General features: G+C 66.6%; 56 protein-coding genes (2 of these 56 only partly in view). 36 read left to right on the top strand and 20 right to left on the bottom strand.

Annotated features, from left to right (window positions below):
* Positions 1-553, bottom strand: the 5' portion of a protein-coding gene (locus ABIC25_RS07510) for an IclR family transcriptional regulator (protein ID WP_354560714.1). 248 nt of this gene lie to the left of the window's left edge; only the first 553 of its 801 coding nucleotides appear in the window; it begins with the start codon at positions 551-553; its stop codon lies off the left edge, out of view.
* Positions 554-800: 247 nt separating this feature from the next.
* Here ABIC25_RS07510 and ABIC25_RS07505 point away from each other — a divergent pair, with 247 nt between their 5' ends.
* From ABIC25_RS07505 to ABIC25_RS07455, 11 genes are all read left to right on the top strand, one after another.
* Complete coding sequence (locus tag ABIC25_RS07505; protein ID WP_354560713.1) at positions 801-1,898, top strand: 2Fe-2S iron-sulfur cluster-binding protein; 1,098 nt, start codon at positions 801-803, stop codon at positions 1,896-1,898.
* Positions 1,899-2,031: 133 nt separating this feature from the next.
* On the top strand, positions 2,032-3,222 hold the full coding sequence (locus ABIC25_RS07500; protein WP_354560711.1) for a 3-ketosteroid-9-alpha-monooxygenase, oxygenase component: 1,191 nt from the start codon (positions 2,032-2,034) through the stop codon (positions 3,220-3,222).
* A 38-nt stretch (positions 3,223-3,260) separates the two neighbouring features.
* Complete coding sequence (locus ABIC25_RS07495) at positions 3,261-4,445, top strand: acyl-CoA dehydrogenase family protein (RefSeq protein ID WP_354560709.1); 1,185 nt, start codon at positions 3,261-3,263, stop codon at positions 4,443-4,445.
* A 28-nt stretch (positions 4,446-4,473) separates the two neighbouring features.
* Complete coding sequence (locus ABIC25_RS07490; RefSeq protein WP_354560708.1) at positions 4,474-5,433, top strand: VOC family protein; 960 nt, start codon at positions 4,474-4,476, stop codon at positions 5,431-5,433.
* Complete coding sequence (locus tag ABIC25_RS07485) at positions 5,433-7,031, top strand: flavin-containing monooxygenase (protein WP_354560844.1); 1,599 nt, start codon at positions 5,433-5,435, stop codon at positions 7,029-7,031. The genes ABIC25_RS07490 and ABIC25_RS07485 overlap by 1 nt, the downstream gene beginning before the upstream one ends.
* A gap of 18 nt (positions 7,032-7,049) precedes the next feature.
* A complete protein-coding gene (locus tag ABIC25_RS07480) occupies positions 7,050-8,027 on the top strand; it encodes an alpha/beta hydrolase (protein WP_354560706.1) in 978 nt (325 codons plus the stop codon).
* A gap of 87 nt (positions 8,028-8,114) precedes the next feature.
* Positions 8,115-9,017, top strand: coding sequence for an SDR family NAD(P)-dependent oxidoreductase (locus ABIC25_RS07475; protein ID WP_354560704.1), 903 nt, complete (start codon positions 8,115-8,117; stop codon positions 9,015-9,017).
* Between the two features lie 20 nt (positions 9,018-9,037).
* Complete coding sequence (locus ABIC25_RS07470) at positions 9,038-9,922, top strand: SDR family NAD(P)-dependent oxidoreductase (RefSeq protein ID WP_354560702.1); 885 nt, start codon at positions 9,038-9,040, stop codon at positions 9,920-9,922.
* Positions 9,919-11,925 carry a flavin-containing monooxygenase gene (locus ABIC25_RS07465; RefSeq protein WP_354560701.1) on the top strand — a complete coding sequence of 669 codons (2,007 nt, stop codon included), beginning with the start codon at positions 9,919-9,921 and terminating at the stop codon, positions 11,923-11,925. Before ABIC25_RS07470 ends, ABIC25_RS07465 begins: the two co-directional genes overlap by 4 nt.
* Positions 11,922-13,625 carry a 3-ketosteroid-delta-1-dehydrogenase gene (locus ABIC25_RS07460; RefSeq protein ID WP_354560699.1) on the top strand — a complete coding sequence of 568 codons (1,704 nt, stop codon included), beginning with the start codon at positions 11,922-11,924 and terminating at the stop codon, positions 13,623-13,625. The genes ABIC25_RS07465 and ABIC25_RS07460 overlap by 4 nt, the downstream gene beginning before the upstream one ends.
* Before the next feature lie 328 nt (positions 13,626-13,953).
* On the top strand, positions 13,954-15,093 hold the full coding sequence (locus ABIC25_RS07455) for an IS30 family transposase (RefSeq protein WP_435529050.1): 1,140 nt from the start codon (positions 13,954-13,956) through the stop codon (positions 15,091-15,093).
* A 69-nt stretch (positions 15,094-15,162) separates the two neighbouring features.
* On the opposite strand, the gene ABIC25_RS07450 is transcribed toward ABIC25_RS07455, so the two are convergent.
* The gene (locus ABIC25_RS07450; RefSeq protein ID WP_354560698.1) at positions 15,163-15,978 is read right to left on the bottom strand and encodes a mycofactocin-coupled SDR family oxidoreductase; all 816 of its coding nucleotides are present in this window, start codon (positions 15,976-15,978) and stop codon (positions 15,163-15,165) included.
* A gap of 288 nt (positions 15,979-16,266) precedes the next feature.
* Between ABIC25_RS07450 and ABIC25_RS07445 the strand changes: the two genes are divergently transcribed.
* The 3 genes from ABIC25_RS07445 (at position 16,267) to ABIC25_RS07435 (ending at position 18,083) form a co-directional block, all read left to right on the top strand.
* Positions 16,267-16,815, top strand: coding sequence for a flavin reductase family protein (locus ABIC25_RS07445; RefSeq protein ID WP_435529043.1), 549 nt, complete (start codon positions 16,267-16,269; stop codon positions 16,813-16,815).
* Positions 16,816-16,840: 25 nt separating this feature from the next.
* Complete coding sequence (locus ABIC25_RS07440) at positions 16,841-17,101, top strand: hypothetical protein (protein WP_354560697.1); 261 nt, start codon at positions 16,841-16,843, stop codon at positions 17,099-17,101.
* A 103-nt stretch (positions 17,102-17,204) separates the two neighbouring features.
* The gene (locus tag ABIC25_RS07435) at positions 17,205-18,083 is read left to right on the top strand and encodes an alpha/beta fold hydrolase (RefSeq protein WP_354560696.1); all 879 of its coding nucleotides are present in this window, start codon (positions 17,205-17,207) and stop codon (positions 18,081-18,083) included.
* A gap of 67 nt (positions 18,084-18,150) precedes the next feature.
* Here the strand turns inward: ABIC25_RS07435 and ABIC25_RS07430 are convergent, their stop codons facing one another.
* Positions 18,151-18,849 (bottom strand): Dabb family protein, encoded by a 699-nt coding sequence (locus ABIC25_RS07430; protein ID WP_354560694.1) that lies wholly within the window; start codon positions 18,847-18,849, stop codon positions 18,151-18,153.
* A complete protein-coding gene (locus ABIC25_RS07425; RefSeq protein ID WP_354560692.1) occupies positions 18,842-19,189 on the bottom strand; it encodes a hypothetical protein in 348 nt (115 codons plus the stop codon). The genes ABIC25_RS07430 and ABIC25_RS07425 overlap by 8 nt, the downstream gene beginning before the upstream one ends.
* Before the next feature lie 197 nt (positions 19,190-19,386).
* On the opposite strand from ABIC25_RS07425, the gene ABIC25_RS07420 reads away from it, so the two are divergent.
* Positions 19,387-20,010: a PadR family transcriptional regulator gene (locus ABIC25_RS07420; RefSeq protein WP_354560839.1), complete on the top strand. Its 624-nt coding sequence runs from the start codon at positions 19,387-19,389 to the stop codon at positions 20,008-20,010.
* 28 nt (positions 20,011-20,038) lie between these two features.
* On the opposite strand, the gene ABIC25_RS07415 is transcribed toward ABIC25_RS07420, so the two are convergent.
* The 3 genes from ABIC25_RS07415 to ABIC25_RS07405 form a co-directional block, all read right to left on the bottom strand.
* A complete protein-coding gene (locus tag ABIC25_RS07415) occupies positions 20,039-20,815 on the bottom strand; it encodes an IclR family transcriptional regulator (RefSeq protein ID WP_354560690.1) in 777 nt (258 codons plus the stop codon).
* 132 nt (positions 20,816-20,947) lie between these two features.
* The gene (locus tag ABIC25_RS07410) at positions 20,948-22,156 is read right to left on the bottom strand and encodes an NADH:flavin oxidoreductase (RefSeq protein ID WP_354560689.1); all 1,209 of its coding nucleotides are present in this window, start codon (positions 22,154-22,156) and stop codon (positions 20,948-20,950) included.
* A gap of 44 nt (positions 22,157-22,200) precedes the next feature.
* On the bottom strand, positions 22,201-22,839 hold the full coding sequence (locus ABIC25_RS07405) for a TetR/AcrR family transcriptional regulator (protein ID WP_354560687.1): 639 nt from the start codon (positions 22,837-22,839) through the stop codon (positions 22,201-22,203).
* A gap of 84 nt (positions 22,840-22,923) precedes the next feature.
* Between ABIC25_RS07405 and ABIC25_RS07400 the strand changes: the two genes are divergently transcribed.
* The 12 genes from ABIC25_RS07400 to ABIC25_RS07345 all read left to right on the top strand — a co-directional run bounded on the left by ABIC25_RS07400 (position 22,924) and on the right by ABIC25_RS07345 (position 36,624).
* Positions 22,924-23,793, top strand: a complete 870-nt coding sequence (locus ABIC25_RS07400; RefSeq protein WP_354560685.1) for an SDR family oxidoreductase — start codon at positions 22,924-22,926, stop codon at positions 23,791-23,793.
* A 277-nt stretch (positions 23,794-24,070) separates the two neighbouring features.
* Complete coding sequence (locus ABIC25_RS07395; RefSeq protein ID WP_354560683.1) at positions 24,071-25,327, top strand: ABC transporter substrate-binding protein; 1,257 nt, start codon at positions 24,071-24,073, stop codon at positions 25,325-25,327.
* A gap of 23 nt (positions 25,328-25,350) precedes the next feature.
* Complete coding sequence (locus tag ABIC25_RS07390; RefSeq protein ID WP_354560681.1) at positions 25,351-28,155, top strand: ABC transporter permease subunit; 2,805 nt, start codon at positions 25,351-25,353, stop codon at positions 28,153-28,155.
* Positions 28,152-28,880 (top strand): ABC transporter ATP-binding protein, encoded by a 729-nt coding sequence (locus ABIC25_RS07385; protein WP_354560679.1) that lies wholly within the window; start codon positions 28,152-28,154, stop codon positions 28,878-28,880. The genes ABIC25_RS07390 and ABIC25_RS07385 overlap by 4 nt, the downstream gene beginning before the upstream one ends.
* Before the next feature lie 197 nt (positions 28,881-29,077).
* The gene (locus ABIC25_RS07380; protein WP_354560677.1) at positions 29,078-29,866 is read left to right on the top strand and encodes a 2-keto-4-pentenoate hydratase; all 789 of its coding nucleotides are present in this window, start codon (positions 29,078-29,080) and stop codon (positions 29,864-29,866) included.
* A gap of 63 nt (positions 29,867-29,929) precedes the next feature.
* Complete coding sequence (locus tag ABIC25_RS07375) at positions 29,930-30,835, top strand: acetaldehyde dehydrogenase (acetylating) (RefSeq protein WP_354560675.1); 906 nt, start codon at positions 29,930-29,932, stop codon at positions 30,833-30,835.
* Positions 30,832-31,926: a 4-hydroxy-2-oxovalerate aldolase gene (dmpG, locus tag ABIC25_RS07370; RefSeq protein ID WP_354560673.1), complete on the top strand. Its 1,095-nt coding sequence runs from the start codon at positions 30,832-30,834 to the stop codon at positions 31,924-31,926. Before ABIC25_RS07375 ends, dmpG begins: the two co-directional genes overlap by 4 nt.
* A 138-nt stretch (positions 31,927-32,064) precedes the next feature.
* Positions 32,065-33,528 carry an FAD-dependent oxidoreductase gene (locus ABIC25_RS07365; protein ID WP_354560671.1) on the top strand — a complete coding sequence of 488 codons (1,464 nt, stop codon included), beginning with the start codon at positions 32,065-32,067 and terminating at the stop codon, positions 33,526-33,528.
* Positions 33,525-34,301 carry a hypothetical protein gene (locus ABIC25_RS07360; RefSeq protein WP_354560669.1) on the top strand — a complete coding sequence of 259 codons (777 nt, stop codon included), beginning with the start codon at positions 33,525-33,527 and terminating at the stop codon, positions 34,299-34,301. Before ABIC25_RS07365 ends, ABIC25_RS07360 begins: the two co-directional genes overlap by 4 nt.
* An 87-nt stretch (positions 34,302-34,388) precedes the next feature.
* A complete protein-coding gene (locus tag ABIC25_RS07355; protein ID WP_354560668.1) occupies positions 34,389-35,243 on the top strand; it encodes an SDR family NAD(P)-dependent oxidoreductase in 855 nt (284 codons plus the stop codon).
* A 3-nt stretch (positions 35,244-35,246) separates the two neighbouring features.
* Positions 35,247-36,146: an LLM class F420-dependent oxidoreductase gene (locus ABIC25_RS07350; RefSeq protein ID WP_354560666.1), complete on the top strand. Its 900-nt coding sequence runs from the start codon at positions 35,247-35,249 to the stop codon at positions 36,144-36,146.
* Complete coding sequence (locus ABIC25_RS07345) at positions 36,133-36,624, top strand: nuclear transport factor 2 family protein (protein WP_354560664.1); 492 nt, start codon at positions 36,133-36,135, stop codon at positions 36,622-36,624. The genes ABIC25_RS07350 and ABIC25_RS07345 overlap by 14 nt, the downstream gene beginning before the upstream one ends.
* A gap of 21 nt (positions 36,625-36,645) precedes the next feature.
* Here ABIC25_RS07345 and ABIC25_RS07340 read toward each other — a convergent pair whose 3' ends face one another.
* A complete protein-coding gene (locus ABIC25_RS07340) occupies positions 36,646-37,563 on the bottom strand; it encodes a LysR family transcriptional regulator (protein ID WP_354560662.1) in 918 nt (305 codons plus the stop codon).
* Between the two features lie 102 nt (positions 37,564-37,665).
* Between ABIC25_RS07340 and ABIC25_RS07335 the strand changes: the two genes are divergently transcribed.
* The gene (locus ABIC25_RS07335; protein WP_354560660.1) at positions 37,666-38,922 is read left to right on the top strand and encodes a TDT family transporter; all 1,257 of its coding nucleotides are present in this window, start codon (positions 37,666-37,668) and stop codon (positions 38,920-38,922) included.
* A gap of 220 nt (positions 38,923-39,142) precedes the next feature.
* Here the strand turns inward: ABIC25_RS07335 and ABIC25_RS07330 are convergent, their stop codons facing one another.
* Positions 39,143-39,937, bottom strand: a complete 795-nt coding sequence (locus tag ABIC25_RS07330; RefSeq protein ID WP_354560659.1) for a VOC family protein — start codon at positions 39,935-39,937, stop codon at positions 39,143-39,145.
* A 151-nt stretch (positions 39,938-40,088) separates the two neighbouring features.
* Here ABIC25_RS07330 and ABIC25_RS07325 point away from each other — a divergent pair, with 151 nt between their 5' ends.
* Positions 40,089-40,670 (top strand): hypothetical protein, encoded by a 582-nt coding sequence (locus tag ABIC25_RS07325; protein WP_435529044.1) that lies wholly within the window; start codon positions 40,089-40,091, stop codon positions 40,668-40,670.
* Here ABIC25_RS07325 and ABIC25_RS07320 read toward each other — a convergent pair.
* The 3 genes from ABIC25_RS07320 to ABIC25_RS07310 form a co-directional block, all read right to left on the bottom strand.
* Positions 40,645-41,172, bottom strand: coding sequence for a C40 family peptidase (locus tag ABIC25_RS07320; RefSeq protein WP_354560657.1), 528 nt, complete (start codon positions 41,170-41,172; stop codon positions 40,645-40,647). The two genes, ABIC25_RS07325 and ABIC25_RS07320, sit on opposite strands and share 26 nt — an antisense overlap.
* Before the next feature lie 134 nt (positions 41,173-41,306).
* Positions 41,307-41,714, bottom strand: a complete 408-nt coding sequence (locus ABIC25_RS07315; RefSeq protein ID WP_354560655.1) for a hypothetical protein — start codon at positions 41,712-41,714, stop codon at positions 41,307-41,309.
* 2 nt (positions 41,715-41,716) lie between these two features.
* Positions 41,717-42,955, bottom strand: coding sequence for a 3-ketosteroid-9-alpha-monooxygenase, oxygenase component (locus ABIC25_RS07310; RefSeq protein ID WP_354560653.1), 1,239 nt, complete (start codon positions 42,953-42,955; stop codon positions 41,717-41,719).
* Positions 42,956-43,180: 225 nt separating this feature from the next.
* Between ABIC25_RS07310 and hsaA the strand changes: the two genes are divergently transcribed.
* The 7 genes from hsaA to ABIC25_RS07275 all read left to right on the top strand — a co-directional run bounded on the left by hsaA (position 43,181) and on the right by ABIC25_RS07275 (position 49,563).
* A complete protein-coding gene (hsaA, locus tag ABIC25_RS07305) occupies positions 43,181-44,365 on the top strand; it encodes a 3-hydroxy-9,10-secoandrosta-1,3,5(10)-triene-9,17-dione monooxygenase oxygenase subunit (RefSeq protein ID WP_354560652.1) in 1,185 nt (394 codons plus the stop codon).
* A 212-nt stretch (positions 44,366-44,577) separates the two neighbouring features.
* Positions 44,578-45,489, top strand: a complete 912-nt coding sequence (hsaC, locus tag ABIC25_RS07300) for an iron-dependent extradiol dioxygenase HsaC (RefSeq protein WP_004023127.1) — start codon at positions 44,578-44,580, stop codon at positions 45,487-45,489.
* 1 nt (position 45,490) lies between these two features.
* On the top strand, positions 45,491-46,087 hold the full coding sequence (gene hsaB, locus ABIC25_RS07295; protein ID WP_004023128.1) for a 3-hydroxy-9,10-secoandrosta-1,3,5(10)-triene-9,17-dione monooxygenase reductase subunit: 597 nt from the start codon (positions 45,491-45,493) through the stop codon (positions 46,085-46,087).
* On the top strand, positions 46,084-47,316 hold the full coding sequence (locus ABIC25_RS07290) for a hypothetical protein (protein WP_354560650.1): 1,233 nt from the start codon (positions 46,084-46,086) through the stop codon (positions 47,314-47,316). Before hsaB ends, ABIC25_RS07290 begins: the two co-directional genes overlap by 4 nt.
* Positions 47,313-48,104: an SDR family oxidoreductase gene (locus ABIC25_RS07285; RefSeq protein ID WP_239400100.1), complete on the top strand. Its 792-nt coding sequence runs from the start codon at positions 47,313-47,315 to the stop codon at positions 48,102-48,104. Before ABIC25_RS07290 ends, ABIC25_RS07285 begins: the two co-directional genes overlap by 4 nt.
* Positions 48,097-49,239, top strand: a complete 1,143-nt coding sequence (locus tag ABIC25_RS07280; protein WP_248644693.1) for a sulfotransferase family protein — start codon at positions 48,097-48,099, stop codon at positions 49,237-49,239. The genes ABIC25_RS07285 and ABIC25_RS07280 overlap by 8 nt, the downstream gene beginning before the upstream one ends.
* 39 nt (positions 49,240-49,278) lie before the next feature.
* Positions 49,279-49,563, top strand: a complete 285-nt coding sequence (locus tag ABIC25_RS07275) for a hypothetical protein (RefSeq protein ID WP_354560648.1) — start codon at positions 49,279-49,281, stop codon at positions 49,561-49,563.
* Between the two features lie 5 nt (positions 49,564-49,568).
* On the opposite strand, the gene ABIC25_RS07270 is transcribed toward ABIC25_RS07275, so the two are convergent.
* The 8 genes from ABIC25_RS07270 to ABIC25_RS07235 all read right to left on the bottom strand — a co-directional run.
* Positions 49,569-50,675 carry an acyl-CoA dehydrogenase family protein gene (locus tag ABIC25_RS07270; protein WP_354560646.1) on the bottom strand — a complete coding sequence of 369 codons (1,107 nt, stop codon included), beginning with the start codon at positions 50,673-50,675 and terminating at the stop codon, positions 49,569-49,571.
* Complete coding sequence (locus ABIC25_RS07265) at positions 50,672-51,640, bottom strand: acyl-CoA dehydrogenase family protein (protein ID WP_354560644.1); 969 nt, start codon at positions 51,638-51,640, stop codon at positions 50,672-50,674. Before ABIC25_RS07265 ends, ABIC25_RS07270 begins: the two co-directional genes overlap by 4 nt.
* A 5-nt stretch (positions 51,641-51,645) precedes the next feature.
* A complete protein-coding gene (locus tag ABIC25_RS07260; RefSeq protein ID WP_354560642.1) occupies positions 51,646-52,812 on the bottom strand; it encodes an acyl-CoA dehydrogenase family protein in 1,167 nt (388 codons plus the stop codon).
* 1 nt (position 52,813) lies between these two features.
* Entirely contained in the window at positions 52,814-53,737 is a 924-nt protein-coding gene (locus ABIC25_RS07255) for an enoyl-CoA hydratase (RefSeq protein ID WP_239400092.1), read from the bottom strand.
* A 59-nt stretch (positions 53,738-53,796) separates the two neighbouring features.
* Positions 53,797-53,985, bottom strand: coding sequence for a hypothetical protein (locus ABIC25_RS07250; protein WP_354560640.1), 189 nt, complete (start codon positions 53,983-53,985; stop codon positions 53,797-53,799).
* Positions 53,954-54,091: a hypothetical protein gene (locus tag ABIC25_RS07245; protein WP_354560639.1), complete on the bottom strand. Its 138-nt coding sequence runs from the start codon at positions 54,089-54,091 to the stop codon at positions 53,954-53,956. Before ABIC25_RS07245 ends, ABIC25_RS07250 begins: the two co-directional genes overlap by 32 nt.
* Positions 54,092-54,275: 184 nt before the next feature.
* A complete protein-coding gene (locus tag ABIC25_RS07240) occupies positions 54,276-54,749 on the bottom strand; it encodes a hypothetical protein (protein WP_354560638.1) in 474 nt (157 codons plus the stop codon).
* A 97-nt stretch (positions 54,750-54,846) separates the two neighbouring features.
* Positions 54,847-55,477, bottom strand: partial view of an IclR family transcriptional regulator gene (locus tag ABIC25_RS07235; RefSeq protein ID WP_354560637.1) — the 3' portion only. Its footprint extends 323 nt past the window's final position; 631 of the gene's 954 nt are visible here — the last part of the coding sequence; the start codon falls outside the window, past its right edge; it ends in the stop codon at positions 54,847-54,849.

The following is a 55,477-nucleotide window of genomic DNA, read 5'->3' as shown; positions in this document are numbered from 1 at the left end:
GCGACGCCGTTGTGATGCTGAGCGCGGTGCGCCGGACGAGTTCACCGTCCTCGTCTGTGTGCAGACCTCGAGGTGAGATGCGTCGCGGCGAGATCTCCGCGTAGGCGAGTACCACTTTCCCGAGCGCAGTCAGGTGTGCTGGGATTCGTTGGCCCACGGCGGTCGGGGTTGGGCCCGACAGTCGCCCGTTGACTTTCGCGAGGTAGACCGTGTCGGCGCCGTCGACGACGCCGAGTTGCATGGTGTACCCCGTCCGGCGCGCGAAGGCGGCCATCACGGGGCGGGCGCCCTGGAGGAGCCGGTTCTGATTCAGCGCCGCTTGACCGAGCTCGTAGGCTTTGACGCCGAGTTCGTAGGTCTGATCCGGCGAACGTGCCAACCATCCGGCGCCGGCGAGTTGTTCGAGCAGACGGTGCACGGACGATCGCGGCAGCTTGGTCCGGGCGGTGACCTGCGCAAGGGTCAAGGGCCCGGTCCCGTTGAAGGCTTCGAGCACCGTCGACACCCTGTCCACCACGGAAATGGGGGCGCCGCCCGTGTGTGTCGTTCTCACCTGACCTCCTTGTGTGACACCGATCACGATACCCTCGCGCAGTCGGCCGCCATCAGGCGCCGCAATACCGCGACACCAACCGTCCCAGTCGACGCGACCTCCTGTCGCCTCGTGCTCCCGGCCAGCGGAACAGGCCCCCGCCGGAGCTGGTCCACCTGCTTATCCTTCGCGGAATGTCCGTGCGGTCGCGGCACGGTTACGCCCGACAGTGCGGCCGCGATCCCGCTCGAGAACGATGAGGAGGCTCATGTCCAGCGATGCGATCGCCGACGCCGAGGTGGTGACGCTGCCGGCAGCCGGAGCGCCCGCCGAAGGAGGTCGTGGTCGACGTGTCCGCGTGGTCGAGGTCATCGACGAGACCGCCGACGCCCGGTCGATCGTGGTGCGTCCCCGGCCCGAGGACGCCGCCGAATTCGACTATGCCCCCGGTCAATTCCTGACGGTTCGGGTACCCGACGCCGGCACCGGCAGTGCGCGGTGTTACTCGCTGGCGAGTTCACCGCACGCTGACACCCACGTGAAGTTCACGGTGAAGCGCATTCTCGGCGGGCACGGCTCGAATTGGATCTGTGACACCGTCGAAGTGGGGGACGAGCTCGAGGTCCTTCCGCCCGCAGGCACCTTCGGTCCGCGCTCGCTGACGGAACCGGTGGTGCTGGTCGCCGGCGGCAGCGGTATCACGCCGGTCATCGCCATTGCCAAGTCGCTGCTCGTCAGCGGATCCGGTCACGTCTTCCTCGTCTACGCGAATCGCGACGAGGAGTCGGTGATCTTCGCTGCTGAACTCCGCTCGCTGACCGAGCGGTTCGCCACGCGACTGACCGTGGTCCACATACTGGAGTCGGTCCAGGGATACCCGACCCGGGAGGGGCTGTCGGCGTTGTTGCGGCCGATGACCGATCGCAACGTCTACGTCTGTGGACCCACCCCGCTGATGGATCTCACCGTGGACGTGTGCGCGGAGGTCGGCTTCCCACACGACCACGTCCACACCGAACGATTCCTGTCGTTGCACGGCAATCCGTTCGACAACCTCGAGTCGCCGGAGACCACCGGCTCCGACGCCGGCGAGGTTGTGTGCACGGTCGAGGTGGAACTCGACGGCGAACGGCGCACCGTTGAATGGACGGCACGGCAGAAACTGCTCGACGCGCTGCTCGCGGCCGGCCTGGACGCGCCCTACTCCTGTCGCGAGGGCGCCTGCAGCGCCTGTGTCTGCGTCCTGAAAACGGGCGAGGTGACCATGGCGCACAACGAGATCCTGGCCGAGGAGGATGTGGCGGAGGGGTACATCCTCGCCTGTCAGGCCGAGCCGGTCAGCGACGCCATCGAGATCGAGTACTGAAACCGGCCGCCCGGGTTCTGAATCGGCTTCCCATTCGATGGGAGACGCACGTCACAAGTGGGCCTTCCGTTGCCAAGCTGAGCACACCGCGATGCAGCGACGGAATGTCGCGAGAATCCGATCAGGAGGCCCAGTGAGTTCCACCACCGAAATCAACGACGAGGTAAGGGTCATCGATGCCGGAGCGCCGCCGGAGCGGTTCGCGCGCGGCTGGCACTGCCTCGGGTTGGTGCGTGACTTCGCCGACGGCCAGCCTCACCAGGTCTCCGCCTTCGGTACCGAACTCGTCGTGTTCGCAGGCGAAGACGGCACGATCAACGTCCTCGACGCGTTCTGCCGGCATATGGGTGGAAACCTGGCGCAGGGCACCATCAAGGGCAACACCATCGCCTGCCCGTTCCACGACTGGCGGTGGCGCGGCGACGGCAAGTGTGCGGCCATCCCGTACGCCAAGCGAGTCCCGCCGATCGCCCGGACCCGGTCGTGGCACACCTCGGAGGTCAGCGGACAGCTGTTCGTCTGGCACGATCCACAGAACAGCAAGCCGCCGGCCGAGCTCGCGATCCCCGAGATCCCGACCTACGGCGATCCGGGGTGGACGGACTGGGTCTGGAACTCGATCGAAGTCACCGGGTCGCACTGTCGGGAGATCGTCGACAACGTCGTGGACATGGCCCATTTCTTCTATGTCCACTACGGGATGCCGACGTACTTCCGAAATGTCTTCGAGGGACACACGGCGACGCAGTCGATGCGGACACGGCCCCGACCGGATGCGGCGGGGGTCAGTCAGAGCACGAACTACAGCACCGAAAGCCAGTCGGACGCGACCTATTACGGTCCGTCGTACATGATCGACAAGCTGTGGAGCGGTGGCCGGGACCACGAGGATGGGCCGAACATCTACCTCATCAACTGTCACTACCCGATCTCGGCGACCTCGTTCCGGCTCCAGTACGGCGTCATCGTAGAGAAGCCCGCCGGGCTCGCCGACGAGCAGGCGGAGCAGATCGCCCAGGCGGTGGCCAAGGGTGTCGCCATCGGCTTCGAGCAGGACGTACACATCTGGAAGAACAAGTCGCGCATCGACAATCCGCTCCTCTGCGAGGAGGACGGTCCGGTCTACCAGCTCCGCCGCTGGTACGAGCAGTTCTATGTCGACGTCGACGACGTGGCCCCGGAGATGGTGAACCGCTTCGAGTACGAGATCGACACCGAGCGCGCGCTGCAGTCGTGGCAGGCAGAGGTCGACGACAACCTCGCGGCCGGGCGCAGCGCGTTCGCACCGAACCTGACGTCCGCCTCGGCCGAGTCGACATCCTGACCGCCTGCGGTCGACAAGATACCCACCAGGAGAACACCATGAGCTACGAAGTCCTCGACAAGATCGTCGACGGAGCTGACGAACTGCGTTCCGGCGCCGAGGAATCGGAGAAACTCGGCCGCCTGTCCGACGATGTCGCCAAGGGCCTCAAGCGGTCCGGGATCATCCGGCTCCTGCAGCGCAAGAAGTACGACGGGTACGAAGCCCACCCGAGAGAATTCGCCGAGACCGTGATGAAGACGGGGAGCATCTACGGTTCGGCCGGCTGGGTCGGCGGCATCGTCGGAGTCCACCCCTGGCAGTTGGCCTTCGCCGACCCGAAGGTCCAGGACGAGGTCCTCGGCGGCGATTCCGACACCTGGCAGGCGTCTCCGTACATGCCCGGTGGCGTCGCGATCCCGGTCGAGGGTGGGTACCGCATGACCGGCCGGTGGCAGTTCTCGTCGGGAACCGACCACTGTGACTGGATCTTTCTGGGCGCCATGGTGGGTGGTGACGACGGCAAACCCCTGATGCCCCCGACCGGGCTGCACGTCATCCTGCCGCGGTCGGACTACGAGATCATCGACGACTCGTGGGACGTCGTCGGCCTGCGCGGGACCGGCAGCAAGGACATCGTGGTGACCGATGCCTTCATCCCGGACTACCGGGTGATGAAGTCGCAGGAGGTCATCGACGGCACCGCGGCCAAGGAGTACGGCGTCACCGAGACCCTGTACAAGATGCCTTGGTCGACGATGTTCCCACTCGGTATCACCTCGGCGACCATTGGCATCTGCGAGGGTGTGCTCGCCGCCGGAATCGACTACCAACGCGAGCGAGTGAACGCAAGCGGCACCAAGATCAAAGACGACCCCTACGTTCTGCACGCCCTGGGGGAAGCCGCCGCGGAGATCGACGCGGCCCGGCAACAACTGCTGAGCAACGTCGATCGGGTCTGGGACCTGGTCGATTCCGGGCGGGAGGTCGACTTCGAGACCCGGGCAGCGGTGCGACGCAACCAGATCCGGTCGGCCTGGCGTGCCGTCCGGGCGGCCGACGAGGTGTTCGACCGGTCCGGGGGGAACGCACTTCGGATGGACAACCCGCTCCAGCGGTTCTGGCGCGATGCTCACGCAGGTCTGCACCACGCGATCCACGTCACCAGCACCCCGTACCACGCAGCGGCACTGGCCTCGCTCGGCGCCGAGGTCCCGGCGGGTCCGCTGCGGGTGATGATCTGAGCCGGCGAATCCGAGGGAGTACAACGACATGACAGAGATCAGAGGTCTCGGCTATGTACGGGTTCTGGCCACCGACATGGACCGCTGGCGGGAACTCGGCTACGACGTACTCGGTTTCGCGCCGGGTTCGGGCCCCGAAGAGGACGCGCTGCACTTCCGGATGGACGAGCGCCCGTCGCGGATCACCGTCGAGCGCGCGGACGTCAATCGGGTCAGCGCGGTGGGTTGGGAGGTCCGTGACCACCTCTCCCTGCAGCGGTTGATGTCCACGCTCGACGCCGAGGGCATCGAGTACGCGCCGATGTCGCAGGACCTCTGTGACGCCCGCAAGATCGAAGCCGGCATCTCGCTGAAGGATCCGGGCGGCGCGCCGCTGGAGATGTTCCACGGGCCGGCTCTCGATCACAGCCCGGTGATCACGAAATACGGTCAGAAGTTCGTGACGGGCCAGCAGGGTCTGGGGCACGTGGTCATGCCGACCACGAACTTCGACGATTCCTACCTCTTCTACACTGAGACACTGGGTTTCCTTCCGCGCGGCGCTTTTCGGATGCCGTCGCCTCCCGGCGCCGGCCCGTTGCGCATTCGCTTCCTCGGCATCAATCAGCGCCATCACAGCCTCGCGATCATGCCGAGCCTCGAGGGCCGTGATCCCGGTCTGATCCACGTCATGGTGGAGGTCGACGAACTCGACGCCGTCGGGCGCGCCTACGACCAGGTGATGTCGCGCGACTTCCCGGTGTCCTCGACGCTCGGGCGGCACACCAACGACAAGATGGTGTCCTTCTACGTCCGCGTTCCGGGTGGTTGGGACATCGAGTACGGCACCGGCGGGAAGCTCGTCGACGAGAGTTACTACACCGCAGAAGAGATCACCGCCGACAGCTACTGGGGTCATGAGTGGATGTGGGCGCGCGAGGCGAAGGCGGCGGCACGCAGAGCGGCCCAGGACGAGGAAGTGGCCCAGGAGGAGGAAGTGGCATCGTGATGATCAGGGACTTCGATCACGATGTTGTGGTCATCGGCGCGGGACTCTCCGGTCTCTACGCGGTGTACAGGCTCCGCGCACAGGGCCTGACCGTCCACGGCTTCGAGTCCGCCGAGGGCGTGGGCGGGACGTGGTATCACAATCGCTATCCGGGCGCGCGGTGTGACGTCGAGAGCATCGACTATTCGTACTCGTTCGACGACGACCTGCAGCAGGAGTGGACCTGGTCGGAACGATTCGCCACGCAGTCCGAGATCCTCGCGTACCTCGAACACGTCGCCGACCGGTTCGATCTGCGCAAGCACTACGACTTCCTCACCCGGGTCACCTCGACCGTGTACGACGAGGACTCCGCCCGGTGGACGATCTCCACCGACACCGGGCTGACCACGAGGGCGCGCTTCGTCGTCATGGCGACCGGGGTGCTCTCCGCGACCAACCGGCCCGACATCCCCGGACGAGACCTCTTCGAAGGGGAGAGCTACCACACCGGCGAATGGCCGCACCACGAAGTCGTTTTCAACGGTAAACGTGTCGGTGTCATCGGCACCGGGTCGTCGGGTATCCAGTCGATCCCGGTGATCGCCGAGACGGCGGAGCAGGTAGTGGTCTTCCAGCGCAGCCCGAACTATTCGATCCCGGCCGGCAACCGGCCGCTCACCGACGAGATGATCGCGGACGTCAAGGCGAATTACGCCGAGCGCAGGCGGTTGTCCCGGGAGAGTGGCGGAGGCACCCCGAACGCTCCGTACCCGAAGGGCGCGATGGAGGTCGACGAGGCCGAACGCAAGCGCGTCTACGACGAGTGGTGGCATCGCGGCGGATATCTGTTCGCCAAGGCGTTCCCGGACCAGACGATCAGCCGGGAGGCCAACGACACCGCCCGTGAGTACGTGGAGACGAAGATTCGGGAGATCGTCAAGGACCCGGCGGTTGCCGACCTGCTCATCCCCACCGACCACCCCATCGGAACCAAACGGATCGTCACCGACAGCGGCTATTTCGAGACCTACAACCGCGACAACGTGACCCTGGTGAACCTGCGAGCCACCCCGATCGAGGAGATCACCCCCGGCGGGGTGCGTACGACCGAGCAGGAGTACCCGCTCGACATGCTCGTCTACGCCACCGGATTCGACGCGATGACCGGTTCGCTGTCCCGCATCGACATCCGTGGTCGGGCCGGTCGGACCATGGTCGAGGAGTGGTCGGCCGGACCGCGCACCTATCTCGGCCTCGCCGTCAACGGGTTCCCGAACATGTTCTTCGTGACCGGTGCCGGAAGCCCGAGCGTGCTGGCGAACATGGTGCTCGGCGCCGAGCAGCACATCGACTGGATCGCAGCGTGTATCGCCCATGTCGACGAACACAACGCGGCGACGATCGAGGCGGAGAAGGAAGCCGTCGACAGTTGGGTCGCGGAGTGTAACGCCAAGGCTGCCGGGACGCTCTTCCCCACCGCGAACTCGTGGTACATGGGAGCGAACATCGAGGGCAAGCCCCGCGTGTTCATGCCCTACATCGGTGGATTCGGCAACTACGGGAAAATCTGCGCCGAAGTCGCGGAGGCCGGTTACAAGGGCTTCGCGATCTCGTGAGAAGGGGAGGGCTGCAGCATGTCTGAACGGAGAACCGATCTGCACCCCGATGTCGAGGCGATGCTATCGGCGTTGGAGGCCGGGTTCCCGGACGTGACCGAACACGATCCCGCCGAACTGCGTGAGATCATCGTGTCCCGGCGGGCGCCGTTGTCGCGACAACCCGACATGGCGGTCGCCCGTGATATCGCGATCGACGGACCCGAGGGCGGCCGACTCAGAGTGCGGGTCTACGTTCCGCACGGTCCTTCCGACGATCGTCGAGGTGATGGTCGCCCGGTGGTGGTGTTCGCGCATGGCGGTGGCTTCGTGTTCTGCGACCTCGACAGTCACGACGAGCTCTGCCGGGCGATGGCGGCCGAGGTCGACGCCGTCGTGGTGTCGGTCGATTACCGTCTGGCGCCGGAGAACCCGGCGCCGGCAGCGATGGAGGACATGTACCGGGCGATCTGCTGGACGGCCGAGAACATCGCCGGCTATGGCGGAGACCCCGCTCGGATCGCGGTCGCCGGCGACAGCGCCGGCGGAAACCTGGCCGCCACCACGAGCATCGCTGCGCGCGACCGGGGCGGCCCGGCGATCATCGCTCAGGTCCTGCTCTACCCGGTCATCGACGACGACCTCGACACCGAGTCGTATCGACGCTACGGAGTCGGCTACTACAACAGCACGAAAGCGATGCGATGGTACTGGGATCAGTACGCGCCGAACGGGCGTGACAGCGCCCGGATCATTCCCACGCGCGCGGCGTCGCTCGCCGGGCTACCGGCTGCGGTGGTGGCGACGGCCGAACTCGATCCGCCGTGCTCGGCCGGAGAGGACTATGCGCGCCGCCTGCGCGAGTCCGGTGTCCCGGTCATCGAGCACCGGTTCGACGGATTGTTCCACGGGTTCTTGACCTTTCCGCAATTGTCGCTGACACCGCCTGCGCGGGAGAAGGTCTGGCAGATGATGCGCGACGTCCTCGCGCAGACGGTGAACCAACCCTCCCATTGAGTGGACCGGAACGGCCCACCGCCGCGGCACCGGGCCGAGCATAGGGCGAGATGTGAAGTCGAACACAGAAGGTGCGTAGAGGTGGTCATGACACAAGAGGAGGCGGGCCGGCGGTTGACGGGCAAGGTCGCTCTGGTCACCGGCAGCAGTCGCGGGATCGGCCGCGGAATTGCCCGCCGGCTGGCATCGGAAGGTGCGACGGTGGTCGTCACAGCTCGGTCGGCCAAGCCGTCACCGTCGGTGCGCAACGGTGAGAACCACGTGCTCGCCGGGTCGCTGGCCGAGACCGTCCAGGCGATCGAGGAAGCAGGCGGCACCGCCATCGCGATCCCGGCAGACCTGGAGAACCCGGTGGACCGTGACGGCCTCGTCGATGCTGTGGCAGAGGCCGCCGGCGGCATCGACATCCTGGTGAACAATGCGGGGTTCGCCGACTACAGCAGCATCGAGAACATGAGCGAGGAGACCTTCGACCGCACCGTCGAGCACTATCTGAAGGTTCCTTTCCTGCTGTCACAGAGGGCCATACCGCACATGCGGAAGAACGGCGCCGGCTGGATCGTCAACATCGGGTCTTCCACCGGCATGAGCCCGATCCGACCCTTCCGTGAATACAACAAGACCTCCGGCGACGTCATCTACGCCGCGACGAAGGCTGCGCAGCACCGGTTCACCCAGGGGCTTGCCGCGGAACTGCTCGACGACAACATCGCGGTCAACGCGGTCGGTCCGTCGACCGCCATCCGGACGCCCGGCGCGGCGGCACTGCTCCCCGAGGGTTACGAGACCGAACCCGTCGAGTATCTCGCCCAGACCGTGCTGGAGATGTGCACGGCATCGGCGGCCGAACGTACCGGATTGATCGCGTTCAGTCTCCACTATCCGTGGGCAACCGACACTGTCGTCCGCACGCTGGACGGGCGCGACGAGCTGCCGCGCCGCGAGCCGCCGTCGTGGAGCAATCCCAACATCCGCCCCACCGGGCTCTGACACTAGGAGTGAGCACCACGATGGGTGCTGTTGCACAACAGCGGTTCTCGACCGGAACCGCAGTGGTCACCGGAGCGGCCGCGGGAATCGGAGAGGGCCTCGCGCGCCGGCTGGCATCTCTCGGGATGACGGTCGTGGTCGCCGACATCGACGCCGATCGCGCTGCCGCGGTGGCTGCCGACATCTCCTCGGGAGGAGGGCGGGCCGAAGGGCAGGGAGTCGACGTCAGCCGCGCCGATGAGGTCGAGGCACTGGCCGAGTCGGTGTTCGAGCGACACGGCAGCGTCGAACTGCTCATCAACAACGCGGGGATCGAATCGGCGGGTCTGCTGTGGGAGATCGACAAAGCACGGTGGCGACGCCTGATGCAGATCAACGTCGACGGGGTGTTCTACTGCCTCCGGTCCTTCGTACCCCGGATGATCGCGGCAGGATCACCGGCGTGTGTCGCCAACATGTCATCGGTCGGCGGGCTCAATGCGGTTGCGGTGCAGGGTCCTTACATCGTGAGCAAGCATGCAGTGCTCGCGATGACCGAGTGTCTCCACCAGGACCTGTCGATCGTGGGAGCCCCCATCCAGGTCAGTGCGATCATCCCGCACTCGGTCCGCAGTCAGATCTTCCTCGCGGCTCAGCGGGAGGCACCGACCGACAATCCGACCGCCAACGCCGTCTTCGACGCCATGCAGCGCGACAACGTGACCAAGGGGCTCGATCCGCTCGACGCCGCGGAGCACATGATCGAGCAGATCGCCGAAGGCGAGTTCTGGATTCACTCCGACGACGAGATGTGCACGGCCGCGGCGCATCGACGTGGCCGCCAGCTCTTGGACCTTCTCCCACCATCAGACCCACGAGACATGCTCACCCGCATGGGTGTGCCGCTCCCGGAAGGCAAACCATGACCGAGACTATCTCCGCAGGAATTCAATCCGACGGAACCGAATTCGACCGGGCGCGTGTCGATCCGGACGCTCTCCGCCAGATCCTCGCCGAGTGCGACCCGGCGCCGCTGCTCATGTCACTCGTCCATCTCACCGGTGACACCACGCTTCTCGACGAGTTCGGTGCCAGGCTCGAATACTCCCGCCCCGGAACGCACTACGGGACCCCGTCGCCGAATGCGCTGCCCGCCGGCCAGTATCCGCGGGACGTGGCCGACGACATCCGGGCCCGTGCGGTGGAGATCCTCACCGGTTCCGATCTCGCGGCGCAGCTCGACGTGCCCGCACCTGACCTGTTCGCAGTGATGGCCCGGGTGGCCACCTCGCAGGAGGTCGACGAGGAGTTCATCCCTCTGCTGCGTGAACAGGCAGGCTTCGTCACCGACGAGCGGCACGTCCCGGTGACGGTGACGCCGCCGACCGACTTCGAGGTGATCGTCATCGGTGCCGGTATCACCGGTATCAACGCCGCTGTCAAGTTGGGCCAGGCGGGCTTCTCCTACACGGTCTTCGAATCCCGGGACGAGATCGGCGGCACCTGGACCCGGAATACCTACCCGGGCGCGGCCGTCGACACGCCGAGCCACTACTACTCCTATTCGTTCGAACTGAACTCGAACTGGTCCCGGTACTACCCGACGGGCCCCGAATACCAGCAGTACCTGCTCGACGTGGTCGCCAAGCATGAGCTCCGCGAGCACATTCGGCTGGATACCTCGGTGCAGTCCATGACGTGGTCCGAGGAGGATCAGGACTGGGAGGTCGTGACCCGCGACCGCTCCGGCGCCGTCGAGCGTCACCGGGCCAAGGCCGTGATCTCGGCGCTGGGGATGCTGAACTCTGCCAACATTCCCGACGTCCCGGGCCTGGACACATTCGGCGGTCGCGTCGTCCACACCGCCGAGTGGGACGCCGACCTCGATGTCACCGGCAAGCGAGTCATCGTCCTGGGAACCGGTTGCACGTCGGTCCAGGTCGTGGCGAGCATCGTCGACAAGGTGTCGGCCCTCGACGTGGTCGTCCGCACCCCGCACTGGATCGTCCCCGAGCGCACCGTCGTCCACGACGTGCCTCCCGGACAGCGCTGGGCGCTCGAACACCTCCCGTTCTACAACCAGTGGTTCCGCCTGCGTTCCTACTGGTTCGCCTCGGACAACCTCTACCGCTTGCCGCGCGTCGACCCCGAGTGGGCGGCGAGCCACTTCTCCGCGTCCGCCGAGAACGACATGGTCCTGAAGAATGCGCAGAAGTATCTGCGGGACAGCTTCCCGGACCGTCCCGATCTCATCGAGAAGCTGACGCCGGACTTCCGCCCCTACGCAAAGCGGATCGTCAAGGATCCCGGCTTCTACGCAGCACTGAAGCGCGACCATGTCTCGTTGCATCGCGCCTCGTTCGAGCGGGTGACCCCTGACGGTGTGCACACCACCACGGGCGAGTTCATCCCGGCCGATGTGATCATCCTGGCCACCGGTTTCACGCTCGACTTCACGACGAAGATCGACATCGTCGGACGGAACGGTGAGAAGCTCGCCCACGTCTGGAAGGGCGGCGAGGATCCGCGCGCGTACAAGGGCGTCCAGGTGTCCGGCTTCCCGAACCTCTTCGTGACCTCCGGCCCGAACTCGGCACCGAATCACGGAGCCGGACACAACATCACGAGCGAGGAACAGGTCCACTACGTGGTGGAGTGCCTCCAGTATCTGCTGGAGCACGACTACGCCTCCATGGATGTACGGCAGGAGGTGCTCGAGGAGTACAACGTCGAGGTCGACAAAGCCCTCGACGAGACGGTCTGGGTGCACACCGGTGGACCGGTCAACAGCTACTACCGCAACAGCAGCGGACGTGCCATCGTGCCGTGCCCGTGGCGCCTGGTCGACTACTGGACCATGATGCGCGAGCCCAATCCCGCGGACATGACGTTCGTGGCCGATCGAAAGGCTTTGGTGACAGTACGATGACCACCCCGAAGGAAGCAGTGCGGACGGTAGACCTATTGGTCGTGGGCGCAGGCACCGGGCTGGCGGCGGCACTCGCCGCGAACGAGCTCGGGTTGTCGACCCTGGTGGTCGAGAAGTCGGAGTACGTGGGCGGTTCGACCGCACGGTCAGGTGGCGCGTTCTGGATACCCGGTAATCCCGTACTGACGCGTGAGCAGCCCGAAGACACGACCGAGGTTGCGGGTACCTACTTGAGATCGGTTGTCGGAGAATCGGCGCCAGCGGAACGCGGTGCCGCCTTCCTAGATCACGGATCGGCGACGGTCGAGATGCTCTCGCGCACGACACCGATGAAGTTCATGTGGGCAACAGGCTACTCGGACTACCACCCGGAGTTGCCGGGCGGCTCCGCAGTCGGTCGGACATGTGAGTGCAAGCCGTTCGATGCGGCTCAGCTCGGACCCGAACGCGCGCGTTTGCGTCCGGGTCTGATGGAGGCTTCGCTACCCATGCCCGTCACCGGAGCCGACTACAAATGGCTCAATCTGCTGACCAGTGTGCCGCGAAGGGCGTTGTGGCGTGCTGCAAAAGCGCTGTCGATCGGGCTCGGCGGACTCGCTCTCAAGAAGGAGTACGTGGCCGGCGGCCAAGCTCTGGCCGCGGGCCTGTTCGCCGGAGTCGTGCGTGCCGGGATTCCGGTGTGGACCGACACGCCGTTGCTACAGCTGCTCTCCGACGAGGGCCGGGTGACGGGTGCGGTGGTGTCCCACAACGGCGTCGAGACCGTCGTGCACGCGCGCAAGGGTGTTGTCCTCGCCGCCGGTGGATTCGATCACGACATGGAGATGCGCCACAGGTTCCAGTCCGAACAGTTGATCGACGGGATCAGCTTCGGGGCCACGACGAACACCGGCGACGCCATCAAGATCGGCCAGGAGCTCGGAGCCGGCCTCGCGTCGATGGACCAGGCGTGGTGGTTTCCGGCGGTGGCGGCGCCCCCGGGTGGGTCGCCGTCGGTCCTGCTCGCCGAGAGGTCCCTGCCGGGTTCGTTCATCGTGGACGCCTCGGGCCGCCGGTTCATCAACGAAGCCGTGGACTACATGAGTTTCGGTCAGCGCGTGCTCGAACGAGAGCGCGCCGGGGATCCGGTCGGCGAGATGTGGCTCGTCTTCGATCAGAAGTACCGGAACAGCTATGTCATGGCGGGCGGTTTGTTCCCGCGGCAACCGCTGCCCCAGAAGTGGTATGACGAGGGTATCGCGGTCGTCGCGGACGATCCGCGCGATCTGGCGGTGCGTATGGGGGTCGACGAGTCACGCTTCGTGGACACCTTCCATTCGTTCAACGCCGCCGCCGAGGTGGGTGTCGACCACGCGTTCGGCCGGGGTTCGAGTGCATACGATCGGTACTACGGCGACCCGACAGTGACACCGAACCCCAATTTGCGGGCCTTGCATCGTGATTCGCTCTACGCGGTCCGCGTCGTGTTGAGCGATCTGGGAACCTGTGGTGGGTTGCGTGCCGACGACCGCGCCCGGGTTCTACGCGAGGACGGTTCGGTGATCGACGGTCTGTACGCGATCGGCAACTCGGCTGCCAACGCATTCGGCGCCACCTATCCCGGTGCGGGTGCGACGATCGGTCAGGGACTCGTCTACGGGTACATCGCCGCCCTCGCGGCCGCTGGGCGTCTGCCGGAGCCGGCGAAAGCCGCTCACTGACAACTGAACACCGAGAAGGGCCCCGATGACCGGCGGGTTCTAGCGATCCCCGCAACACCCTGGCTTTCAGGGAGTTGCGGGGATCGTGGTTTCTGCAGAGTTGAAGGATCGGTTCTTCGAGGCGCTGGATCGCGAAGGCGGGAGTGTCACGGTTGCCGCTCGTTGTGTGGGTGTCAATCGCAGTACTGCGTCTGGCTGGGTCCGTCGAGCCGGGTTACGCGGGCGTGGCAAGCCGGGGACCTCTGGGCATCCCGGGCGCGCTCGCTATGACCAGTTGCGGGCGAATGGTGTTCGTCGTCGCGACGCCGCCCAGCAGGTGGGCGTCAATATCCGGACTGCGCAGGATTGGGATCAAGGGATACGCAAACGTGCTCACGCGCGCCTTCATCCCGATGGTCGCCGCATCGACTACAAGACCGGTATGACGACGTACGACTCAGCGGGGCAACGGCCGTCGGTGGCCAGGATCGACGCCCAGCTGCATCCTCGGTTCCTGAGCTTGTCTGAGCGTGAACAGATCGCTGATATGCACCGTGGCGGCGACTCGTTGCGCGAGATCGGACGCCGGTTGGGGCGGGCGGCGTCGACGATCAAACGCGAGATCGATGCGTACTCGGTGTCAGGGGTATACCGTCCCTGTCGGGCTCAAACGGCTTGGGCGAGTACGTGTTTACGGCCGAAGGAGTCCAAACTCGTCACCGTTGGGCCGCTTCGGGATTACGTCCGTGACAAACTTGCCCAGCAGTGGTCTCCCGAACAGATCTGTCACGCTTTGATCGTCGAGTTCCCCGATGACAAGGCAATGCGAGTGAGTACCGAGACGATCTACCAGGCGATCTACGTTCAGGCCCGCGGCGGGTTGCGCCGTGAAGTCGCCGACGCGTTGCGCACCGGACGCACACGTCGTAAGCCTCGCCGGTCTCCAGAGCGCCGCGCAGCCCGGTTTGTCGACGAGATGGTGATGATCTCCGATCGGCCGGCTGAGGTCGAGGACCGGGCGGTACCGGGCCACTGGGAGGGTGACCTGATTGTCGGTACCCGTTCGGAATCGGCCATCGTGACGCTGGTCGAACGCACGACTCGCTACGTCCTGCTCGGGCATCTGCCTGGCGGGCATGCAGCCGAGGAGGTTCGCGACGTGCTGATCCCGCTGATCGGTTCTCTACCCGAGCATCTGCGGGGGTCGTTGACCTGGGATCAGGGCTGTGAAATGGCGGCGCACAAGCAGTTCAGCGTCACCACCGGTGTGTCGGTCTACTTCTGCGACCCGCATTCACCATGGCAGCGCGGCTCTAACGAGAACACCAATGGTTTACTGCGCCAATACTTCCCGAAAGGAACCGACTTGTCGGTACACAGCGCCGAGGACCTCGAACTCGTCGCCCACAGACTCAACGGCCGACCACGCAAAACGCTCGACTGGAGAACCCCAGCCGAGCGTCTGCGTGATTTACTTGTGCCAGTCTAACCAACCGGTGTTGCGAGGACCCCTAGAATCCGCCACCAATCATCGGGGCCCTTCTCGGTGTGCAGAGTGTCAGCGCGCGTTGAAGCCCGCGTCGACGGGGAAGGTCACACCGGTGATGTACTTCCCGGCGTCGCTGACCAGGAAGGCGATCGCGTTGGACACGTCGATCGGATCGATGAACGGCACCGGCATGAGGTTGCGGACCGCGTCGAAGTCGGCGTTCGGATCGCTGTAGAACTGTTCGATGATCGGGTTCTGGATCATCGGGGTGGCGACACCCGTGGGGTGGATGGTGTTGACCCGGATGTTCTGCGGGCCCAGCCAATTGGCGTAGTTGCGCATCAGGCCGACCACGCCGTGCTTGGCGGCGGTGTAGGCCGCGTTCACCCCACCCATGCCGCCGGTGCCCTTGAGGCCCTGGCTGGAGCTGGTGATCACGATCGACCCGCCCTGGTTCTCGAGGAGGCTCGGCACAGCTGCCTCGACCGTGTTGTGGACGCCGTTGAGGTTGACGTCGATGACATCGAGGAATGCCTCATGGGTGTTCACGTTGACGCCCAGAGGCATGATGCCCGCGTTCGCGAGCACGATGTCGACGCGCCGGCCGAAGGTCTCCTCGCCGCGTGCGAGTGCCGACGAGACCGCCTCCGGGTCACGGACGTCGCCCTGCGAGGCCACGATCTTGCCGCCGGCGGCCTCGACCTCCTTGATCGTGATGTCCAGATCGTCCGGCGTCGACATCGCGTACTCGACAGTGGAGATCTGCGCGCAGAGGTCGATCGCGATGATGTCGGCGCCCTCGCTCGCGAGTTTGATCGCGTGACTGCGGCCCTGACCTCGTGCAGCGCCGGTGATGAAGGCTACTTTGCCATCGAGCGTTCCCATTGTTTCCTCTCGGTTCCGACCCCGTGATTGCTCAGTGTTGTTTCTGTTCCCCTGGCGGACAGGATGTTCGGCCCCAGGGGACGGTCCTCCGCAGAGGAGGGCTCCGGGTAAAGCTACGAGGGCACGGAGGTCGGGCCAAGACGGGTTCCTGACCAGTGGGACGGGCTCGAGAGTCGAGCGATCTCGGCGGCTCGCCTGTCCGTCCCGGCCAACGGGAATCAGGGCGCGCATGACGATCGCGGGAACTATGGTCGCCATCACAGCGGTGTCGACGAGGAGATGGGTGTGATGGCATCAGTTCCGGATCAGGCGGTACGCACGAACACCGACGGCGGGGCGGGCCTCCCGGAGGTCGACGGGCAGCTCATGCGTCGGGTACTCGGCCACTTCGCGACCGGTGTGGTCGCGGTGACCGGCGTGCACCCGTCAACCGGGGAGCCCACCGGTCTGGCCGCGAATTCGTTCACCTCCGTGTCGCTGCACCCGCCGCTGGTCGCGTTCTGCGTCGCGCAGACGAGCTCATCGTGGCCTCTCGTCCGAGCGTCGGGACGGTTCACCATCAACATCCTCGCGGAGTCGCAAGAGCACATCTGTCGTCAGTTGGCTGCGCGTGGAACCGAGAAGTTCCGCGGCCTGAGCTGGGACCCGTCACCCTCGGGCGCGCCGGTGCTGACCGGGACCCTGGCCTGGATCGAAGCGGAGATCGAGAACGAACACGAGGCGGGCGATCACACGATCGTGGTGGCCAGGGTTCGTCACCTGCACGCCTCCGACCAGGCGCCGCTGCTGTTTTTCCGAGGTCAGTACGGACGCTTGTCCGCGGCACATGCGGGCTGAGGGAGAACAGGGGAACACCGTGACGATGACACCGTTGAACTGCAGGGGTTGCGCCCGGGTCGTACGCGTCGAGAAGTTCAGTGCGGCACACACATCGGTCGAATGGACCTTCGATTCCCGGGAGTGTCCCTTCATCGCCGCGCTGGCGGATTCCGATGTCTTCGGATCGCATTCGCGCCAGTGCGAGCAGCTGCGCCGGACGATAGATCAGGCCGTCGTCGACCACCGACTGACCGAGTCCGTGCTGGAACTACCCACGGCAGAACAGCTCCCGCGGTTGCACTGAGGCCCGGCGTCGTCTTCGACGCGGCTGCAGGGACTGTCCCCGCGTGTGCCGTTGAACGGGAACGGCGTTCGTCGTGCCGACATGACGGTGGCACGCTCGTCTGATGACGATCAACGGCGATACCCGAACCCCAGACCAGACCGCCCCCGCGCTCCTCGAGCTGCCCACCGAACATGGTGTGTTGCGCTACCGCGAGGCTGGCGACGGCCCGCCCCTGGTTCTTCTCCACGGATCGGGCCCCGGAGTCACCGGCTGGCGGAACTTCCGCGGGAACGTCCCCGCGCTCGCGGCCCACTTCCGGACGTTCGTGCTGGAGTTACCGGGATTCGGGGTCAGCGACAGCTTCGGGGCTCCCCATCCGATGATGTCCGCGCAGACCGCGGTCACGGCCTTCCTCGACGGACTGGGTCTCGACCGCGTGCGCATGATCGGCAACTCGATGGGCGGGTTCATCGCCACCGACTTCGCGCTGAACGCGCCGGATCGCGTCGAGCGTCTGGTGACCGTCGGCGGCGCCGGAACCAATCTGTACGGCCCGCAGCCGGGCGAGGGCATCATCCGTCTCAGCGAGTTCGTCGAGAACCCGACCCGCGAATCGCTGGTCGCCTGGCTCAATTCGATGGTCTACGACCGCTCGCTGATCACCGAGGAGATGATCGACGAGAGGTGGGAACAGGCGACGGACCCGGACACGCTGGCCGGCTCGCGCGCCATGTACGGCTCGGCAGCCTTGCAACGAATGTCCGATGCGATGCGGACCTCCGACGCGACACCCGGCTGGGCAAACCTGCGCAAGCTCCAGGTGCCGACCCTGATCACCTGGGGGCGCGACGATCGGGTCAGCCCCGTGGACATGTCGATCATCCCGATGCGGACGCTGCCCCTCGGTGAGGTCCACATCTTCCCCAACTGCGGCCACTGGGTCATGATCGAGCAGCAGAAGGCCTGGGAATCAGCGGTTCTCGCGTTCTTGACGCGCTGATGACTTCGGGCGGAGACAGCAAGCGCCCCACGGGACCTCCCGTGGGGCGCTTGCTCGCCTCGACGTTCTACCGCGCGGAATCCGCCGTACCCGCCAGCTCGGCCGGCGCCACCACCGATTCGTCGGCGACGCAGAAACTGTGGCAGACACGCTCTCTCACGATGCACCGCGGGTTCTCGGGGTCGAAGAACGCATCCACCGACGCCCAGTGGATCGGATGGTCCATGTATTGGCCGAGCAGGCCATCGGCGTCGGCGAACTCCTGTTCCCAGACGTGCGTCCATCGCGCGTCGCCGCCCGCCTCGGTCACATGGCTGAGCTGCCATGCCTGGATCGAGGAGATATACCGGGGCATGCGCAGCAGTGCGCGTTCAAAATCGTCGACCTGCTGATCCGACGCCGTCTCGTCCACGCGCAGGAGCAGAGTGCGGTAGACGAGTCCGCGGCCCGCCCGCTGCCGACGTCCCGAAGTCCCGGGCAGGCGGGTGTTCGCACCGTGATACTCGACCGAGTTGACACGAGCGACCGATGCTCCTGAGGTCGCCCGATCGACGTCGGCGCGGCCCCGCCGCCACTCCTCCTCGGAATCGAACTGTAGGTGGACGACGAGGTCTCCGCCGTTGCGGACTCCGGGCAGCGTCGGCGACACGAGCGTCCTGCGCGCACCTGTTGCCGAGGCGGCGGCGGACACGCGCTCGACGATCTCGTCGAGCGCCTGTGGGTCGTGCGGGTCCGTCAGGTGGACAAGTCGGGTGAGCTCATACATCGCAGAGTCCTTCCACGTCGCCGACGTCGGCCGCCATGGATCGTGAACGCTCGACGATCATCGGCGCCTTGTCGGTCCACCACTGTGCGGGAGCGGGGTCGTGCCGGGCGGCGACCATGGTCTGCCACCAATCACGTGGTCCCTGCACCGACCAGGTCGCGGTCACGGTGTTGCTGGCGTCGTCGAGCCATACCGGTGGGCTGACGACAATCCGATCCAAGGTCAACCCCCGGCGCGTGGCGGCAGGTGCGTATTCATCGAGATAGGCATCGACGAAGTCGCGTGCCGCACCGGGTTTGAGGACGACCTGATCGACAACGAAGATGGTTCGGTCGCTCATGGAGGATCACGGTATCGGGTGGGTGAACGACCTGCTGGTCGATCTCCCGGTAGCCGGGAGGTGAGCGGATCGGGCGCAGTGCGCTCCCGGTGGCCGGGAAAGCAGACGACTGATCACGGTCGTCCCGTTGATAGTCTCGCCTGGTGAGCGACGATCCCCATCCGAACCTGCCGGCGACGAGCTGGGCGGTGCTGGGCATGCTGTCGTTCGGCGAGGAATTGACCGGCAACGATCTCAAGAAGTGGGCGGACTGGAGTATCGGCTTCTTCTACTGGAGCCCGTCGGTGAGTCAGGTGTACGCCGAGCTGAAGAAGCTCGAAGACCAGGCGCTGGTCGTGTCGCGCAAGGTGTCCGACGAGGGTGTGCGCGGTCGGCGCGTCTACGGGATCACCGACAGGGGTCTCGAGGCGCTGCGCAGCTGGTCTCGTTCGGCCGACGTCGAGATCCCCGTGCTGAAACACAGTGTGATGCTGCGTCTCTACATGGGACACCTGCAGACGGCTGAAGAACTCAAACGCGTTGTGCGTGCCCACATCGCCAACCTCCGAGAAGCCGCGGACCGGGCTGCGCTGCACGCCGAACACTCCGACGCCGAGCCCGGCTGGGCCTTCTCCCAGATGAGCCTGCGGTGGGCGCAGCGCTACTACCAGTCCGAGATCGAGCTCGCACAGGAGTTGTTGGACGAGATCGACACTGCCGCCGAGCGATTCGAGTCGTCCGCCGACCACGACGATCGGGGACTGCCGATCCCCAGGAATCCCGGCGTGTGGCGTGACGTCCCTGCCGATTCGGGAACCGGCGATTCCGTACACCCCGCCTGACGGGTCACGCCGCGTGGCGGCGCAGTGGTCACCCCTCGGCGAGCACTCGCGCCGCTGTGGGCATTGACCGCATCAGGTTGCGCCGCTGAAGAGTCGGGGTGACCCGGATTCCGTCGCACATGCTGCGCCAGATGGCGCCGGCGGTCAGGCGTACCGGGGTGATCATCGTCGAATCGAACACCAGGTCGCGCAGGGGCCCACACACCGAGACCGCTGTGGTCGCCTCGCCGACCGGTCCGATCGGCGCGGCTATACAACCGAACCCGCTGACGGATTCGTTGCGCTCGAAAGCGATTCCATGCTCGAGTATCAGATCGGCGCCGGGCATCCGGTGCCCGGTGTAGGCGAGCAACGCCCGTCCCAGCGCCGATCGGCGTGCGTCCCGGCGACCCCCGATCCGGGTGGGCACGAGGGGGGCCAACCGGCCGCCGATCTTGTCCAGGTAGACGACATCGTCACCGTCCAGGACGGCCAGATGCACAACCATGCCGGTCGTCCGATAGAGCTGATGCAGGTGTTCGGTCGACGCGGCGTGCACACGGTCCTGGTGAACGGCCAGCGATCCCAGTTCGACGAGCCGGATACCGAGGCTGTAGCTGCGGCCGTCTCGGCTCAGCCACCGCAGGGCGACGAGCCGCTCGAGCATCCGGTGCGCCGAGGATCGCGGCAGGCCGGTCCGGAGCACGATCTCGGCGAGACTCAGCCGGTCCCGGCCGTCGAAGGCGTCGAGGACGAGCGACAACCGATCGAGAATTGCGCTCGGCGCTGACGGGGCGTCGTCGGCGATCTCGTTCGAGATGGACATACCGTCGCTCCTTGTTCCGGGCAGCATCGCCCTGACGTGGCTATTTCTATTAGGAAGTGTGCCACACAGCGTAACCGATGTGAAACAGCTCACGAAAGTCCTGCACAGAATCGGCGCCGGACGCGGCCGGGTTCAGGCCCCCGCGTCGACCACCAGCGGACATCTGGTGCCGGTGAAGATGCTCGCCGCGCACAGGTTGCAGTGGATGCACAGCGAGGTCGTCGCCAGATCCTTCTGGATGCGGTTGATCAGGTCGGGCTCGCGCAACAGTGCGCGCGCCATGGCCACGAACTCGAAGCCGTCGCGCATCGCGGTGGTCATGCCGTCATGATCGGTGACCCCGCCGAGGAGCACGAGAGGCATGGTCAGTGCCTCGCGGAACTGCCGCGCGTGGTCGCGGAAGTAGAGCGGTTGATACGGGTACTGTTTGAAGACGAACCGGCCGAACATCTTCATGCCGAGTTTGACGATGCCCGACTGTGTCTCGGCCATCGCATGGATCGGCACGTCGCCCCGGAAGAGATACATCGGGTCCAGCAGAGACGATCCGCCGGTCAATTCGATCGCGTCGAGATGTCCATCCGCCTCGAGCATCTGGGCGAACCGGAGTGATTCGTCGAGCCACAGCCCGCCCGGTACGCCGTCGGCCATGTTCATCTTGGCGATGACGGCGACCTCCCCGGCGGCCGCCTCGCCGACCTCGGCGACGATGCGGCGGGCGAACTGGGCGCGATTGGACAGCGAGCCACCCCAAGAATCCCTGCGGCGGTTGATGTTCGGGCTGAGAAACGAACTCGCGAGGTAGTTGTGACCGAGATGGATCTCGACCGCGTCGAAGCCGACGTCCTTGGCCATGCGTGCGGCATCCCCGTGTGCCTTGATGACCCGGACGATATCGTCCTCGGTGGCGGCACGGTCGAATCCCATCGCCAGCGGGTTCGGCCGGGCCGACGGTGCGATGGACGGCAGTCCGTTGGACCGCGAGTTGGCCACCGGTCCCGCGTGCCCGATCTGGGCCGACACCTTGGCGCCGGTGGCGTGCACCGCCTCGGTCAGCCGTCGCAGACCCGGCAGCGCCTCCGGCCGCCAGTAGATCTGGTCGCGCTCGGTACGTCCTTCCGGTGCGACGGCGAGGTAGGCGACGGTGGTCATGCCGACACCGCCCCGTCCGACGGCGACGTGGAAGTCGATGAGTTCGTCTGTCACCAGTGCATCGCGGGTGACGCCTTCAAAGGTTGCGGACTTGATGATGCGGTTGCGCATCGACACCGGACCCAGGCGGGCCGGGGCCAGTGGATCCGGTGTGGTCGTCGCGGGAACGGGGGACGCGATGTCGGGCATCGGGATTTCCTTGTGTCGGTTGGACTGGGACTGGGGCTGAGGCCTCACGCGCCGCTCGGGTTCTCCGGGATGCGGATGTCGATCCAGCCGAGCATCGCGTCGACCGCGTCCGCGGAGTCCCCGTTCGCGCCGGAATCGGCCCATTCGGTGAGAGCGGCGAACGCGGCGGCCTGGTACGTCGACGCCAGTGCGCGGCAGATCGCGGGCGGAGCGTGCGGCACTCGCCGGCCGATGAAGGCGGCGAGTTCGTCGATCCAGGGGCGATAGGCGCGGGGTGCCATCGCGAGGAGCTCCGGCTCGTCGGCGATCAGCCGTAACCAGGCCGGATTGACGCGCTGCACGCGGGGGTGATGCGACACCGAACTGACGACGCCGGTGCGGATCGCATCGGCGAGGGAGTCTGCGGCCGAGGTCTTCTCGAGAGCCCCTCGCAGCCGTTCGGTGGCGTATGCGACGCCGATCCAGGCGATGTCGGCCTTGGTGTGGAAGTGGCGCAGCAGCGTTCGCGCGCTCACCCCGGTGGCCTCGGCCAGGTCGGCCCAGCTCGTTTCGGCGAACCCCCGCTCACGCCACAGCTTGAACGCTGCTTCCGCGACGGCTCCCGAGTCGATCACCGACGGCCGCCCGCGGCCGCGCCGGCCGCCCGAGGAGGGCGGCGAGGGCGGATCGTCGAGGGGGAACACCCACCGAGCAGACCATTTTTGTCTTAGTGTGTCAAATATAGGTGGTGGCGCGATGTCGTCGTCATCGAGACGGAGGAACAAGCGATGGGAGAACGAGCGGTGAAGTGTTACGTGGTGACCGGTTCGGCGTCGGGAATGGGCCGTGCTGTCACGGAAAAGCTGCGCGCACAGGGGCATACGGTCATCGGTGTCGACCGCGTCGACGCCGATGTGATCGCGGATCTGTCCACCGCGGATGGGCGGCACACGGCGATCGCCGACGTCTTGGCGGCAGCAGATGGACGGCTCGACGGCGCCGTACTCTCCGCGGGTCTGGGGCCGACGCCCGGCAAAGAACGGCTCCGTCTGATTGCGGAGGTCAACTACCTCGGCGTCGTAGAACTTCTCGAAGGTTGGCGGTCCGCGCTGGCCGCCGCAGATGAGGCGAAAGTCGTGGTGTTCTCGAGCAACTCGAGCACAACCGTCCCCGCGGTGCCCTCGCGTACCCTCGCGGCGTTCGCCGAGCGCGACATCGACAAGGTGTGCCGATCGGTGCGGATCTTCGGCAAGCAGGCCGCGCCCATCGTTTATGCGGGTTCCAAGATCGCGGTCAGTCACTGGGTTCGCCGCGCGGCTGCCACCCGCGACTGGGCGGGTGCCGGCATACGGCTCAACGCACTGGCGCCGGGCGCGATCCTGACCCCCCTTCTCGAGCGGCAGCTGGCGACCCCCACCGAGGCCAAGGCGATCCGGAGTTTCCCGGTTCCGATCGGCGGCTTCGGGGATGCCGCTCAGCTTGCCGACTGGGTGCTGTTCATGGTGTCCGACTCCGCGCAGTTCCTTTGCGGGAGCGTGATTTTCGTGGACGGCGGCTCGGACGCGTACTTCCGGGCCGCGGACTGGCCGCGGGCGGTGCCGGTCCGGCGACTGATCGGTTATGCCCGGCGGTTCCGGGGATTCACGCCGTACCGCTGACACCGGAGGTCGTTCGTTCGGTTCATCAACCGCCCGGTCCGGCCCCCACGGACCGGGGCGACTTTCTGTGCAGGTCAGAGGGTCGTCGGGAGGTGCCGACCGGATTGGGCGACGAATGTCCCGGTCACCGGGAACTGCCGTCTCCGCAACGCCACCGCGTGCGCTCATAATTCACTGCTTGCACCCGGAGGGTGATGCGAATCACGCGGGGGGAGCCGATGTGTGGGATGTCCTATCCGATGCGCGGGCCTCGCAGTTCTGTGAAGGAGTACCTGTTATGAAACTCGGTGGACTGACTCGCCATCGGCGAGCCGTGGCCGGCCTGAGCGCGCTCGCGGTTGTGAGCGTGGTCGGCCTGACGGCATGCGGCACTGACGATTCCTCGAGCAGCAGCGCACCGTCGGCGGCGACGACGTCCCTGCCCGCCGACCCGGCCGACGGCACGCCTGTCAAGATCGGCTTCATCTCCGCCGAGGGCGGTGCCGCGGTCTCACTGCCCGAGTACCGGCAGGGCGCGGAAGCGGCAGTCGAATACGTCAACCAGAACGGCGGGGGCCTGGCCGGGCACCCGGTCGAACTGGTCGTCTGCAAGCAGCAGGAGGAGCCCACCTCGGCCACCAAATGCGCCAACGAGCTGGTGGAGCAGGGTGTTTCAGCCGTGCTGTCACCCGGGACATCCATGGGGCAGGTGATCGTCCCGATCGTCACCGGGGCCAAGATCCCGTACGTGACGCTCAACGCGGTCTCCGCCGCCGAGCTCACCTCACCGGGTGTCTCGGCTCTCTCCGCCGGACTCCCCGGGACGCTCACCGCCACGGCGACGGGCGCGAAGAGTGAGAATCTGAAGAAGGTCACGATCTTCGCCAGCGACGGTGGCGGCATCGGCAACGTGATCCGCCAGATGGGTGATCCGATCTTTCAGGCGATGGGCATCGATCTGAACGTCGTGCCGATCCCGCTGGGCGTGCCGGACCCGACCCCGATGGTCTCGGCCGGACTGTCGGAGAAGCCCGACGGAATCAGCGTCGTGGCGGATGCGGCAACCTGCGCTGCCGTGCTCAAGTCGGTCCAGACCCAGAACCCCACGATCAAGAAGATCCTCAACCCGATCTGCCTGGACCCGAACGTCACCGATGTCGTCGGTCTCGACGCCGTGAAGGGCAACATCGGCATCACCGCGACCGACTACCTCTCCGACGATCCGGATTCGGTCCTCTACCGGAGCGTCTTCGAACAGTACGCACCCGATCTGTCGATCACCGGTGCCGGATCCTCGGGCTACCAGGTTGTTCTCGGCGTAGTCCGTGCTGCCGACGGTATCCAGGGCGAGGTGAACGCAGCCGCCATCGCGGATGCCCTGAAGGCGAGCAAGAACGTCGAGATGCCCGCGGGTGGCGGAGTCACCTTCACCTGCAACGGGTCCGCCTTCCCGCAGATGCCGACACTGTGCGCGAGCCAGACGCTCTACGGCACGATCAACGATCAGGGTGTCCCGGTCGACCTGAAGGCCGCCGGACAGAAGCCGGCCGCGTAAGCGTCTGGGCAGAAGGAAACAACATGACTGACCATCTCTCCTATCTCGTACTCGGCCTCGGCAACGGCGCGGTGTACGCGGCCATCGGGCTCGCACTCGTGATGACCTTCAAGAGCTCCGGCGTCGTGAACTTCGCGACCGGCGCGGTTGCCCTGTACACCGCGTACACCTACGTCCTGCTGAGGACGGGGGAGCTGATGGTCCCGATCCCGGGCCTCCTCAAGTCGATTCACCTCGGTGGACCACTTGGGGTGGTTCCGGCCATGGCGATCGCGCTCGTCATAGCCGCTGTTCTCGGGGTGCTCTGCTACGCCTTGATCTTCCGGCCGATGCGCAATGCCTCGGTGGTGGCCAAGGCGGTGGCCTCGATCGGTCTGATGATCGTCCTGCAGGCGGTCATCGCCCAGCGGGTCGGCACGCAGATCCCGCTGGTTGAACCGATTTTCCCGATGAAGACCATCCCCATCGGCGATGGCGTCGCGCCAACCGACCGTATGTGGCTCGCGGGTTGCGTCGTCGGTCTCGCGATCGTCACCACACTCGCCTTTCGGTACACCAGATTCGGCGTCGCGACCGAGGCGGCGGCCGAATCGGAGAAGGGTGCCTATCTGACCGGACTGTCGCCGGACAAGATCGCGTTCAGCAACTGGGCACTGTCCTCGGTGTTGGCCGGCCTCGGCGGCATCCTCATCGCCCCGCTGGTCTCGCTGAATCCGGTTGCATACACGATGTTCATCGTTCCCGCGCTCGCCGCGACGCTCGTCGGCAACTTCTCGTCCATCTGGCTCACCGTGATCGCCGGGATCGCGATCGGCGCCTTGCAGTCCGAGGCGACCAATCTGCAGAACACCTTCGACTGGATTCCGAAAACTGGTCTCTCCGAAGCGATCCCGCTCATCCTCATCCTCGGCTTCCTGGTGGTGAAGGGGCGGCCGCTACCCGATCGCGGTGCGGTGGTGCGCCAGGCACTGGGCCGGGCGCCCCGTCCGGAGCGGATCGTCCTCCCCGCACTGGTGTCGATCGCATTGGCCGTCATAGCCTTGATGCTGACCACCGGGAGCTATCGGGCGGCCGTGATCACCAGCATCATCTTCGCCGTCGTCGCGTTGTCCCAGGTGGTCGTGACCGGTTATGCCGGGCAGGTGTCGTTGGCCCAGCTGACCCTGGCCGGCGTGGGTGCCTACTCCCTGTCGGTTCTCAACACCCACCTCGGCATCCCGTTCCCGTTCGCGCCCATCATCGCGGCGGTCGTCGCCACCGTGCTCGGTGTCGTCGTCGGTCTGCCGGCCCTGCGCGTCCGCGGCCTACCGCTGACCGTCGTGACGCTCGCGCTCGCGGTGTTCCTGGAGGCGTTCTGGTTCCGGAACCCCTCGCTGAACGGCGGGGTCACCGGCGCGCCCATCGACACCCCGTGGTTCCTCGGGATCGACCTCGGGATCGGTGCCGGGGAGAACTACCCCCGCCTCGCGTTCGGCGTCCTGTGCCTGATCGTGCTCGTTCTCGTCGGGCTCGGTGTGGCCTGGCTGCGACGCAGCACACTGGGGACCGACATGCTGGCCGTCCGCGCCAACGAGCGGTCGGCGGCGGCAACCGGTATCGATGTGTCGCGAACCAAGCTGGCCGCCTTCGGGATCGGCGCGTTCATCGCCGGCCTCGGCGGCTCCCTGCTCGGCTACCAGCAGACCCTCGCCACCGCCGAGTCGTTCACGGTGTTCCTGGGAATCAGTCTGTTCGCGGTCATGTACATCGCCGGCATCACCTCGATCACCGGCGGGATCCTGGCCGGCCTCATGGCACCGGGCGGTCTGCTGTACATCGTCCTCGACCGTGCGGCCGACATCGGGGAGTACTACACGCTGATCAGCGGAATCCTGCTGATCGTCTCGGTGATGGCCAACCCGGACGGTATCGCGAGCCGGCTGCCTCACATTCCCTGGCCGGCGCTGCCCGCGCTGCGGCGGCGGGCCGCCGACGAGGTGTCGGTTGCCGCCGGATCCGCGACCTCAGGTGATGCGGCGCCGTCGATCGACCGCACCGATCCGGTTCTCGCGGTGGCCGGTGTCGGTGTCCGTTACGGCGCGGTGGTCGCCGCCGAGGACGTGTCGTTCGAGGTCTATCCGGGAGAGATCGTCGGACTCATCGGACCGAACGGCGCCGGGAAGACCACGATCATCGATGCGGTGACCGGATTCGCGCCATCCACCGGTGCGGTCACACTAGGGGGCCACGACATCAGCACGCTGCGCCCGCACGTGCGCAGTCGGCACGGGTTGGGTCGGAGTTTCCAGGACGTCGAGCTGTACGACGATCTTTCGGTGGCCGAGAACGTCACCGTCGGCGCGAGCCGGTCCCGTTCGGACGTGCCGGTGGAACGTCGGGTCACGCAGGTGTTGCAGATGGTCGGGCTCGACGAGATGGCCGACGCCGAGGTCGCCACCCTCTCCCAGGGCCGGCGCCAGCTGGTCTCGGTGGCACGAGTTCTCGCGGCATCGCCGAAGGTCGCGCTGCTCGACGAGCCGGCTGCCGGGCTGGACTCCTCGGAGAGCCAGTGGCTGGGCGAACGGCTGCGGATGGCCCGCGACGCCGGGACCTCGATCCTGATGGTCGACCACGACATGGACCTCGTCCTGTCGATCTGCGACCGCGTCGTGGTTCTCGACCTCGGCAAGGTCATCGCGACCGGAACGCCCGAGCAGATCCGCACCGAGGATGCTGTCATCCGTGCCTATCTCGGGATACCAGGTGGCGCGGTGGATGCCGAGCACGAAGCGATCCCGGAGTTGCACGGCGCAACCCAGACCACAAGCACCCAGGAGGTCCTGTCGTGAGCGCGTTGCACTGCACGGGATTGACAACCGGATACACCAAGCAGCGTCCGTGTGTGCGGGACGTCGACCTCACGGTGGAGGCGGGCGAGATCCGGTGCCTGCTCGGTCCGAACGGTGCGGGAAAGACAACTCTGCTGCTGGCTCTGGCGGGGATGCTGCCGCGGTTCGGCGGTGACATCGAGGTCGACGGGACCTCTCTCGCCGGTGGACGTCCACGTGACGCGGTTCGTGCCGGGATGGTCCTCGTGCCGGACGACCGCGCGTTGTTCCGGCAGCTGTCGACTGTGCAGAACCTCCGACTCGCTGTGCGGGAGCGCAGTCGGCGAGCCGCGGCTGTGGACCAGGTCATCGAGTACTTTCCCTCGCTCGAGAAGCGGTTGAAGATCGACGCGGGGCGACTCTCTGGTGGCGAGCAGCAGATGCTCGCGATCGGCCGTGCCATCGTCCAGCGGCCGAAGGTCCTGCTCATCGACGAGCTCAGCATGGGGCTCGCGCCGGTGATCGTCGACGAGATCCTCGAGGTCCTCCGGCGCCTCGCCGCCGACACCGGGATGGCAGTCGTCCTCGTCGAGCAGCATGTGCACCTGGCTCTGAACGTCGCGGACACCGCGGCCGTGGTGGTGCACGGGAACGTGGTCATCGACGACTCGGCGTCGGCCCTGCAGGCCGAACCGGCGCGAATCGAGCGCGCATACATGGGAACCGAGGGCGCGGTGGCGGTCTGACGGTGGCGGCGACGGTCCCGCTGAATGGACTCACCGGCCTACTTCGCGCACAGACGTAGTGGAATCAGCATCGTCACGTCGACCCGGATCCGGTGCAACGGGATGTCGGAATATTAGAACGTGTTCTAGAATTGAGTGATGCGCTTGCGCGCGACTGCGGTGGTGAGCGTTCCCCAGGTGTACGAGAGTGAGGCGAAATGGCGGTTGACCAGGCGATTCGCGAGCAGATCGCTGCCGACCTGGCGCGGGCGGAGGCGTCGGCGACCGCGATCGACCGGCCCACCGACGCCCATCCTGACCTCGATGTGGTCGACGCGTACGAGATCCAGCTGATCAACATCCGCAAGCGACTCGACGCCGGGGCCAAGGTCGCCGGGCACAAGGTCGGCCTGGCCTCCGAGGCCATGCAGAAGATGATGGGCGTCGACGAACCGGACTACGGCCATCTGCTCGACGACATGCAGTACTTCGAACACACCCCGATCGACGCCAAGAAGCTCTGCTTTCCGCGCGTCGAAGTCGAGGTCGGCTTCATCTTGGGCGAGGACCTGCCGGGCGAGGGCTGCACCAACGAAGACGTGATCGACGCGGTGGCCTGGGTGGTGCCCTCGATCGAGTTGATCGACTCCCGGATCAAGGACTGGAAGATCACGCTCTGCGACACGATCGCCGACAATGCGTCGTCGTGTGGGTGGATTCTCGGTCAGCAACGCGTCCCGATCTCCGAGATCGACACCGGTGACATCGAGGCGACGTTGACGCGCAACTCGGAGATCGTCGCGAAGGGCAATTCGTCTGCGGTATTGGGCCATCCGCTGAACGCCGTGAGTTGGCTCGCGCGCAAGGTCGAGGGCTTCGGAGTGCGCCTGCGCAAGGGCGACGTGATCCTCCCGGGCACCGCGACGCGGGCCATCGACATCTCGTCGGGCGATCACTTCGTGGCGGAGTTCGCCGGCCTGGGCAGCGTCACGCTCGACTTCACCTAGACACGAAGTGTCGCTGAATCCCACCAGACACGAACAACTTTTATCGAGTAAGAGGAGGAACCCGTGGCAGCCAAGCTGACCGCAGCGATCATCGGGTCGGGCAACATCGGCACCGACCTGATGTACAAGCTGGAGCGCTCCGAGGTGATCGAGCCCCGCTGGATGGTCGGCATCGATGCCGCCTCCGAGGGTATGAAGCGCGCGGCCGATCATGGCCTGATCACGATGAGCGGTGGCGCCGACGAGCTGCTGGCGTCGTCGGAGCGTCCGGATCTGATTTTCGAGGCGACCTCGGCCTATGTGCACCGCGAGTACGCGCCGAAGTACGAGGAGGCGGGCATCATCGCCGTCGACCTCACCCCGGCCGCTGTCGGCCCCGCCGTGGTGCCGCCGGCCAACCTCCGCGAGCATCTGGATGCGCCGAACACGAACATGATCACGTGCGGTGGGCAGGCGACCATCCCGATGGTGCACGCGGTGAGTTCGATTGTGCCGGTGCCGTATGCCGAGATCGTGGCGTCGGTCGCCTCGGTGTCGGCCGGTCCTGGCACCCGCGCGAACATCGACGAGTTCACCGCGACGACCTCGGCGGGTGTCGAGACGATCGGGGGCGCGCAGCGCGGCAAGGCGATCATCATCCTGAATCCGGCCGACCCGCCGATGATCATGCGTGACACCATCTTCTGCGCCATCCCCGAGGATGCGGACATCGATGCGATCGCCGAGTCGATTCACCGACGGGAGAAAGAGATCCAGGCATACGTGCCGGGTTATCGACTGTTGCAGGACCCCCAGTTCGACCCGCCGAGCGTCCTCAACGGCGGTTTCGCGCGGGTCTCGATCTTCGTCGAGGTCGAAGGCGCGGGGGACTTCCTCCCGCCGTACGCCGGGAATCTGGACATCATGACCGCCGCCGCCACGAAGGTCGGCGAAGAGATCGCAAAGACGAAGTTGGGAGTCCCCGCATGAGCACCAATGTGGTTCTGACACCGCGCGACCCGAAGCTGATGGCTAGCGCGCGCAAGTACTCCGACACCCTCGACATCCGCATCACGGACTCGTCGCTGCGCGACGGCAGCCACCACAAGCGCCATCAGTTCACCGAGGAGGAGGTGCGCGCGATCGTCGGCGCACTCGACGACGCTGGTGTTCCGGTGATCGAGGTGACGCACGGTGACGGTCTCGGCGGGTCGTCGTTCAACTACGGCTTCTCGAAAACGCCTGAGCAACACCTGATCAAGGCGGCGGCAGAGACCGCGACGCGCGCCAAGATCGCGTTCCTGATGCTGCCGGGGCTGGGCACCAAGGACGACATCCGCGCCGCGCAGGACAACGGCGGTCAGATCTGCCGCATCGCCACGCACTGCACCGAGGCCGATGTCTCGATCCAGCACTTCGGACTCGCCCGTGACCTCGGTCTGGAGACCGTCGGCTTCCTGATGATGAGCCACAGCCAGCCGCCGGAGGTCATCGCCAAGCAGGCCCGCATCATGGCCGACGCCGGGTGCCAGTGCGTGTACGTCGTCGACTCCGCAGGTGCTCTTGTCCTGGAGGACGTGACGGTGCGAGTGGAGGCCCTGGTGGCCGAGCTCGGCAACGACGCGCAGGTCGGGTTCCACGGTCACGAGAACCTTGACATCGCGGTTGCCAACTCGGTCAACGCGATTCGTGCCGGTGCACAGCAGATCGACGGGTCGATCCGTCGATTCGGTGCCGGCGCCGGGAACACGCCCACCGAGGCATTCGTCGGCGTGTGCGACAAGCTCGGCATCACCACCGGCGTCGACTTCATGAAGATCGCCGACGCCGCACAGGATGTCGTCCGTCCGGCGATGCCGTCGGAGTGCCTGGTCGACCGGTCGGCGATGATGATGGGCTACGCCGGTTGCTACAGCTCGTTCCTCAAGCACGCCGAGGGTCATGCCGAACGATACGGCGTCTCGGCCGCGGAGATCCTCCTCGAGGCGGGTAGCCGCAAACTGGTCGGCGGCCAGGAGGACCAGCTCATCGACATTGCGCTCGAGCTCAAGAAGAAGCAGGACGCGAATGCCGGGGTCTGAGCTCGCGCCGGCTCATCTTGATCGAGTGAAAGATATTCAGCCAGAACGATACTGACAGCCTCCCACTGTTCGGGATCCCAGCAGCAGATGTGGACCGTTCGATGAGTGAATAACGAGCAACTCATCGAGGAGGTTCACATGACAGATCCCACACTCCGGCCGGTCTCGGCATCTGACGTCGAGTGGTCGCTGGAAGCCGATGTCGTCGTCGCCGGGCTCGGCGTCGCCGGCGCCACAGCAGCGATCGAGGCTGCTCGTGCCGGCGCCGAGGTCGTGGCGCTCGAACGACTCGGTGGCGGAGGGGGAGCCGCCGCCATGTCCGGTGGTTTCATCTACCTCGGCGGCGGCACCGCCCTGCAGAAAACACTGGGATTCGAGGACTCGGTCGAGAACATGAAGGCTTTCATGAAAGCCGCACTCGGACCTGGCGTCGACGAGGCCAAAGTCGATGTCTACTGCGAGGAGAGCGTCGAGCACTACAACTGGCTCGTGGACGCGGGTGTGGTGTTCGACGAATCATTCTGGGGTGAGCCCGGCTGGGAACCGCCCCACGGCGAGGGGTTGATGTTCTCCGGCGGAGAGAACGCCGCGCCGTTCGACGCCACGATTCCGCCCGCGCCCCGTGGCCATCTCCCACGTCGTGCGGCGACCGCGGACAGTGAACAGGCCGGCGGATACATGTTGATGGAACCGTTGCTTGCGCTTGTCGAAGAACTCGGCGTGCGAACGCTTTACGACAATCGCGTCCAATCGCTCGTGATCGACGACGACGAGCGAGTCGTCGGCGTGATCGCCAGGAACTACGGTGCGGATCAGGCCATTCGAGCCCGGCGGGGTGTGGTTCTCGCGACCGGGAGTTTCGCCTACGACAACACGATGCTGCGCGACCACGCGCCGCATATCGAAGGGCGTCCCGCGGCCTCGATCGAGAGTCACGACGGTCGCGCAATCCTGTTGGGTCAAGCACTCGGCGCGGCGACCGCGCACATGGACGCGACCGAGGTGGCAATTTTCTGCGACCCGCAACTGATGGCCCGCGGGATCCTCGTCAACGGGCAGGGTCAGCGTTTCGTCACCGAGGACACCTACCCCGGCCGGATCGGGCAGGCGACGCTGTTGAACCAAGGGGGCGAGGCCTTCGTGATCATCGACGAGGCGTCGTATGAGGAGGCGCTGACCACGGATTCGACGAGTGCGATGATGCGTGCCACCCCGAAATGGGTGTGCGAGAGTGTCAGCGAACTCGAGTCCGAGATCGGCCTGCCGTCTGGGTCCTTGTCCGCGACGATCGATCTGAACAACACGCACGCCGCGAACGGAACCGATCCGTTGTTCGGCAAGAAACCGCAGTGGTTGAAGCCCATCGGGACACCTGTTGCCGCATACGATCTCCGCGGAATGATGGGCGGATTCACGCTCGGCGGGCTCAAGACATCGACCGACTCCGAGGTTCTCCACGTGTCGGGGGCGCCGATACCGGGGTTGTACGCAGCCGGGCGGTGCACGTCTGGCGTGTGTGCCGGTGGTTATGCGAGTGGTGCCAGTCTCGGGGACGGAAGCTTCTTCGGACGACGCGCCGGGATGAGTGCAGCAGCGGGATGATGAACCGATCCCCGCTGGCGTTCTTCTCCTTCGTCCACCTTGAAGACAACACCCCCGAGAACCATCGGAATTACAACCGGTGGCACTTGATGGACCACCGGCCGGAGAACCTTGCGCTCCCCGGGGTGGCTTGGGGAGAACGGTGGTCTCACAAGCCTGATATCGACGGTGCGACCGCGACATTCGGCTCGGTTGACTACGTCGCCATGTACTGGTTCAACAATCCTGTCGAAGAGTCCGTCGCGGAATGGAATCGGCTCGGAGCCGATTCATTCGAGTGGGGGCGCGGGCCGTTGATACCCGGTGTTCAACGACCACTGTTGGGGTTCTTTCGGCCGGTCAAGGGCTACGCGGCACCATCGGCGCTCGTTTCGGCTGAGGCATTGCCGTTTCGTCCGAATCGCGGCGTTCACCTCGCGCTCACCCGATTCGAGGATGCGCGTGGTGCTCTCGCACATGAACACCATGCCGCCGAGGATCGTGACCTGATACCCGAACTGCTCGATCTCGCCGGGGTGGCAGGTGTCTGGACGTTCACCTTCAGTCACCATCAGAACATCACCATGCGTCCTCGGACCGATTCCGATGACCCAGAGGGTTCGATGCGGATTCGGCTTGTGTACATCGATGGTGATCTCGACTCCACAACCGATCGAATACGTCATTCACACAACAAATTCGACGCCGGGCACGGTTTCGACCGAGACGATTCGACGGTGCAGACACTGGCATGTATGTCGCTGGGCGCCATAGTGCCTTTTGCCGATTGGTGACACTTCGACTAGGCCGCCCAACGCCCTGGTGATCCGGGCGAGCGGCGCTGACGGACGAACGACTGTAGGCAAGTGAACAGGAGAACGATGAACATCACGACAACCGACGGGTCGGATGCGCTGGATCCGACACGGTACGGGCCATGGGCGGTCATCGCGGGTGGGTCTGAAGGAGTGGGCGCCTCGTTCGCTCATCAACTCGCCGACGCCGGGATCAATCTCGTGCTCATCGCACGCAAGCCCGGTCCGCTGGAGGAGGCCGCCGCGGCGGTCCGGACGCGCGGGGTCGAGGTGCGAACACTGTCCCTCGATCTGACGGAGTCCAGTTCGATAGGTCAGATCTTCGCTGCGACCGAGGATCTGGACGTCGGATTGCTTGTCTACAACGCCGGCGCGAACAGCTATGGGAGCGAATTCGTCGACGGCGACCTCGGTCGTTTCCAGGACGTGATCGACCTCAACATCACGGCGCAGCTGACGCTGGTCCACTACTTCGGTGCCAAGATGCGTGCGCGGGGTAGTGGCGGTCTGCTGCTGGTCGGCTCGATGAGCGGCTACCTGGGCGGGAAGCATCTGTCGATCTACGGCGCCGTCAAGGCCTTCGGTCGGGTCTTTGCCGAGTCGCTCTGGTTGGAGTTGCGAGACCACGGCGTCGATGTGCTCGAACTCGTGCTCGGCGTCACCCGGACGCCAGCGATGGAACGCGCCGGAATGAATCTCGGTGGGGCAATGAAGGTCAGCGAACCCGACGATGTGGCGCGCGAAGGACTCGCCCACCTCGCCGACGGTCCGGTGTGGGTCGCAGGTGGGAATGCGTCTCGTGTCGAGCAGATCAACGGTCCCGACCGTCGGGGGCTGATCCTCAAACAGCACGAGCGGATGTTGACATTGTTCCCACAGAGGGCGAAGGCCGATACCGAATCCGCTCAGGCCCAGGTCTGAGCGGTGCGAATCGGGATCACCAGCCCGATCGTCACTCAGGTGCCCGGAGTCGCCGGGGAATGGGAGGCGTCAGCGGGAATCGCCGAGCTCGCCGACATCGCCGCGGCGGCCGACCATCTCGGGTTCGAGTACTTGACCTGTAGCGAGCACGTGGCTGTGCCGACCGAAGTGGCGGCCGTCCGAGGGGGGACTTATTGGGATCCGCTGGCCACCTTCGGTTTCATCGCTGCACGGACTCGTCGTATCCGGTTGCTGACGCAGGTTCTGGTGCTCGGCTATCACCATCCGCTCGAGATCGCGAAGCGGTACGGAACCCTCGATGCCATCAGCGGTGGCCGGCTCACGCTGGGCGCCGGAGTGGGTTCTCTGCGTGAGGAGTTCGAGCTACTCGGAGCCGACTTCAGCGGTCGCGGCGAACTCGCCGACGATGCGCTGCGCGCGCTTCGGGTCGCGATGTCGCAATCCGAACCGCGGTACGAGGGAACTCACTACCGTTTCGGCGGAATGCTCATCGATCCCCATGCGGTGCAGAGTGACGTTCCGATCTGGATCGGAGGCCGTACGAAAAGGTCGTTGCGCCGCGCGGTGGAATTGGGCGACGGGTGGGTGCCGTTCGGTCTGAGTCGCTCGCGGCTGCGAGAGATGCTCGACTCGGTCACGTTGCCGAAGAACTTCGAGGTGATCCTGCCGGCAGGCACGATGGATCCGTCCGCAGACCCGGACCGGGCTCGAGCCGGGGTGGCTGCGGCATCGGCCGCCGGTGCCACCGTCGTCGGAGTGACCATCGCGGCCTCCTCCGCCGATCACTACATCGAACAGTTGGCTGCACTGGCCGAATTGCATGATCTGCCGGGTGGCGAGATCTCGAATACGAGGAAAGAGGATTCGCATGACCTCGCATGAGGATCGTTTGTCAGCGATCGAGGCCAGGCTGCGCCTCATGGAGGACGAGCGGGACGTCGCTCGACTAGTGGCCTCGTACGGACCGCTCGTCGACAGCGGAGACGCAGATGCCGTCGCAGCGCTCTGGACGCCCGACGGTGTCTACGACGTCGACGGGTTGTACATGCAGGGACGCGACGACATCGTCGCGATGGTGAGATCCCGCACGCACCAGGGTTTCATCGCTGGTGGATGTGCTCATTTCCAGGGGCCGGTCCACGTGACCGTGAACCGTGACGAGGCGACGGCAGCCGGATATTCGCTGTTGATCCTGTCGCAGGACAGCGGGTTTCGAGTTCATCGTGCGACCGCACATCATTGGCGGTTTGTCCGAACCGCTGAGGGATGGAAGGCGACCCGGCGCACAAGCCGTGCGCTCGACGGGCAGTCCGTCGCCCACGCCCTAATCAACGCCGCGGTGCGCGGCGTCGACATCTGACACCGGCCACACGGCTTCAGCTCAGCTCCGGCTGATATGCGCGAGGAAGTCGCGCGCGGCACCGGCGGTCGGTTGCGGGCCCGAGAGCCAGACCGCGCGGAGCGGCCGGGCGAGATCGACGTCGGCGATCGGGACGTGGGTGAGCCGGTGACCGAGGTCGTCGGCGACCGAGAGGTCACTGAGGACCGCCGGGCCCGCGCCGGCGATCACCGCCGCCCGCACCGACGCCGTCGTGGACAGTTCCAGCACGGGTGGCGCGGCCTCGCGTCCGGGGCCGAGGGTCCTGGTCAGGGCGCGCTCGAGAAACTCTCGGGTGCCCGAGCCCTCCTCACGGGTCACCAATGGGGTGCGGGCGAGATCGGCGGCCGTGACGGGCCGCCGCAGCCGCGTCCACGGATGACCCGGTGGTACGACGAGGATCAGCTCGTCACGCGCGACGGTCCGGCTACGCAGGCCGGTCTGGACGCGGGACCCCTCCACGAAACCGAGTTCGACGTCGCCGGCACGGACCAGGTCGTACACGTGATCGGAGTTGGTCGCCGTGAAGGAGACCTTGGGTGCGGGTTCGTGCTGGGCGGCGAACGTGACGAGCCATCGGGGCAAGAGGTGCTCGGCGACGGTCAGGCTGGCGGCCAGCCGCAGCTGATCACGTCGTTCGAGGCGTAGTGCGGCCAGCCCGGCGTCGAATTCGCCGGCCAGGGTAAGCAGGCGGTCGGCCCATTCGGCGACGAGTCGTCCGGACTGGGTCGGCACCGAACCGCGCGGCGTGCGCGTCAGCAGTGCGACGCCGAGCTGCGTCTCCATGGCGCGGATGCGCGCCGACACCGCCTGCTGTGTGACGCCGAGTTGGGTCGCGGCGGCGTTGAGGCTGCCCGTCCTGACCACCGCCTGCAGGGTCTCGAGGGACGCGAGGTCGGGCATCCGCGGACTCAGCACCATCGCTCGAGGGTACAAGCACCGGTGGTACCGGGGATACAAACGGTGGTTGTATCCTGCCAAGGATTCGGGTCCTACCGGCGCCGTGGGTTTCGCGGGAACGTGATGGACATGACCACGACCACTGCTTCCGCCGGACTCGCAGCGACGGACCGCGGGACCGCAACTGCCCGCGCGGTGGGGCAGCGCCGCGCCTCCTATGTGCCGCCCAATTGGTTTGCCGCGGTGATGGGCACGGGGATCATCGCGATCGCCGCGCACAGCCTCCCCTGGCAGCCCGCGGGCCTGGCACAGGTGGCAACAGTCTTCTGGCTGCTGGCCTGTGCCGTGTTCGGCGTCGTGCTGGTCGCCACGGTCCTGCACTGGGTCCGCGACCCGGAGGTCGCCCGCGGTCATCACGCCCACCGCGTGGTCGCCCACTTCTACGGGGCCGTACCGATGGCGCTCATGACTGTCGGGACCAGCACGATGGTCGTCGGAGCGACGGTGATCGGCCGGGATCTGGCGCTGGGAATCGATCTCGTGTGCTGGGTCGTCGGGACGATCGGCGGGGTCGTCACCGCGGTGGTCATCCCGTACCGGCATCTCATCGTCGGGCGCGCGTCGCTTGGTGAGGCGTTCGGCGGCTGGCTGATGCCGGTCGTCCCCCCGATGGTCTCGGCGTCGGCGGCCGCGGTGCTGAGCGCGCAGTTGCCCGCGGGCTGGGCGTCGCATGTGGTGATGGGGATCGGCTGCGCGATGTTCGTGCTGGCCGCACTCGCCTCGCTCCCCATCATGTGGGTGCTGGCGGCGCGACTGCGCGCCGGTGACGTCGGCGCCGCGCACATGGTCCCCACCTGGTGGATCGTCCTCGGGCCGCTCGGCCAGTCGGTCACCGCCGCGTGCCTGCTCGCGCACGTGGCACCGCAGGTCGTCGCCGCGCCCATGGCTGAGACGTTGCATTCGTTCGCGGTCGGCTATGGCCTCGCCGTGTGGGTGGCGGCCACCCTCTGGATCGCCGTGGCTGCTCGGCTCACCGCGCGGACCCTGAGGTCGGGAATGCCGTTCGCGATGACCTGGTGGGCGTTCACCTTCCCGCTCGGCACCTACGTCACGGGTTCGAGTGCGCTGGCCCTCACCGTCGGCGGAACGGTCTTCGAGGTCGTGGCCGTCGCCGGGTTCGCAGTCCTCGTGGTGGCATGGTGCGTGGTGGGGGTTCGCACGGTCCGCGGGGTGGTGTCGGGAGAACTCCGCCGGGTACCGGGAGCGCCGAAACGGGTGGGTTTGTCGGAAGGGCGGGGCTACGAGATCCCGGCAGTAGCGGGTTGCGGAGTGTGCGCGGGCGGGTGTGCCGTCCGCCAGGTGGGGACCTCGTCGAGGTAGCTCTGCACGGAGGCGGGGAGGACGGCCGAATCGCGTGCCGACATGCGAATCCTGTTCTACGCCGACGATTTCCACGCGGTATGACGGTGAATCATGTCTGTGGAAGTCGCACGCTACAGGGTGCCGTCGGCCATCGCGTTGCGGCGGGATGAACGTTTGACGCCGCCGGTGACCTGCGCGGTAGGACTCGGCGCGCACCGAGTCCTACCGCGGCCGCACCTCACATGCCGGCGGGCGGATGTCCCAGGCAGATCAGGGCGCCCATCGGATCCTTGATCGCGGCCAGCGTCCCGTACGGGGTGTCCTCGCCGGCCATGAGGATCTCCGCGCCCAACGACTCGGCCTGCTTCACCGTGGCAGCGACATCGTCGACGGTGATGTAGACCTGCCAGAACGACGGCACCCCGGCCGGGAAGAGCTTGACCGAATCCATGATCCCCGCGTACGACGCCTCACCGTAGAAGATCTGGCCGTAGCTGTCGGGCCCGACGGCGTCCGGGTCGCCACCGGTGCCGACCTCCTCGATGCGCGCGCCGAGCACGGTCCGGTAGAACTCGACGGACTTGGCGTAGTCCATGCTCTGACACTCGAACCAGTAGGGCGTGCCGTGCTCGCCGAACTCGGTGTATCCCTGATGATTCTTCGGTTGCCAGAACCCGATCGCCGCCCCCGCGGTGTCAAAGGCCATCAACATCGTGCCCTCCTCGCCGATGGCCATCGGCGGCACCATGATCGAGCCCCCGGCCGACTCGACGGCTTTCACCGTGGCGTCGGCATCCTCGGTGTGGAGGTACACCGTCCAGATGTCGGGCGGCCCGGCCCCTTCCATCACCGGGCTCAGGCCGGCCACCCGCTTGCCGTTCTTGTGGAAGTTGCGATAGCCGCCCATCTCCTCGTCGGGGGCCTCGGCCTCCCAGCCGAAGATCGCGCCGTAGAACTCCTCGGCTTTCGCGGTGTCGCTGCTCATCAGGTCGAACCAGATCGGTGCCCCGGAGGGGGCTGCATACTCTGCCATTGCTGGGTCCTCTTTCTGCTCCGCGTGAACTGGTGGACGACTGCCCGTCGACACTTCTGACTGACAGGGTCGCGCAAACTCATCGGTCGCGGACGGCGTTGCGGAGAGTCGACTCATATCCACCGACATCGACTCATGGCACCCTGATCGGGTGACCAAGCATGCAGAGACGATGGAACGACTCCGCGGCCTCGCGTGGCCGACGCTGCTGGCGGGTGGTCTGCTGCTGGTCCTGCTGGCGCAGGTGCAGTGGGGCAGTACCGATGAGGGCGTGGAGCCGTCGATCACGGGGTTGGGACGCGTCACGATCCTGGGCGCCAGCGACGACGATGTCGCGTTCTTCTTCGAGGACAACACCGGCCGCCCGGGCCTGAGCGTGGTGGTGCTCGGTGCCGTGATCGCGTTCGTCGCCGCCCTCGGCTGGTGGCGCCCACGCCTGCGCCCGTCCGCAATCGGCCTGATCGGGCTGGCGTCGGTCATCGTGCTCGTCGTCGGCATCCGCACGCTGAGCGACCCCGCCGAGCATCTGTTCTCCGACCGCGTGTCCGAGGCGCTCGACGCCGACCTCCCCGAGATGCAGGCGGGTTACGGACTGATCGGGACCGTCGCGGTCGCGATCCTGCTCCTGGTCGTCGTCGGATTCTGGGTGCTGAGCACCGTGTGGCCGCGTCCGGGTGCCGGTGCGGGTGCCGCCAACCGAGCGGAGATCAGCCGAACCGACGAATCGTCTTGATGTAGCCCATGTCCTTCAACTTCGTGAAGCCGATGGGGACGCCGTTGGGACAGTACGCGTTGAACACCCGACCGGCGCCCGCGTAGATGCCGACGTGCCCGGCGTCGCGGCCGAAGATGATGATGTCGCCCGGTGCGAGGGCGCGGAACGGGATCGCGTGTCCGACCTTCGCCTGTTGCTGGCTGGTCCGGGGGAGCTGGACGCCGGTCGTGTAGAACGCCCACCGCACCAGCCCGGAGCAGTCCCACGAGTGCGGGCCGACGCCGGCCCACTTGTACGGCTTGCCGATCTGGGTGATCGCCGCCCCGAGTGCGTTGAGGCCGACGGTGGTCGGCACCGGCAGATAGATGGGAACCGAGCCGGAGGAATCCGACGAGCCCGCGGCTGCGGCGCGACCGGTGTCGAGGAGAGGGGAGCCGGCAAGGGGAACACCGACCCACAGCGCGGCAGTGAGTGCGATGGTGCAGGTCACGCGCGTGGTGCGCGTCATCGAAACGGACATGACGACAGCTTGGCCGAGGCGGGTCGGTGTGTCGTCGGTCGTTCTCCAGGTGTGACGAACGTGTGACCGCTGTGATGCTTGAGGCTTGTGTTAACTAATGGTGCTGCGGGGGTGGTTAACTACCGACGCCCCGATCACCAGTAGCCGTCCGGATCCGACGCGGGCGACTCGGCGGGGATGATGCCCTCGCTGACCCCGTGGTCGATACTCGCCGACAACCGGGCGCAGGTCGGCATCATCGCGCCGGGGAGCAGCGGGCCGTTCCCGTCGTCGCCACCGGCGCGCATCTGTTCGAGGCCGAGGCAGCGTTCCCGCGCGTCGGCGTTCCACTGCACGCTGGTGTGAAACGAACTGGTCTTCTTCACCAGCACGCACGCATGGCATGCCCGACACTCGATCTCGCGCATCCCGCCTTGCAGGTAGTGCTCGCGGTCCCGGCGGGTGGCCTCGTGAACCCGGGCGAGCCGGTCCGGATCGTTCTGGAAGTCGGGCGCCTTCGCCCAACGGTCGGAACCCACGCGAACCCCTGCTGCCCGGGTCATCGTCAGACCTCGGCCTTTTCGGCGGAGTCCGAGGCCGCGGATTCGGTCGCCTTCTCGGCCTCTTGGCGACGCAGGTTCTCCTGGATCTCCTCGTTCCAGCTCTCGAGGGCCTTGGAGGTGTCGATCTCGTACTCGAACCGGCCGGTCATCTCGTCGGTGACCTCGGCCTTGTCGACGTAGAACTGGTCGTACCAGCGGCGGAGCTGGTAGACCGGGCCGTCCTCCTCGACGAGCAGGGGATTGTCGATACGGGTCTTGTTCTTCCAGATCTCGACATCCTGCAGGAAGCCCACCTCGACGCCGGCGCTGATCTTCGTCGCCATCTTCGACGCCTGCTCGGCGGTCAGGCCCTCGGGGACCTTCGCCATCACGCCGTACATCAGGACGAAGGAGTTCTCGTCGATGGGGTAGTGGCAGTTGGTGAGGATGGTCTCCACGGCGTATCCGCCGTAGTACTGGATCATCGGATTCAGCATGTACGACGGCCCGTAATACGCTGCGATCGATTCGAGGCGGCTGTCGCCGTAGTTGGTGCCGAGGGTGACATCGGGCCGGCCGTGCGAATTCATGTACTGCGCCGCGATCTCACCCTCGAAGACGTTCTTGAAGTAGTCCGGGAGAGCGAAGTGCACGTAGTAGAAGTGCGCCATGTCGACGACGTTGTCGATGATCTCGCGACAGTTGGACCCTTTGATGACGATGCGGTTCCAGGTCCACGGCGTCCACTCGTCGGACCCGAACTCCTCGAGTTCGGGAATGATGCACTCGTCCGGGGGAGGGTTGCCCTCGGGATCGTTGTAGACGAAGACCTGGCCGTTGCGGACCATCGACGGCCACGAGCGGGTCTTGGCGAGCTTCGGATTGCGCTTGGCGTAGGGCACGCCGGCGCAGCGTCCGTTGCCTTTCCACAGCCAGCCATGGAACGGGCACGCCACGTTGTCGCCGGACAGTCTGCCCTGGGAGAGGTCGCCGCCCATGTGTCGGCAGAAGGCGTCGAGTACGTTGACCTCGCCCTTGGTGTCCACCCACGCCACCAGCTTGGTGCCGAAGATCGTGACCGAGTGGGGCTTGCCGTCGGAGAATTCCTCGAGCAGTCCGAGGCAGTGCCATCCCCGCGCGAAGCGGGTGGGCGGCGCACCCGTGTCGATCTCCCGGATGCCCACGTCCGCCCCGTCGGAGGCGGCGGCTGCGCTCGGCGCACCGGGGCTGCTCGGGGTCATCGTCTCGGGTCCTGAAGACATGTGCCCTCTCCTGTCTGTGGCTCGTGTCGCGTCGAAGAACTGTAGCCAATACTAGAACACGTTTCAGATTTGTCAGCCCGATCGCCTCCTTCGAGGGCGATCGGGCCTGTACATGGGCATAAAGTCGCAGTGCTCGACAGAAATGAGAACGTGTTCTAATCTCGAACTCGATGGTTACAGCGGCCGGCGTGCCGGTCGAGGGAGAGACGAGTAGGAGCAGGCGAGATGCCAGCACAACGGAGCGAAGCCGCCGAGCAGGTCCTGGAGAAGATCAACGTCCTGCTCCCGGAACTCGAGCAGCGCGCGCAGTCGACCGAGGATCTGCGCCGCATCCCCGACGAGACCGTGTCGAGCCTCGAGACCGCAGGCTTCTTCAGGCTGCTGCAGCCCGAGCAGTGGGGTGGCTACGAGGTGGACCCGGTCACCTTCTACGAAGCGGTCCGCCGCATCGCGTCGGCGTGCGGGTCCACCGGGTGGGTCTCCGGCATCATCGGCGTGCACAACTGGCACCTCGCGCTGTTCGATCAGCAGGCACAGGAAGACGTATGGGGTTCGGACACCAACGTCCGCATCTCGTCGTCGTACGCGCCGATGGGTATGGGTGAGGTCGTCGACGGCGGCTACAAGGTCAATGGTTCGTGGGCGTGGTCGTCGGGTTGCGAGACTGCTGACTGGGTCTTTGTCGGGGGTCCGGTCATCAAGAACGGCAAGCCCGTCGACTTCGTCAGCTTCCTGATCCCGCGCGAGGACTACACGATCAAGGACGTGTGGAACGTCGTCGGGCTGCGGGGTACCGGGTCCAACACCATCGAGGTCAAGGACGTGTTCGTGCCTCGGCACCGCATGCTCAGCATGCGCACGATGTCGATGGGGCAGAGTCCGGGCCTGGAGCGGAACACCGCGCCGGTGTACAAGATGCCCTGGGGCACCATCCATCCCAGCACCATCGCGACGCCGATCGTCGGCATGGCGTACGGCGCCTACCGCGCCCACGTCGAGCACCAGGGCAAGCGGGTGCGTGCCGCCTACGCGGGTGAGAAGGCGAAGGAGGATCCGTTCGCGAAGGTCCGGATCGCCGAGGCCGCCAGCGACATCGACGCCGCCTGGCGTCAGCTGTCGGGGAATCTGCAGGCCGAGTACGACCTGATCCTGGCCGGCGAGGAGATCCCCATGGAGCTGCGCCTGTCTGCCCGACGCGACCAGGTGCGTGCGACCGGGCGTGCGATCGCCGCGATCGACCGGCTCTTCGAGAACTCGGGTGCCCACGCGCTGGAGAACGGGACGCCGATCCAGCGCTTCTGGCGCGATGCCCATGCCGGACGCGTGCACGCAGCGAACGACCCCGAACGCGCCTACGTCGCATTCGGCAATGGCGAGTTCGGGATTCCCGTCGGCGACACGATGGTGTGACCCTTCGTGACGCTCGCAAGCTCGCTCCTCAGGGAGCAGGGGCCAAGGCTCGCAAGCTCGCTCCTCAGGGAGCAGGGGCCAAGGCTCGCAAGCTCGCTCCTCAGGGAGGTGGAGGCGCGTCCCCTGCTCCCTGAGGAGCCCGGAGCTTGCGGAGGGCGTCTCGAAGGGCCTGGTCAGCACCGTCGGCAAGAGCACACAACAGGAGTCAGCAGATGAGTGACAGTCCGATCCGCTCGTTGGGATACATGAGGATCGAGGCCACCGACATCGAGGCGTGGCGGACCTACGGCCTCAAGGTCCTCGGCATGATCGAGGGTTCCGGTCTCACCGAGGGCGCCCTGTATCTCCGGATGGACGACTTCCCCGCCCGGCTGGTCATCGTGCCGTCCGAGCACGACCGGCTCGCGAGCGCCGGCTGGGAGGTCGCGAATGCCGCAGAGCTGCAGGATGTCCGGGATCGCCTGGCACGTGCGGGGGTGGTCTTCCGGGAGGGCAAGGACGAGGAGATCGCCGACCGTCGCGTCGCCGAGATGATCGTCTTCGACGATCCGGCGGACAACACCCTCGAGGTCTTCCACGGCGCCGCGCTGGAGCACCGGCGCGTGGTCAGCCCGTATGGGCACCGATTCGTCACCGAGGAACAGGGCCTGGGCCACGTCGTACTGACCTGCTCCGACGACAAGGCCGCGCTCGAGTTCTACCGGGACGTACTGGGATTCAAGCTCCGCGACTCGATGCGGTTGCCTCCGCAGGTGGTCGGCCGCGAAGAGGGCGACGAGGTGCCGTGGCTGCGGTTCCTCGGGTGCAATCCACGTCACCACTCGCTGGCGTTCCTGCCGATCCCGAACAGCACCGGCATCGTGCATCTGATGGTCGAGGTGGAGAACGCCGACGACGTCGGGCTCTGTCTGGACCGGGCGTTGCGCAAGAAGGTGCCGATGTCGGCCACTCTCGGCCGCCACGTCAACGACCTGATGCTGTCCTTCTACATGAAGACGCCCGGCGGCTTCGACGTCGAGTTCGGCTGTGAGGGAAGAACCGTGAAGGACGACGAGTGGATCGCCCGGGAGAGCACCGCCGTGAGTCTGTGGGGGCACGACTTCAGCGTCGGGTTCAAGGGCTGAGATGCCCTCGGACGCCCAGACCCAGCAACCGCGGTCGCCATACGGGTCCGCAGACTTCGATTCCCGCCAGTTCCGGACCGCGATGGGCCAGTTCTGCACCGGGGTCACCGTCATCACCACGCTCGACGACGAGGGCAAGCCGGTCGGTTTCGCCTGCCAGTCCTTTGCCGCGCTGTCGCTCGACCCGCCACTAGTGCTGTTCTGCCCGATGAAGACCTCCCGGAGCTGGAAGGTGATCGAGAAGACGGGCAAGTTCTGCGTGAACGTGCTGTCGAACCGGCAGCAGGACGTCAGCGCGGCGTTCGGCGCCCCAGGAGACGACAAGTTCGCGAACATCACCTGGGACCCGTCGCCGGCCGGCCTTCCGGTCATCCGTCACGGACTCACCTGGGTCGAGTGCGACGTGGACAGCGTCACCGACGGCGGCGACCACCACATCGTCATCGGGCGCGCGCTGACCCTCGGAGAAGTGCTGCAGGACAAGCCGTTGCTGTTCTACCGTGGCGGCTACCTGTCGACCGAACACCCGCGGGTCACGCCCGCACAGGCAGAGCTGGAGAATTTCCTGACATGGACGGGCGGGGACACCTGGCTATGACCGTCGACGACGCGACGAGCACCCATACGACAAGCACCGACACGGCGAGTTCCGCACCACCACTGGTCACGCAGCCGCTCCTGGACGCGATCGCGGAGGCCGAGAGGCTGGTGGCGTCGGCCGACTTCGCCGAGACCGACCAGGACCTCGCCGAGGGCTACGACTACCTCGCGGGCAGCATCGCCGCGATCGTCCAGCTGGTGCGAGCCCGGTCCCTCTCGCACCCGAACTTCGTGACGTCCACCGGGCCGTCGACGAAGATGGGCCTGGACAACCCGGACACGCTCTACTACCACGCCGACGTGGAGCCCACCGGCACCTACCGCGTGCGCGGCCGCCGCGGTAGCACGGCGGATCTGAGCTTTCAGGTGCTGCGCGGGGACTACACCGCGTCGTCGGTGCCGGGCGGCGAGGACGCCTTCGACGACCGCCGACTGACGATCGCCTCCGACGGCTCGTATGAACTGACCTTCGGCCCGCCCATCCCGGACGCGCCGGACGACTACTTCCCGCTCGGCGAGGGCGCCTCGATGCTCGCGGTGCGCGAGGTCTACTCCGACTGGTCCGAACGCAAGGGATCGATCACCATCGAACGGGTGGACACCGTCGGAACCGCGCCGGCGGAGCCGGACCTGGCACGGGTGTCGCGCCGGTACGCGACGGCGGGCAAGATGCTGACGGCCCGCATCAACACCTGGTTCAACTTTCCGAAGTGGTTCTACCTCGACGAGCCGGTCAACACCTTCACCGAGCCGCGGCAGACCCCCGGCGGGCTCAGTACGCAGTTCTCCTCGGTCGGTCATTTCCGGCTGGGTCCGGACGAGGCGATGGTCATCACCATCCCGCGGTCCGACGCCCCGTACCAGGGCTTCCAGCTCGGCAGCATGTGGTACATCTCGCTGGACTACGTCAACCACCAGACCAGCCTGAACTCCGCTCAGGCGCAGGTCGATCCGGACGGCATGATCCGGATGGTGGTGTCGCATCGCGATCCGGGCGTCGCCAACTGGATCGAGACGACGGGTCGGTCGAAGGGCATCCTGCAATTCCGTTGGCAGCGCAGCGATTCGCCGATCGGTCCGGACCTGGGACCGACCGCGCAGGTCGTCGCCTTCGACGACGTGGCCGGCCACCTGCCGCACCTCGACCACAACCGGATCGACGCCGACGGCTGGGCGGAACGTATCGCGGCACGTCAGCGTGCCTTCGCCGAGAGGATGCTGGGATGAGCGCGCAGGGGGGTCTGCTGGCCGACAAGGTGGTCGTGGTCTCGGGCGTCGGTCCGGGACTGGGGCGCTCGATCTGCCTGCGTGCGGCCGCCGAGGGCGCGCGGGTCGTCCTCGCCGCCCGTACGGAATCGCGCCTGAAAGAGGTTGCCGCCGAGATCGACGCGGCCGGCGGGACCAGTCTGGTCGTCCCGGCCGACATCACCGATGACGCCGCCGTCGACAACCTGGTCGCCACCACCGTCGCCGAGTTCGGTCGAGCCGATGTGCTGGTCAACAACGCCTTCGCACTCCCGTCGATGAAGCCGTTGTCCCGCACCGACTTCGACCAGATCGCGAGCAGTATCGACGTCACCGTGCTGGGCACGCTGCGTGTGATCCGCGCGTTCACCGGAGCGCTGGCCGAGGCCGACGGCTCGATCGTGAACATCAACTCGATGGTGATCCGGCACTCCGAACCCCGTTACGGCAGTTACAAGATCGCGAAGTCGGCATTGCTGGCGATGTCGCAGTCGCTGGCCTCCGAGCTCGGCGACAAGGGGATTCGCATCAACTCGGTCGCACCGGGTTACATCTGGGATGACCAGCTGAAGTGGTATTTCGGCGAGGTCGCCAAGAAGTACGGCATCTCACCCGACGACGTCTACGAGCAGACGGCGTCGAAGTCCGACCTCAAGCGATTGCCGGAGCCGGACGAGATCGCCGATGCCGTCGTGTTCCTCGCCTCGCCGATGGCGCGTGCCATCACCGGGCACACCCTGGACGTGAATTGCGGTGAATACCATGACTAGTGCGGCACGGACCGACGTCGGCACGATCGAGGACCTGCATTCCTCGGCGACTCGCGCCACCGGCCTCGACGACTTCGGGGACACCGACTACCTCGAGCCCCTGGGCATCCTGCTCGAGTCGTACCGGTCCGAGGCGGGACTGACCGAGCTGGGCAGCAAGATGTTCCGCTTCTTCCTCAAGGGTGCGCTGGTCGCCCGGCTGCTCAGCGAGGCGTCGTGGAAGGCGAACCCCGGGTACGCCGAGGTCGAGGTGACCCGGCCGATCTTCGTGACCGGCCTGCCCCGCACGGGAACGACTGCGCTGCACCGCCTGCTGGCCGCCGACCCCGCGCATCAGGGCGTCGAGATGTGGCTGGCGGAGTTCCCGCAGCCCCGGCCGCCGCGCGACACCTGGTCCGACAACCCGGTGTACCAGCAGATCCAGGCCGGCTTCGAGCTGCACCACGTCGAGAACCCCGAGTTCATGGGGTTGCACTACATGGACGCGGGCGAGGTCGAGGAGTGCTGGCAGCTGCTCCGGCAGAGCGTCATGTCGATCTCGTACGAGTCACTGGCGCACGTCCCGACCTACTCGCAGTGGCTCAGCCGCCAGGACTGGACGTCGGCGTACCTCCGGCATCGCAAGAACCTGCAGCTGATCGGGCTCAACGATCCCGGGAAACGCTGGGTGCTGAAGAACCCCAGCCATCTCTTCGCGCTCGACGCGCTCATGGCAGCGTATCCGGATGCCCTGGTGATCCAGACGCACCGGCCGCCCAGCACCCTGATCGCGTCGATGTGCAGCCTGGCCGAGCACGCCACCCCGGGATGGTCGACGACGTTCACCGGTGCGCAGGTCGGCCAGGACCAGCTCGAGTTGTGGTCACGCGGACTCCGGGAGTTCTCGGCGGCGCGCAAGCGTTACGACCCCGCCCAGTTCCTGGACATCGACTTCACCGACCTGCGGTCGGACCCGATGGGCACCGTCGAACGCGTCTACGCGGCGCTCGACACCCCGATGTCGGAGGCGGCGCGGGCCGCGGTCACCGCTCTCGACGAGGAGAGCCAGACGGGGGCGCGCAAACCCCAACACCGTTATCAGCTCGCCGATTACGGACTCGACGAGGCGACGGTCGAGGCGGCCTTCGCCGTCTGAACACCCGCGCACGCGACGGCCCTCGTCGACGGCGCGCATGTGGAGCAGGCCAACATTCTCTACATCGGAGTGCTGGCTGTCTCCGTGGGGTCTCTCATCGCGATTGCGGAGTGGGGCCGTCGACATCGGGAACTGCTCGCCGACGACGACGCGACGAACCGGTGGGCGGCGTCGTCGAGCGGAGTCAGCACGCTTCTGATCCTGGCGGTCGCGTTGGTCGTCGCGATCGTGTTCCCGCGCAGCGGAAATCTCCCCCTGGTGCTGCTGGTGCTCACCGACCCGATCGAGCGGACGGTCGCCCGCCGACGCAGCCGGCGGGACTGACCGCGTCAGCGCAGCGAGCGCGCGAGTTCGGCCACGGCGGTGTGCGGCGCGCCGAACATCTGCGAGGTCGCCTGAGCGCGTTTGAAGTACAGCTGGATGTCGTGTTCCCAGGTGATGCCGATCCCGCCGTGCAACTGGATCGCCTCGCCCGCGACACGACGGTAGGCGTCGGAGCAGTATACGTGGGCGGCCAGTGCCAGGTCACCGGCATCGGGATCGTCGGCGGCGATCGCGGCGACGGCGGCCCGGGCGATCGACCGCGCCGTCTCCACCGACACGTACATGTCGGCCATCCGATGTTTGAGTGCCTGAAACGACCCGATGGTGCGGCCGAACTGCTTGCGGGACTTGGTGTAGTCGACGGTGAGGTCGAGGGCTCGCTGGGCGCCCCCGACCTGCTCGGCGGACAGCAGGGCCCACGCGAGCGCGCGGAGGCGGGTCGCGAGATCGTCCGGTGCCGGGATCGCCGTGGATGCGACCTCGTCGAAACGCACCGACGACAGGGCCCGGGTGGGGTCCAGGACGGGCATCGGCGAGACCGACACGCCGTCCGCATCGGCGGCCACCTCGTGCAGGGTCACATGCGTGCCGGGGCCGGCCGCGAGGACGAGGAGCACGTCCGCCGACTCGGCGTCGACGACGAAGTGCGCAGTCCCGGAGAGGAGTCCGGCGTCGGCGCGTACGCCGGGAATCTGCCAGCCGCGTTCGCCGGCCCAGCACACCGCGGCCGTCCGTTCACCGGCGGCCAGGGCGGGGAGCAGTCGCGAGGACGCGTCATCGTCGGCCGCGAGGAGGATCGTGCCGGTGGCCAGCGCGGAACCGAGCGCCGGGACGGGACTCAGTGCGGCGCCCAGTTCCTCGAGTACCGCGGCCGACTCCGCCCACGAGGCCCCGGCGCCGCCGAACTGCTCGGGAATCGCCAGCGCGGCCACGCCGATCTCGGTGCACAGCGTCTGCCACAGGCTCGAGTCGATCCGCCCGGGGGCCGACATGGCGGCGCGGACCGCCGTCGAATCGCCGCGGCGGCGCAGCAGATCCCGCACTGCTTCGGCGAGTGCCTCCCGTTCCTCGGCGCTGATCGCCGGCCTCTCGGTGCCGGTACTGACGGTCACAGCGTCTCCAGGATGCGTTGGCGGTGGACGGCGGGGGAGCCCCAGGCATTGAGCAGCGCCCGGGTCTTGGTGATGTACAGCGAGATGTCGTGTTCGGCGGTGTAGCCGATCGCACCCATCACCTGCAGCGAGCGGCGGGCCGAGAGGTCGGCGGCCTCGGCGGCCGCGACCTTGGCCGCGGACACGTCGCGGGAGACGTCGGTGCCCTCCGGCACCTGTCCGTCGATGCCCAGGGCGGCCGCGTGGACGAGGGGACGGGCCATCTCGAGGGCGATCGCCACGTCCGCCAGATGGTGCTTGACGGCCTGGAAGGACCCGATCGGACGGCCGAACTGCCTGCGCGACTGCGCATATTCCGACGCGATGGACAACATCGCCTGACCGAGACCGAGCAACTGCGCTGCAGTGGCCAGGGCACCCGCGTCGGCTGCGTCGGAGGCATCGACCCCGGTCGCCAGTACGTCCCCGGCGGTGACCCGGGACAAGGTGCGGGTGCCGTCCACCGACGCCTCGGTGCTCTGCACCGTCGCGCGCGAGAGCACGCCGGCGTCGACCAGATACACATCGGCGGAGGCGGTGTCGGCGGCCAGTGGCTGGAGGGGGCCGATCGCGCATGTCGCCAGTCGGCCCTCGGCGAGGTCGCTGAGCGGACCCGACACGTCGGCGTCGTGCAGCAGGATCGGCAACACGGCCACGCTCTCGACGATCGGCCCCGGGGCGCAATGGCGTCCGAGCTGTTCGACGGCGACGACCATCTCCACCGCCCCGGCACTGCTGCCGCCGTGTGATTCATCGATCAGCAGTCCACTGATGCCCGCATCGGCGAGCTGCGAATAGACCTTGGCGACGGCCGCGCGGTCGCCGGCCGCCCAGGCGCGCGTGGCGGTCGGCATGTCGGCCTTGCCCAGCATCGCGTCCACCGTCGAGGCGAGGTCCGTGTGGATGTCGGTGAGTCGGAAGTCCATGGGTATCAGCGATCTCCGCGGGGAAGGCCGAGCAGTCGCTCGGCGATGACGTTGCGTTGGATCTCGTTGGTGCCCGCGTAGATCGGTCCGGACAGCGAGAACAGGTAGCCGTCGGTCCACGCATCGTCGAGTTCGGCTGCGGGACCCTGCAGGTCGAGCGCCGTCTCGTGGGCGGCGATGTCCCACTGGGACCAGAAGACCTTGTTGATCGACGACTCCATGCCGAGCGCGCCGCCGGCCGCGAGGCGGCTCACCGTCTGGTAGGTCGACAGTTCGTAGGCGCGCGACCCGATCCACGCATCCGCCACGCGCGCATCGGTGTTCGCCGTCGGCGGGACGTCATCCCGGTTCGACCGCCAGAGTTCGACGAGGCGGTCGGTGGTGGCCAGGAACCGGCCGGGTGCGCGCAACGACAGGCCGCGCTCGTTGGCGGCGGTGCTCATCGCGACCCGCCACCCGTTGTCCACCTCACCGATGACTCCCGATTCACCCGGATCGGACGGGTCGTCGGGGACGAAGACGTTCTCCAGGAACAGTTCCGCGAACCCGGCCTCGCCGTCGAGCTGTGCGATCGGCCGGACGGTCACGCCCTCGCTCCGCAGGTCGAACATGAAGTAGGTGAGCCCCTTGTGGCGCTGCGCCTGCTTGTCGGTGCGGAACAGGCCGAAGGCCCGATCGGCGAAGCTCGATCGCGAACTCCAGGTCTTCTGCCCGTTCAGCAACCAGCCGCCGTCGGTGCGGACGGCGGTCGACCGCAGCGACGCGAGGTCGCTGCCGGCCTCGGGTTCGCTCCAGGCCTGCCCCCAGATGTCGTCGGCGTTGGCCATCCGCGGCAGGATGCGTTCCAGTTGAGCGGGACTCGCGTGCTCGAACAGCGTGGGTGCGAGGAGGAAGATGCCGTTCTGGCTCACGCGTCCGGGCGCGCCCGACCGGTAGTACTCCTCCTCGAAGATGACCCAGTGCAGCAGCGGCGCATCGCGGCCGCCGTACTCCTCCGGCCAGCTGACGACCGACATCCGGTCGGCGGCCATCGTCCGCTCCCACTCGCGGTGCGCCTCGAATCCCTCGGCGGTGTCCATCGACGGGAGAGGTTCGCGCGGAACATGATCGGCCAGCCAAGCGCGGACCTCGGCGCGGAAGGCGTCGGCGGCGTCGTCGAAGAGCAGGTCCACGTCAGCTCCCCGATCCCGCTGCGGTGCCGGTCGATGCCGACGCCTTCATCGACTTCGCGTCCATGCCGCCGAGCGAGTCGCCGCCCGCCTCGGAATTGGCGGCGTGGGCGAAGTGGTGCCAGCCGAAGACCGAGTCCATGGAATTGCGCAGGCCCATCTGGTCTTCGCAGATGTTGACGGCCTTCTTGCTCAGGAACAGACCCTGCATCGGCATGGCGACGGCCTTCTCGGCGATCTCGTCCACCTTGGTCTCGAGCGCCTCACGGGGCACGACGTGGTTGACCATGCCCCAGTCGGCTGCCTGCGTGGCGGTGAAGCGTTCGCCGGTGAACAGGATCTCCTTCGCCCGGCGCGGGCCGAGCACGAAGGCGTGGGCAAAGTACTCGACACCGGGAATCCCCATCCGCGCGACCGGGTCAGAGAAGAACGCGTCGTCGGAGGCGACGATGAAATCGCAGATCCACGCGAGCATGAGGCCGCCGGCGATGCACGCGCCGTGAACCTGTGCGATGAGGGGTTTGGGGATGTCGCGCCAGCGGCGACACATCCCCATGTAGACCTCCATCTCGCGGGCGAGACGCTGATCGGCGCCGGTCTTGTCGGTGTGGTCCCAGTGCAAAACGGCGGCGTTCTCGTAGAAGGTGTCGAAATCGCGCTCGGGCGTACCGATGTCGTGGCCCGCGGAGAAGTGCTTGCCGTTGGCCCGAAGCACGATCACCTTGACCGCGGCGTCGTCGACGGCCTTGCGGAACGCCGCGTCGAGCGAATACGTCATCACCGAGTTCTGAGCGTTGCGGTACTCCGGGCGATTCAGCGTCACATAGGCCACCGCGCCCTCGGGTCCGCCGGTCTCGTAGGCGACCGGTGAGGTGTCCGGGCCGAGATCGTCGGGTCCGAGCGGGGGTGGGATGACGGCGTCACTCATGCCACCGAGCCTAACCTAGCAAGTGCTTGGTTGGTAGTCGGTGACGGCGATCGGCGGCGTCAGGCGTGCGGTGTGGGGTGGTAGGTCAGTTCTTGGATCCGGCCGTCGAGGAGGCGGCTGTCGACGAGATCGAGGTCGAAGTCCGTGGCCGCGCCGATCACCGGCTCGGTGCCGCTCGTGCCGCTGATCACCGGAAAGATCGTCACCCGGACGAAGTCACGAGGCCGGCGGATGACCGTCGCGGGCATCGCGCATCAGGGTGGGCCACTCATCGATCTCGTCGGTGGCGGTGCCCTCGGGGTCGGCCGGCATCATCTCGACGAACTCGCGGAACGTGGTGGCGCCGAGAACCATCCGATGATCTCTCTGCTCCCTGAGGAGCGAGCTTGCGAGCGTCACGAAGGGTCTCGCAAACCCGGTCGCCGGACCCTTCGTGACGGCCCTCCGCAAGCTCCGGGCCTCCTCAGGGGGCAATGGGGGTCGCTTTTCAGATTGGGGAGCAGGGTGCCGCCGGAAGTCATCGGTGGCCCGAGCGGGGTCAGGAGATGACGACGCTCCCGCTGCAACTCGTGGACGGGATGCTCCAGAGTGCGTTCCGGTTGACCGCGCCGAAGGTGACGTTGACGCGGCCCTTGCCGATCTGGTTGACGGGGATCACGAAGTAGTGGACGCCCTGATAGGGCGGGTTCACCCGCACGTTGCTGACCTTCGAACCGCGCTTGCCGGTGGCGAGATTGTGCCAGTCGAGACGGGCCGAGGACTGATACCCGCCGGGGAAGTAGCTGGTGAAGTCGCTGGCGATGTAGGCGTTTCCGGCGTATGTGCTGACGATGGCGCGACGCGCCAGGAACGGGACGTCGACGACATTGGGGCTCACGCCGACGCAGTTGGACAGCGGGTATTCGCGAGTCACCGCGTTCGCGTCGCCGGTGGCTGCGACCCCGAGACCGGCGGCCGAGGTCAGTGCGATGGCGGCGGCGGCCAACCGGGTGATCGTCTTCGTGCCGGGCATGTCTCGACTCCCTTGCTGGTGGCGATGATCGCGTTGCGCGATCATCGGTCAGTTTCCCGCAGAAAGCCCGATTCGTGGCGATTTCGGCGCGGCGAGTTCATTCGATCGGCCGATTGTCTTCTCGTCCGAGGTGGAGCGAGATCCCGTCGGCGGCCGCGCGCGTCTCCTCGCCCAGCGTGCGGAGCTCGTCGACATCGAGGGTCCGGTTCGGGCATACGACGATCGCCGCGACCACTCGCCGGGCGGCGTCGAAGACGGGTGCGCCGATCGTGACCACGGGGACACCCGTGCCGTCGGTCGCGCAGGCGTCGATCTCCTCGGGTAGGTAGTCGATGACCGACAGCTCGGTGAGCAGGTCGCCGACCCGCGCCCGCAGGGTGTCCGACATGGTGTCGAGGGAGCTGAGGGCCTCGATCATCGCCACGTGGTCGTCGGTCATCCGCTCGATCGAATAGCCGCGTTCGGCGACGACGTCGAGCACCATGCGGAGGCGGGTCCGGGTGGACTCGGCGGCCTGCGCGATCCAGCTCGAACGGGTCTCGTCCGGATCGAACGCGATGAACTCTCGGCAGATCGGCGGACGCAATCGGATGCGGCTGCCGTTGCGCAACCAGGGATGTTGCGCGGTCTCCGGTGCGACGTGGGGCGGGAAGGCGTGCGAGGCGAGCGTCACCGCGTCCGCCGAGGTGCGCCGGGCGACGAAGGACGGCACGGCGAAACGGTCGCAG

The sequence above is a fragment of the Gordonia sp. PvP123 genome, from assembly GCF_040547295.1.
In the GTDB taxonomy this organism is placed as follows: Bacteria; Actinomycetota; Actinomycetes; order Mycobacteriales; family Mycobacteriaceae; genus Gordonia; species Gordonia terrae.
This window is presented reverse-complemented; position numbering and strand designations above follow the sequence as displayed.

Excerpts from the sequence above, each read along its gene's own strand:
- ABIC25_RS07490 (WP_354560708.1), top strand. The coding sequence starts at position 4,474 with ATGACAGAGATCAGAGGTCTCGGCTATGTACGGGTTCTGGCCACCGAC.
- ABIC25_RS07495 (WP_354560709.1), top strand. The coding sequence starts at position 3,261 with ATGAGCTACGAAGTCCTCGACAAGATCGTCGACGGAGCTGACGAACTG.
- ABIC25_RS07335 (WP_354560660.1), top strand. The coding sequence starts at position 37,666 with ATGGACATGACCACGACCACTGCTTCCGCCGGACTCGCAGCGACGGAC.
- hsaB (WP_004023128.1), top strand. The coding sequence starts at position 45,491 with ATGCCCTCGGACGCCCAGACCCAGCAACCGCGGTCGCCATACGGGTCC.
- ABIC25_RS07240 (WP_354560638.1), bottom strand. The coding sequence starts at position 54,749 with ATGCCCGGCACGAAGACGATCACCCGGTTGGCCGCCGCCGCCATCGCA.
- ABIC25_RS07400 (WP_354560685.1), top strand. The coding sequence starts at position 22,924 with ATGGGAGAACGAGCGGTGAAGTGTTACGTGGTGACCGGTTCGGCGTCG.
- ABIC25_RS07450 (WP_354560698.1), bottom strand. The coding sequence starts at position 15,978 with ATGGGAACGCTCGATGGCAAAGTAGCCTTCATCACCGGCGCTGCACGA.
- ABIC25_RS07480 (WP_354560706.1), top strand. The coding sequence starts at position 7,050 with ATGTCTGAACGGAGAACCGATCTGCACCCCGATGTCGAGGCGATGCTA.
- ABIC25_RS07475 (WP_354560704.1), top strand. The coding sequence starts at position 8,115 with ATGACACAAGAGGAGGCGGGCCGGCGGTTGACGGGCAAGGTCGCTCTG.
- ABIC25_RS07460 (WP_354560699.1), top strand. The coding sequence starts at position 11,922 with ATGACCACCCCGAAGGAAGCAGTGCGGACGGTAGACCTATTGGTCGTG.
- ABIC25_RS07285 (WP_239400100.1), top strand. The coding sequence starts at position 47,313 with ATGAGCGCGCAGGGGGGTCTGCTGGCCGACAAGGTGGTCGTGGTCTCG.
- ABIC25_RS07420 (WP_354560839.1), top strand. The coding sequence starts at position 19,387 with ATGCTGTCGTTCGGCGAGGAATTGACCGGCAACGATCTCAAGAAGTGG.
- ABIC25_RS07445 (WP_435529043.1), top strand. The coding sequence starts at position 16,267 with ATGGCATCAGTTCCGGATCAGGCGGTACGCACGAACACCGACGGCGGG.
- ABIC25_RS07465 (WP_354560701.1), top strand. The coding sequence starts at position 9,919 with ATGACCGAGACTATCTCCGCAGGAATTCAATCCGACGGAACCGAATTC.
- ABIC25_RS07365 (WP_354560671.1), top strand. The coding sequence starts at position 32,065 with ATGACAGATCCCACACTCCGGCCGGTCTCGGCATCTGACGTCGAGTGG.
- ABIC25_RS07380 (WP_354560677.1), top strand. The coding sequence starts at position 29,078 with ATGGCGGTTGACCAGGCGATTCGCGAGCAGATCGCTGCCGACCTGGCG.
- ABIC25_RS07330 (WP_354560659.1), bottom strand. The coding sequence starts at position 39,937 with ATGGCAGAGTATGCAGCCCCCTCCGGGGCACCGATCTGGTTCGACCTG.
- ABIC25_RS07430 (WP_354560694.1), bottom strand. The coding sequence starts at position 18,849 with ATGTATGAGCTCACCCGACTTGTCCACCTGACGGACCCGCACGACCCA.
- ABIC25_RS07425 (WP_354560692.1), bottom strand. The coding sequence starts at position 19,189 with ATGAGCGACCGAACCATCTTCGTTGTCGATCAGGTCGTCCTCAAACCC.
- hsaC (WP_004023127.1), top strand. The coding sequence starts at position 44,578 with ATGAGTGACAGTCCGATCCGCTCGTTGGGATACATGAGGATCGAGGCC.
- ABIC25_RS07340 (WP_354560662.1), bottom strand. The coding sequence starts at position 37,563 with ATGGTGCTGAGTCCGCGGATGCCCGACCTCGCGTCCCTCGAGACCCTG.
- ABIC25_RS07435 (WP_354560696.1), top strand. The coding sequence starts at position 17,205 with ATGACGATCAACGGCGATACCCGAACCCCAGACCAGACCGCCCCCGCG.
- ABIC25_RS07470 (WP_354560702.1), top strand. The coding sequence starts at position 9,038 with ATGGGTGCTGTTGCACAACAGCGGTTCTCGACCGGAACCGCAGTGGTC.
- ABIC25_RS07280 (WP_248644693.1), top strand. The coding sequence starts at position 48,097 with ATGACTAGTGCGGCACGGACCGACGTCGGCACGATCGAGGACCTGCAT.
- ABIC25_RS07345 (WP_354560664.1), top strand. The coding sequence starts at position 36,133 with ATGACCTCGCATGAGGATCGTTTGTCAGCGATCGAGGCCAGGCTGCGC.
- ABIC25_RS07440 (WP_354560697.1), top strand. The coding sequence starts at position 16,841 with ATGACACCGTTGAACTGCAGGGGTTGCGCCCGGGTCGTACGCGTCGAG.
- ABIC25_RS07485 (WP_354560844.1), top strand. The coding sequence starts at position 5,433 with ATGATCAGGGACTTCGATCACGATGTTGTGGTCATCGGCGCGGGACTC.
- ABIC25_RS07395 (WP_354560683.1), top strand. The coding sequence starts at position 24,071 with ATGAAACTCGGTGGACTGACTCGCCATCGGCGAGCCGTGGCCGGCCTG.
- ABIC25_RS07320 (WP_354560657.1), bottom strand. The coding sequence starts at position 41,172 with ATGTCCGTTTCGATGACGCGCACCACGCGCGTGACCTGCACCATCGCA.
- ABIC25_RS07290 (WP_354560650.1), top strand. The coding sequence starts at position 46,084 with ATGACCGTCGACGACGCGACGAGCACCCATACGACAAGCACCGACACG.
- ABIC25_RS07310 (WP_354560653.1), bottom strand. The coding sequence starts at position 42,955 with ATGTCTTCAGGACCCGAGACGATGACCCCGAGCAGCCCCGGTGCGCCG.
- ABIC25_RS07245 (WP_354560639.1), bottom strand. The coding sequence starts at position 54,091 with ATGGTTCTCGGCGCCACCACGTTCCGCGAGTTCGTCGAGATGATGCCG.
- dmpG (WP_354560673.1), top strand. The coding sequence starts at position 30,832 with ATGAGCACCAATGTGGTTCTGACACCGCGCGACCCGAAGCTGATGGCT.
- ABIC25_RS07315 (WP_354560655.1), bottom strand. The coding sequence starts at position 41,714 with ATGACCCGGGCAGCAGGGGTTCGCGTGGGTTCCGACCGTTGGGCGAAG.
- ABIC25_RS07250 (WP_354560640.1), bottom strand. The coding sequence starts at position 53,985 with ATGCCCGCGACGGTCATCCGCCGGCCTCGTGACTTCGTCCGGGTGACG.
- ABIC25_RS07360 (WP_354560669.1), top strand. The coding sequence starts at position 33,525 with ATGATGAACCGATCCCCGCTGGCGTTCTTCTCCTTCGTCCACCTTGAA.
- ABIC25_RS07410 (WP_354560689.1), bottom strand. The coding sequence starts at position 22,156 with ATGCCCGACATCGCGTCCCCCGTTCCCGCGACGACCACACCGGATCCA.
- ABIC25_RS07265 (WP_354560644.1), bottom strand. The coding sequence starts at position 51,640 with ATGGACTTCCGACTCACCGACATCCACACGGACCTCGCCTCGACGGTG.
- ABIC25_RS07390 (WP_354560681.1), top strand. The coding sequence starts at position 25,351 with ATGACTGACCATCTCTCCTATCTCGTACTCGGCCTCGGCAACGGCGCG.
- ABIC25_RS07415 (WP_354560690.1), bottom strand. The coding sequence starts at position 20,815 with ATGTCCATCTCGAACGAGATCGCCGACGACGCCCCGTCAGCGCCGAGC.
- ABIC25_RS07355 (WP_354560668.1), top strand. The coding sequence starts at position 34,389 with ATGAACATCACGACAACCGACGGGTCGGATGCGCTGGATCCGACACGG.
- hsaA (WP_354560652.1), top strand. The coding sequence starts at position 43,181 with ATGCCAGCACAACGGAGCGAAGCCGCCGAGCAGGTCCTGGAGAAGATC.
- ABIC25_RS07255 (WP_239400092.1), bottom strand. The coding sequence starts at position 53,737 with ATGAGTGACGCCGTCATCCCACCCCCGCTCGGACCCGACGATCTCGGC.
- ABIC25_RS07505 (WP_354560713.1), top strand. The coding sequence starts at position 801 with ATGTCCAGCGATGCGATCGCCGACGCCGAGGTGGTGACGCTGCCGGCA.